Below are 54917 nucleotides of genomic sequence, written 5' to 3' on the forward strand. Positions count from 1 at the left end.
TGCGGAACAGCTCCACCTGAAGCAGCTTCTCCTCGTCCAGATCGAAGATGTCGCCCTCGTCGTGCACGACACCGGCGTCCAGGATCGCGACCGCGGCCTCGTAGCCGAGCACCTCGATGTCGAACGCGCCCCGCCCGCCGAGATGGAACAGCCGCTCCCGCAACTGCGCCGGGCAGGACCGCGAATTCGGGCAACGGATGTCGATGTCGCCCTCCTTCTGGTACGCCAGTTCGGTGTCGCAGTTGGGGCAGCGCAACGGCATCACGAACTCGCGCTCCTCACCGGTGCGCGCGTCGGCGACCGGGCCGAGCACCTCGGGGATGACGTCGCCCGCCTTGCGGATGACGACCTTGTCCCCGATCAGCACGCCCTTGCGTTTGACCTCTTCCTGGTTGTGCAGCGTCGCCATCGCCACCGTGGACCCGGCCACCTTCACCGGCTCCATCACCGCGAACGGGGTGACCCGCCCGGTGCGGCCGACGTTGACCTGGATGTCCAGCAGGGTGGTGATCGCCTCTTCCGGCGGATACTTGTACGCGATCGCCCAGCGCGGAGCACGCGAGGTCGTGCCGAGACGGCGCTGCAGCGCGACCTCGTCGACCTTGATGACGACGCCGTCGATCTCGTGCTCGGCGTCGTGGCGGTGCTCGCCCCAGTATTCGATGTGGTCCAGCAGTTCCTTGCCCGAACCGAGCACCTTGCTGTGCGGCGAGACCGGCAGGCCCCAGGCGGCCAGGGCGTCGTACGCCTCGGACTGGCGCTTCGGTTCGAAGCCCTCGCGTTTGCCGAGACCGTGGCAGATCAGCCGCAGGTTGCGGGACTTCGTGATCTTGGGATCCTTCTGCCGCAACGACCCGGCAGCGGTGTTGCGCGGGTTCGCGTACGGATCCTTGCCCGCCTCGACCATCTTCGCGTTCAGCGCCAGGAAGTCCTCGACGCGGAAGAACACCTCGCCGCGGACCTCGACCAACGCGGGCACCGGGAACTCGTCCGTCCCGGTCAACCGCTCCGGCACCTGCTCCAGCGTGCGGACGTTGAGCGTGACGTCCTCGCCGGTGCGGCCGTCGCCCCTGGTCAGCGCGCGGGTCAGGCGGCCGTTCTCGTACAGCAGGTTGATCGCGAGCCCGTCGATCTTCAGTTCGGCGAGGTACTTCGTCGCGCCGATCTCCTTCTGGACCCGCTCGACCCAGGTCTCGAACTCGCCGGTGTCGAAGACGTTGTCCAGGCTGAGCATGCGCTCGAGGTGGTCATGCGCGACGAACTCGGTGGAGAAGGTGCCGCCGACGTTCTGCGTCGGCGACTCCGGCGTCACCAGCCCCGGGTGCTCGTCCTCGATGGCCTGGAGTTCGTTGAGCAGCTCGTCGAACTGGCCGTCGGACACGATCGGTGAATCCAGCACGTAGTACCGGAACTGGTGACCGCGGATCTCCTCCGCCAGTTCGGCATGCCTGTCACGGACGTCGGCCGGTACGTCGGTGACATCCTGCGCGGGCTCGGGATTCTCGGGAAGTTCGCTGCTCACGGGGGTGACTCTAGTCGGGGGCACCGACATTTCCGGACAGCCTGCCGACCAGCTCGCGCAGTTCCAGCAGGGTCAGCTGCCCGTCTTGGGCCTCGGTCACCAGCTCGACCCTGCCCAGCCGTTCGGCCGCGACCCGCTCACCCAGCGTGGCGTCCAGCGGCAGGAAGGTCATGGTCGTCCGGGTCTCCGGCGCGAGCTCGTCGATCAGCGGATGGAACACGGTCACGTCCACCCGTCCGGCTGATTCGTCGACCTTCGCGGTCACCCGTACGTCGGCGAGCGCGATCCGCGTCTCGCCGAGGTTGACGGTGACCTCACTCGGATCGGGGACCGGCGGCACGGAATCGTGGTACTCCCAGATGGCGTCCTCCGGCGGCGCCGCGGCCTTCCACGCGTCGGTGTACGGGCGCAGTTCCGGATCCTCCTGGCCGGTCAGCACCAGCGAGTAGATCGCCCGGTGCCCACGATCGAGGGAGAAGTGCAGCCGGGGGTGCAGCGCCTCGACGATGGTGCAGAGGTCGTGTTCCACCCGATGCGGTTCACGATCGCCGAGGGCGGCGCTGACCTCCGGCAGGAGCGCGAACCAGGCCTCCCAGAACTTCGCCGCCGCGGCGGCCGCGTCCTCGGGGACCGGCTGCTCCGGCCAGGCGGTGCGGGGGTCGGGAACGTCCTCGGTCTTACGGGAACGGCGGAACAAACGCATGACGGGCACGCTACCGCGCCGCTCACCAGCCTTCAGGCGGTTCGGTGAAAGCCTTGCCGGCCTCCCGGCTGAGCGTGAGCGCGCGGCGCATCCAGTCGGGGGTGGCGCCCGCGAGACCGCACGCCGGGGTCGGCACGACCCGTTCGGCGAGGATCTCGCGGCGGAAACCCAGCCGGTCGACGAGTTTGAACACGGGCGTGACCACGTCGCGCAGCTCCACCGGGACACCGGGGTCGGTCGTGGGGACGAGTCCGAGCATCAGCGTCGTCCCGGAGTCCAGCGTCTCGCCGATTTCGTCGAGCTGCGCGGGCGAAGCGCCTTTCAGCAGGGTGAAATCGAAGGCGATCGCTTGCGCCCCCGCCGCGCGCAGCAAGGAGATCGGCGGCTTTTCGGCGCAGCAGTGCACCGCGACCGGCTGACCGGTGATCCGCTCCGCCCCGGAGATCACCGTCGACAGCAGTTCGCGTGCCTCCGGCGCGGGCACGGCGGGAACGGTGCCGTAGCCGGACGCCGTCGGGAGATCACCGGCGAGGACCTCCGGCAGCGACGGTTCGTCGAACTGGATCACCACCGGCGCGCCGATCCGCGACTTCAGTTCCGCGACGTGCCCGGCCAGCCCGTCGAGCAGCGACGCGGCGAAATCGCGCAGCGCACCCTTGTCGGTGAGGATCCGGTGCCCGCGCGGCAGCTCGACGTTCGCGGCGAGCGTCCACGGCCCGGCGACCTGGATCTTGAAGGCGGGCGGCGCGGCGCCCGCCTTTTCCCTCGCCTCCTGGACGGCGTCGAGGTCCCAGTTCATCAGGTCGACGGCCCGGCGATGGTCGTGCCCGGGACGGGCGGCGACCCGGTAGCCGCTCGGCACCACCTCGACGGCGAGGTCGACCAGCAGCGCCGCCGTCCGGCCGATCATGTCGGCGCCGACGCCGCGGGCGGGAAGTTCGGGCATACAGGGGAATTCGGGCAGTTCGCCGAACACGATCGAAGCGGCCTCGACCGGATCGGTACCGGGCAGGGAACCGATCGCGGTGGCCGCGCCGAGGGGCCAAGGTCGTTCGTTCACACCCGGATTCTCCCCTTGGTCCGACCTGGCGGGGCGGCGGGGCGGGGGAGGACACGGACATTCGACGCAATTGCCGTCGGCGCGCCCGATCCGGCGTCCGGCGCATTACGCTGACCTGCCATGACGAGCTCCCCACAGCCCGCCGGCTGGTATCCCGACCGGCAGAACCCCCGGATGTACCGGTGGTGGGACGGGCAGGCCTGGACCGCGAACACGCGGCCGTCGCACGACGCCGAAATGATCGAGCTGGACGTCGAAGGCGCGCACGATCCCGAAAAGATCCGGGCGCAGGCGGCGAGGGGCACGCAAGGCCGCGGCGGTGGTGTCGCCGGCGGCGGGACGCTGTTCTCCGAACCCGTGCTGGTGGTCAACCAGCGCGCGAAACTCATCGAGATGGCCAACGAGTTCGGGGTATTCGACCAGAACGGCAACCGCCTCGGCGGCGTCGTCCAGGTCGGGCAGAGCGCGTTGAAGAAGGCCATCCGGCTGCTCACGAACTACGACCAGTTCCTGACCCACCGCTTCGAAATCCGCGACGCGAACCACAGCACCGTGCTGAAGGTGACGCGGCCGGCGAAGGTGTTCAAATCCCGGTTCCTGGTGACGAAGGCCGACGACTCCCCGATCGGCGAGATCGTGCAGGAGAACGTCTTCGGCAAGATCCGGCTGGGTTTCGTGGTCGACGGGCAGAAGGTCGGCGGGATCTTCGCGGAGAACTGGCGGGCGTGGAACTTCGCGATCAAGGACCACGCGGACGTCGAGATCGCGCGGATCACGAAGACCTGGGGCGGTTTCGTGAAGGCCGCGTTCACCACCGCCGACAACTACGTCGTCGAGATCCACCGGCCGCTGCGGGACCCGCTGGCGTCGATGGTGGTGGCCTCGGCGCTGACCATCGACACCGCGCTGAAACAGGACGACAAGTGATCGGGGTCTCACACTCCTGAAGTGGACACTCGGCTTCCGGCGGCTCAAGGTGGAGGGACTGGGGCGGCACGCTGGAGTGCGTCCGGGACGGAGGTCACCATGGAGCCGTTGCCCGAAGACGGCGAGCGGGATTGGGCCGAGCCAGGCGTCTACACGGTTTCGCCGGGGATCCACCGGATTCCGCTCCCCCTGCCGCACGACGCGTTGCGCGCGGTCAACATCTACGTCGTCACCGACGGGACCCGCCTGGTCCTCGTGGACTCGGGCTGGGCGCTCGAGTCGGCGCGCGAACGGCTTTCGCGCGGGTTGAAGGCGCTCGGAGCCGACCTCGGTGACATCGACGAATTCCTGATCACCCACGTGCATCGCGATCACTACACGCTCGCCGTGGAGCTGCGCCGCGAATTCGGCGGCAGGCTCGGGCTCGGCAAGCGGGAGGAGCCGTCGCTGGTCCGCTCCGGCGACCCGGACCGCTTCCCGATGGAGGCGCAGGTCAGCCTGCTCGAACGGTGCGGCGCGGGGCCGGTCGTCGAGGAACTCGCCAAGGCCTTCGGCGGTGTCCGGCACACCGAGGCGCATCTGTGGGAACAGCCCGACGAATGGCTCGTCCCCGGCAAACGCCCGATCGTGCCCGGCCGCGAGTTCGACATCGTGCACACGCCCGGCCACACGGACGGGCATGTCGTCTTCGTCGACGAAGAGGCAGGGCTGGTGTTCACCGGCGACCACGTGCTGCCGCACATCACGCCGTCGATCGGCTTCCAGCCGGTGCCGACCGAACTGCCCCTGCACGACTATCTCGACTCCCTGCGCCTGGTCCGCGAGATGCCGGACCGGCGGATGCTCCCCGCGCACGGTCCGGTCACCGGCAGCGTCCACGCCCGCGTCGACGAGCTGCTGGAGCACCACCGGGACCGGCTCGAAGTCATGGGCGCCGAGATCACCGCGGACGTCACGACCGCGTACGAGGTCGCGCTGCGGCTCGGCTGGACGCGGAGGCAGCGCAAACTTCCCGACATGGACCCGTTCAACCAGATGCTCGCCGTCCTCGAGACCGGCTCGCATCTGGATCTGCTGGTGGCCCAAGGGAAACTCACCGCGGCCGAGACCGACGGGGTGCGACACTACGCCTCATGATCATCCGTGAAGCGCGCCGGGAAGACGTCGCGGCGATCGTCGGGATGCTCGCCGACGACCAGATCGGCAGCACCCGTGATTCCGCCGACGACCTCACGCCGTACCTCGAGGCCTTCGAGCAGATCGACGCCGATCCGGCGCACCTGCTGATCGTCGCCGACGACGCCGGGGAGGCCGTCGGCACGCTCCAGTTGTCGATCATCCCCGGCCTGGCGCGGAAAGGCGCGCTGCGCGGGCAGATCGAGGCCGTCCGGGTGCGGGCGAGTCATCGCGGCTCCGGTCTCGGCGGCGAGCTGATGCGGTGGGCCATCGACGAATCACGGCGGCGGGGCTGCGCCCTCGTCCAGCTGACGTCGGACGTGAAACGCGAGGACGCGCACCGGTTCTACGAACGCCTCGGTTTCGAGGCCACGCACACCGGCTTCAAGCTGAAGTTCTGACCTCCCTGCCGCGTTTAGTCCTCTCAATGCGGCAGGGCGGGGTGGTCGCGGCGATGTGGCAGCCTCGGTCGTGTCGCGAAAGCCACTTTCGGGACATCAGACGTCGCGAAAGTGGCTTTCGCGACATGCCTTCGAGCGGACCCTGGCGAAGGTGGCGTGGTCGGCGCCGGGGCCGAAGGGTCAGCGGGTCCCCGAGATCTTCGCGCTCCCGAGCACGAGGTCGCCCTCGGCAGCGTCGGTGCGGTAGAGCACGACGACCTGCCCCGGCGCGACGCCGCGCAGCGGCTCACGGAGCTGGATGGTCACCGAGTCGCCCGAGTCACCGGAAACCTCCGCGACGGCCTCGACGATCCCGCCGTGCGCGCGCACCTGCACGACACACTCGGTCGGGCCGTCCAGCGGCCGCTCGCTCGGCCAGATCGGGCGGTCCGCCTCGATCACGTTCACGCCGAGATCCCGCGCGGAACCGACCTTCACGGTGCCCGAAACCGGCTCCAGCGAGAGCACGTAGCGCGGCCGCCCGTCCGGCGCCGGCGCCTCGATGCCGAGCCCCTTGCGCTGGCCGACGGTGAAACCGTGCACGCCGGTGTGCTCACCGAGCACGGCGCCGGTCTCGGCGTCGACGAGCTGCCCCGGACGCTGGCCGAGCCGCTTCTCCAGGAAGCTCTTCGTGTCGCCGTCCGGGATGAAGCAGATGTCGTGGCTGTCCGGCTTCTTCGCCACCGACAGGCCACGGCTCGCGGCCTCGGCGCGCACGTCGGTCTTCCACGAATCGCCGAGCGGGAACAGCGAATGCCGCAGCTGCTCCGGAGTGAGCGAGGCCAGCACGTACGACTGGTCCTTGCCCGTGTCTACGCTGCGCCGCAGCTCCGGCACACCGTCCACAAGGGACAGACGGGCGTAGTGCCCGGTGGCGACGGCGTCGAAGCCGAGCGCCATCGCCTTGTCCAGCAGCGCCTCGAACTTGATCTTCTCGTTGCAGGTGACGCACGGGTTCGGCGTCCGGCCCGCGGCGTACTCGCCGACGAAGGTCTCGATGACCTCTTCGGTGAATCGCTCGGCGAAGTCCCAGATGTAGAAGGGGATGCCGAGGATGTCCGCGGCGCGCCGCGCGTCACCGGAGTCCTCGATCGTGCAGCAGCCACGGGATCCGGTGCGCAGCGTGCCGGGCTTCGCCGACAGCGCCAGGTGCACCCCGACGACCTCGTGCCCGGCGTCCACGGCGCGCGCGGCGGCCACCGCCGAGTCCACTCCCCCGCTCATCGCGGCCAGTACGCGCATCTTCCTCACACCTCTTGCTTCTGCGTCTGCTTGCGCATTCCGGCGAGTCCCGCCTGCCTCGCCCTGTCGACGACGCCCGCGATCTCCTTCGAAACCGCTTCAACGTCTTCCGGTGCCGAGGTATGCCCGAACGAGAACCGCAGCGACCCGCGCGCGGCCGCGGGTTCGGCACCCATGGCCAGCAGCACGTGGCTCGGCTGCGCGACACCCGCCGTGCACGCCGAACCGGTGGAACATTCGATGCCCTTGGCGTCCAAGAGCATCAACAGGCTGTCACCCGCGCAACCGGGGAAGGTGAAATGGGCGTGCGTGGGCAGGCGCTCGCCCTCGCCACCGTTGAGCACCGCGTCCGGCACCTCTCGCCGGACGGCCTCGATCAGGTCGTCCCGCAGTTCGGCGACGCGTTTGGCGTACTCCTCGCGGCCTTCGACCGTGGCCTTCACCGCCGTCGCGAACGCGATCACCGCGGGGACGTCGAGCGTGCCCGAACGCACGGCGCGCTCCTGGCCGCCACCGTGCAGGACCGGCACGCACGCGGTGTCGCGGCCGAGCAGCAGCGCGCCGACACCGTACGGGCCGCCCAGCTTGTGCGCGGTGAGGGTCAGCGCCGCGGCGCCACTCTCGGCGAAGTCGACCGGCACCGCGCCGACGGCCTGGACGGCGTCGGTGTGCAGCGGGATCTCGTGTTCGGCGCAGACGGCGGCGAGCTCGGCGATCGGGTTGACCGTGCCGACCTCGTTGTTCGCCCACATCACGGTGACCAGCGCGACCGTCTCGGGGCTGTCGCCGATGGCGGTGCGCAGCGACTCGGGGGTGACCCGGCCCGCCTGGTCGACCTCGACCCAGACGATCTCGGCGCCCGCGTGCTGCTCCAGCCACTCGACGGACTCGAGGACGGCGTGGTGCTCGACGGTGCTGCACAGCACCCTGGTCCGCTTCGGGTCCTCGCCGTTACGGGCCCAGAAGATGCCCTTGACCGCGAGGTTGTCGCTCTCCGTGCCACCGGCGGTGAAGATCACCTCCGACGGCCGGGCGCCCAGCGCCTCCGCGATCACCTCGCGGGCTTCTTCGACCCGGCGGCGCGCCCGGCGTCCCGAGGAATGCAGCGCGGAGGCGTTGCCCACTGTGGACAGCGCCTCGGACATCGCCGCTACGGCTTCGGGCAACATCGGGGTGGTCGCCGCGTGGTCGAGATAGGTCATCGCATCCTTCAGGGTAGCCCGTTCCGGGGCGTGACCAAGCCCACCCTTGGTCAGCGGGTGGTGCCGCTCATATCTGACGGCCACCGGCCGGTCAGCCGCACCCCCAGCAGAGCGATGCCGGTCAGCACCACCGAAAGCACCAGGATCGCCGCCGACGGCTCCTTCGCCGACGCCAGCGAAGCGAGCAGAACGCCGCCCAAACCGATGGTCAGAGCCGATCCGACCCAGTCGCCGAGCTGCAGCGCCGAGGTGTTGAACCCGCGTTCGGCCTCCGGCGAGTAGCGGAGCAGCAGTACCGAGATCGCGGGCATCGCGATCCCCATCCCGGAGCCGCCGACGGCCGACGCCACGAACGCCATCCAGCCGGGGAACGAGGGCAGCGGGACGAAGACGAAGATCGCCAGACCGGCCGCGACCAGCGCGAACCCGGTCCGCAGCGACGCTTCACGCGACCAGTCGAGCATGCGGCCCTGCAGCATCGACCCCGCCGACCAGCCCAGCGCGGTCACCGTCAGCGGCAGCCCGGCCAGCGCGGGGCTGTAGCCGTGGACCTCGGTCATCGTGAGCGGCAGATAGGCCTCCATCCCGGCGTACGCGCCCGCGATCAGCGCGCGCGAGGCGATCACTGTCGGCAACCCCGGCCGCGACGTCAGCGTCCCGGCGGGCAGGAGTTTGCGGAGCGCGTACCCGAGGGCGACCAGTCCGGCGCCGCCGTAGGCCAGCGCCGCGAGGGACGGATGCTGCGCCGCCCAGGTGAGCGCGGCGACGCCGAGGGCGGCGACCACCGCGGGCACGACCCCGGCGCGCACGGCGGATTCGCCGGGGACGTGGGCCGGCAGTTTGCGCGTGACGACGACCAGCAGCGCGAGCCCGACCCCGGTCAGCGGGATCAGCCCGAGGAACACCCAGCGCCAGCCGACGCTCACCGTCACCACGCCCGCGATCGAAGGCCCGATCACCGCGGGCAGCACCCACGCGGCGGCGTTGGCGGCGTAGATCACCGGACGTTCGCGGTCGCTGAAGGTGAGCGCGATCAGCAGCGACACCGAGACCAGCAGCAGGCCGGAACCGAAGCCCTGCAACCCCCTGCCGAGCAGGAGCAGCGGCATGTCGTGCGCGAGCCCCGCGACCAGCAGCCCGGCGGCGAACAGCGCGGTACCGGCGAGCAGCGCGGGCGCCGGGCCCTTGCGGTCGCCGAGGCGTCCGGAAAGGACGGTCGCGACCACGCTGGCGACCAGGAACGTGGTGAACGGCCAGGCGTACAGCGCGAGGCCGTCGAGGTCGGCCACCATCGTCGGCATCGCGGTGGCGACGCCCATGCTCTCGAACGCGATGAGCGTGACCATGAGCAGCAACCCGATGGTGGTCACGCGGTGCTCAGGTGTCCAGAGCACACCCTTCGGCTTGGCCTCGTCCCCAGTGATCGTCATACGACGAGCGTGCAACCTCCAGCTCGGTGGAGGTCAAGCTCACGACACGGACTCCAGACGCAGCTCACGCGCCAGCACGGCGGCCTCGCCACGGGACGTGACTTCGAGCTTTCCCAAGATCTTCCGCACGTGGAACTTCACCGTGTGCTCGGTCAGCGCCAGCTCTTCGGCGATCTGCCGGTTGCGTTTCCCGCGCGCGATCCCGGCGAGGACTTCGAGTTCGCGCGGGTTGAGCCGGTCGAGCGGGCGCAGTTCCGGCGTCTCCTGGACGCCGAGCGGCAGGATCGCGGTGATCGTGGCACCCCAGCCGGGTACGGCGTCGACCTCCCAGCGGCCACCCAGCGGGGTGATCCGCTCGGTGAGTCCGGTGGCGGGCACGGCGCGGGCGACGTCCGGGCCGTCGTCGCGCACCGTGACCCGGAGCTGCTGCCCGTCGATCCGCCAGGACGCTCGGACCCGGCCGCTGTCCCGTTCCAGCGCGGCGAGCACGAGACCGCGCGAGACCGTACGGGCGGTGTGCGCGATGTCCTGCGGGAGCGGCCGTTCGTCGTCCGGGCCGGCGAGGTCCACGGTCACGTCGTTGTGGCGCACCAAAGGAGCCAGCTGCGTGACGAGGGTGCCGAACGCCTCCGACGCTGGCTCGGCCGAGAGTTCCTGATCGCGGTCCGCGATCGAGCGCAGTTCGACCAGCGCGGCCGCGGCGAGGTCGGTCGCGGTCTGCCGGGCGGCGGCGTCGCCGAGCCGCCGGGATCGCAGTACCGAAAGCAGCGACGTCAGGGTGGTCGCGTGGGTCTGCCCCAGATCGGTGATCGCCCGCGCCCGCGCGGTCGCCGCCGCGATGTTGCTCTCCAGGACGGCGGGTTCGGGATCGGTGGCGCGCTGGGCGGCGGTCACGCTGACGATGTCCCACAGCTTGGCGACGAATTCGAGCGCGCTGTCCGCGGGCTCGTCCTCGGCGGGGACGAGCGCGATCATCGCGCCCTTGCCGATCACCGGGGCCGAGGTCAGGACGACGAGTTTCCGGCGTTTCCCGCCGAGCGTCTCTTCGGCCACCACCGCCCGGCCCGGTTCGCCGAGCGCGCCGAGCCGCTGGAGTTCGGCGCTCGTGACCGCGCCGGTGATCTCCGGATCGCCGTGGACCTTGATCGGCAGGCGGGAGCAGTCGCCGGTCTCCATGGCGGCGGCGCGGTGCGGCAGCACGGCCGCGGCCGTCGCGGAAAAGCGCGGCAGGAGTTCGGGGCGCGGAGCGGCGAGCATGTACTCGACCTGGCTCAGCACGTGCAGCGGGTCCATGAGTCCACAGTAGGCGCGGTCCGGCGCGGGGACGCTGCTCTCCCGGCTAGTGAACACTGCTCGTCCGGCTGGTTCGGGCGGGGTCCGGGCGCCGGTTGACTGATCGCAGCGAAGAAATCCGAGGAGGAGTGAACATGCGAGCGATCACCATCACCCAGTACGGCGAACCGGATGTCCTGCGGTCCGCCGAGGTCCCGCTGCCGGAGCCCGGCCCGGGGCAGGTGCGGGTCGCGGTCAAGGCCGCGGGCGTCAACCCGATCGACTGGAAGATCCGGTCCGGCGCCATGGCGGAGGTCCGTCCGGTCGAATTCCCGCACATCCTCGGCCTGGAACTGGCGGGCGTCGTGGACGCGGTGGGCGAAGGCGCCGATTTCGCCGTCGGCGACGAGGTCTTCGGCTGGTCCGACACCGGCACGTACGCGGAATACGCGCTGGCGAGCAAGGTCATCCGCAAACCCGCCGGGCTTTCGTGGTCCGAAGCCGCCGCGCTGCCCATCGCCGGTGAGACGGCCTTGCGGGTGCTGGGCGAACTCGAGGTCAAGCCGGGCGAGACGGTGGTGCTCCACGGCGCGAGTGGCCAGGTCGGCCGGATCGCGACGCAGGCCGCCGTCGCGCTGGGCGCCACGGTCATCGGGCTCGCCGGGGCTTCGTCGCTGGACGAGGTGAAGGCGCTCGGCGCGGTGCCGGTCCAGTACGGCGACGGCTGGGTTTCGCGGGTCCGGTCGGTCGCGCCGGACGGCGTCGACGCGGTGTTCGACGCGGCGGGCTTCGGTGTTTTGGGTGAGTCCGTCGAACTGCTCGGATCACCTGACCGGCTGATCACGATCGCGGATCCGGCGGCGTACGCGCAGGGGCTGAAGTTCTCGGCCGGCGGTTCGCAAACCCAGGCCGTGCTGGAGGATTTGGTGGCGCGGGACCTGAAGCTGAAGATGGGCTCCAGCTACGCGCTCGCCGACGCCGCCGAGGCGCACCGGGAGAGCGCGACGGGGCACGCGGGCGGGAAGATCACGCTGGTCTTCGACTGACAGCCGCGCGCGTGTCAACCCCGGATGCAATGAACGGTCCTTTCCTTGCAAAATTTGCAAGGAAAGGACCGTTCCTAGCGCGCTCTAGTTGCTGAGTGGGACTTTCGCGACCGAGGGGTGAGGGGCAAGGCAAAGGTGTCGGGTGGTGCGAAGGGGACTTTCGCCGCATCGGATGCGGGCAAAGTCCCCTTCGCACCAGACGCCGCAGGGGGTCGTGAAAGGGGCGTTCGTACAGCCGGGCTACTGAGAGACCGCCTCGGAAGCCGAAGGCACCGAAGGAGCGACCGCCGGGCGCCGCCGCCTCTGCACCGGGATCTGCACCCGCCCGAGCGCCGCCTGCACCGCGGATTCCGCCAGCGCGGCCAGTTCCCGCCGGTCCGAAGCGCGGCCCGGCGCGATCTCCGGGCACACGTGCACCTCCAGCACCAGACCGCGCAGCGCCGCGACCCGCCGCAGCGAGGCGATGAGCGACTCCGGCCCGATGAACGCCGGCTGGGTCGTCTCCCGGCCGTCGGCGAGCCGGAAGCGCAGCGCGAGCGGCCGCACCGGGACACCGCCATCGATCGCGGCCTGGAAGGTCGCGGAACGGAAGCGGCCCGAGCCGAGACCGCACCACGTGGTGCCCTCCGGCGTCACGCTGACGAGTGATCCGCCGCGCATCGCGTCGGCGAGTTCGTCCATCGTCGCGGGCAGGCTCCGCAGGTTCTCCCGGTCGAGGAAGATGCTGCCGCCGCGGCGCACCAGCAGGCCGAGCACCGGCCAGGCGCCGACCTCCTTCTTGGCGAGCGCCCGCATCGGCTGGACGGCGTTGACCGCGATGATGTCCAGCCACGAGATGTGGTTGTTCACCACGAGCACGCCACGGCCCGGCACGGCGCGGAAACGCTCGTCACCCAGCACGCGCAGTTTTACTCCGAACGAGCGAAGGATCCCCACGAAAAGCAGGCGCACCAACCGTTCCCGTGGCATGCCGCGCAGCACGAGCACCAGCGGCGCCGACAGGAAAGCGCCGAAGATGACGCCGATCGCCGCGGCGAACCGCAGGACGCGCCGCGGGAACGCCACCGTCGGCGCCCCTTCGCTCAGGCAGCCGTCGCCGCACGGCGACTTCGGCATCCAGGCGTGAGTCATCCCTGCACTCCCAGGAAGAACTTGAGGTACCGCTCGTCGACGTTGTGCAGATCCAGCAGGACGAAGAAGTCCGCGACACCGAAATCGGCGTCGAGCGCGGGCGGGCCGTAGATTTTCGCACCCAGGCGGGTGTAGCCCTTGATGAGCGGCGGGAGGATCGCGCGAGAGGGCCGCTCGACACCTTCGGTCCGCCATGGGTTCAGCGGCGTCACCCGAAGGGATTCCTCCGCATAGTGCTTGGCGCGCAGGACATCCCAGACGCCGGCCGCGTAAACCCCGCCGTCGGTCAGCGGCACGGAAGCGCAGCCCGCGAGATACCGGTGGCCTGCCAGCAGCATGTAGCGCCCGATCCCCGCCCAGACGAGGCTCACCACGGCGCCGCTGCGGTGGTCGGGATGCACGCACGAACGCCCCGTCTCGACCAGCGACGGACGCAGCGCATCGAGCGCGGTGAGATCGAATTCGCTGTCGGAGTACAGCTTTCCCGCCCGCGCGGCCCGATCGGGCGGCAGCATCCGGTACGTGCCCACGATCTCGCCGGTGTTGTCGTCCCGCACCACGAGGTGATCGCAGAACTCGTCGAAGTAGTCGACGTCGAGGCCGGGTTCGAGGGAATTGAGCGTCGCCCCCATTTCCTCGGCGAACACCTGATACCGAAGACGTTGCGCGGCAACGACTTCTTCGTTCCCGTTCGCCACGAGAAGGGAGTAACGCGGCGCATCGGCCGGGAGTTCGACACCTGCCTGGTCAGTACTGACGAGGAGCTGTGACGTCGTCATGACCCAGGTCTACCCCTCGGGGGGTACCAACGACAATGCGCCCGATGGCCGAATAGTGCACGTTCAGTTAATTGCGGGTTCTCAGGGTTCTCTCAGGCTGGAAGATCACTTTCGGATCACAGAAAAGGGACCGCCCGGGAAATAAATCCCGGACGGCCCCTTCACGAAACGAGGACTCAGCCCTTGCGCTTCTGGACCTCTTCGGTCAGCTGCGGCGCGACGTTGAACAGGTCGCCCACCACACCGAAGTCGGCGATCTCGAAGATCGGCGCCTCGGCGTCCTTGTTGACCGCGATGATGGTCTTCGAGGTCTGCATACCCGCGCGGTGCTGGATCGCGCCGGAGATGCCGAGCGCGATGTACAGCTGCGGCGAAACCGTCTTACCGGTCTGGCCGACCTGGAACTGCGCCGGGTAGTAGCCCGAGTCGACGGCGGCGCGGGAAGCACCGACGGCGGCACCGAGCGAGTCGGCGAGCGCCTCGACGACGTCGAACTTGTCGGCCGAGCCGACACCGCGGCCACCGGAGACGACGACCGAGGCCTCGGTCAGCTCCGGCCGGTCGCCGCCGACGATCGGCTCGACACCGGTGATCCTGGCGGACTTCGCCGGGTCGCCCGCGGGGACCTCGACGGTCTCCTCGGCGGCCGCGCCTTCGGCCGGGGCGGCCTCGACCGCGCCGGGGCGGACCGAGATGACCGGGACACCCTTGGTGGACTTGGACTTCACGGAGAACGCGCCACCGAAGATGGACTGGTCCACGGAGCCGTCGCCGTTCACGCCGACGGCGTCGTACAGCAGACCGGAGCCGAGGCGGACCGCGACCCTGGCGGACACCTCCTTGCCCTCGGCGCTGGCCGCGACGAGCACGGCGGCCGGGGAGGTCCGCTCCGCGAGCGCGGCGAGGACGTCCACCTTGGGGGTGACCAGGAAGCCGGTGGCGTTGTCGCCCTCGGCGACGTACACCTTGGCGGCGCCGTGCGCGGCGAGGGCTTCCTTCGCCTTGGCGGCAGTGCCGGTCGGGCCGACGACGACCGCCGACGGCTCACCCAGTTCACGAGCGGCGGTGAGCAGCTCGAGCGTGACCTTCTTGACTTCACCGTCGACGTGGTCGACGAGGACGAGTACTTCAGCCATTTCCCTATTCCTCCTCGAAACCTGTCTCAGATGAGCTTCTGCGCGACCAGGTAGGCGGCCACCTTGCTGCCGCCGTCACCCTCGTCCTCGACGCGCTCACCGGCGGTGCGCGGCGGCTTCGGGGAGGCTTCGAGCACGGACGACCAGGCGTTGCCGAGGCCGACCTCGCCCGCGTCGACACCGAGGTCGGCGACGGTCAGCGTCTCGACCGGCTTCTTCTTCGCGGCCATGATGCCCTTGAAGGAGGGGTAGCGCGGCTCGTTGATCTTCTCGCCGACGCTCACCACTGCGGGCAGGTTCGCTTCGAGGTGCGTGACGCCGTCCTCGGTGTAGCGGTCGGCCTTGATCGAGGAGCCGTCGACGGTCAGCTCGTTCACGTGGGTCAGCTGCGGCAGGCCGAGCAGCTCGGCGATGATCGCCGGCACGGCGCCACCGCGGCCGTCGGAGGCCTCGTTACCGGTGATGACCAGGTCGAAGCCTTCGACCTTGGAGATCGCGGCGGCCAGCACCTTGGCGGTGGCGATCGCGTCGGAGCCGTGAAGGGCCTCGTCGGAGACGTGGATGGCCTTGTCGGCACCCATGGACAGCGCCTTGCGGATCGCGTCGGTCGCGCGGTCGGGACCCACCGAGACGACGGTGACCTCGCCCTCGCCGGCTTCCTTGATCTTCAGGGCTTCTTCGACGGCCTTCTCGTTGATCTCGTCGAGCACGGCGTCGGCGGATTCGCGGTCAAGAGTGTTGTCGGCACCGGAGAGCTTCCGCTCCGAGTAGGTGTCCGGTACCTGCTTGACCAGGACAACGATGTTCGTCATGGGTCTACTTCGACCTCCCGTTGGTGGCCGGCGTCGGCCACGGGGCAACAGCTCTACTGGCCGGTAGATTAGGGCCATTTCAGTGCCGCGGCCCGCCGAGGTGACCTCATTCACCTGGATGCACGTTTTAGTGGGACCATCGTCCAGGTAATTCACCCGGAAGTGAGTGTTACCGGTCGACTAACCCGAACGGCCGTATTCCGGGGTACTCGCGGCGGGGGTGAGGCGATAGCCTGCCCGACCATGCGTTCCATGCCCGGCCCCGTCGCCGTGATCACGGACTCGACCGCCTGCCTTCCCGCCCCGGTCGCCGAACGCTGGGGAATCGGCGTCGTTCAGGTCCAACTGCAGGTCGGAGAGCAGTTCGACGAAGAGAACCGGTACCACCGCGAGGACATTATCGGCCACCTGCGGGCCGGGACCCCGGTGAAGACGGCGCCGCCCGAGGTCGCCGCGTTCTTCTGGGCGTTCCAGGACGCCGCGAGCAAGGGCGCCTCGGCGATCGTCAGCATCCACATCTCGGGACGGATGTCGGAGACGGTGAACGCCGCCCGCGAGGCCGCCCAGCAGGTGAACGTCCCCGTCCACGTCCTCGACAGCGGGACCACCGGGATGAGCCTCGGTTTCGCGGCGACCTCGGCGGCCAAGGTCGCCGCCGCCGGCGGGCAGGCCACCCGGGTGATCGACGCGGCCGAACGCCGGTTCCGCGGCAGCCGGGAGATCCTCTACGTCGACACGCTGGAGTTCCTGCGCCGCGGCGGGCGGATCGGGGCCGCGCAGGCCTTCCTCGGCTCGGCGTTCTCGATCAAACCCCTGCTGACGGTGAAGAACGGCGAGGTCGCCCCGCTGACCCGGGTGCCGGGCCAGCGGCGGGCGCTCAACAAACTCGTCGACCTCGCGGTGGAGTGCGCGGGCGATCAGGACGTGGAGGTCGCGATCACCCGGTTCGGCCCGGACGAACGCGATCTCGAGATCGGCGGGCGGCTGCGGGCGCGGCTGCCGCATATGGTCGACAGCACCCTGGTGGACGCCAGCATGATCCTCGGCGCCCACCTCGGCCCCGGCGCCATCGGCATCACGGTGTCGCCGGTGTAGCTCGCTTCGACGGGATCAGCGCCACCACCACCGGAAGCACCGCGCCCAGCGCCGTCGTCACGATGATCAGCACCTGGTCCACCGGCTCGAAATGCGAGACGTGGCCGAGGTGGTAGAGGAAATGCGGCAGTCCGAAGCAGAAGGTGGCGAGCGCCGCGAGCCTGGCCACGGCGGTCGTCCCGATCACGGCGGCGCCGATCAGGATGGCGGCGAGCGCCAGGTTGAGGCCGCCGAAGTCCTGGATCAGGTGTTCGTTGAAGGGGCCGTCCATCGCCACCCAGCCGGTGCGGAACCCCGGGAAGTCCCGGTAGAAGCCGTCCGGGCTGAACAGCGGCCACAGCCCGACGGGCAGTTCGATGAGGCCGAAGACGACGAGCAGTACGCGGGTGAATGTCCGTTGCATACCTCCTGGACTGGACAGCGCCGCGAAACGTGACACGCGGTCCGAAGTGACCGGCCGGTAGGGTCGCGGCGTGACCACCCCAGCCACCAGGGCCGAAGCGCTGCACCTCACCGGTGAACGCACCGTGCCGGGCATCGCCGAGGAGAATTACTGGTTCCGGCGCCATGAGGCCGCGTATCAAAAGCTCCTGCCCCTGTGCGAAGGCAAGACCGTCCTGGAGGCCGGGTGCGGCGAGGGCTACGGTGCCGGGCTCATCGCCACGGTCGCCGAGCGGGTGCTCGCGCTCGACTACGACGTCCCCACCACCGAGCACGTCGCCCGCCGCTACCCCGGTATCGGCGTGGCCAGGGCGAACCTGGTGTTCCTGCCGCTGCGGGACGCGTCGGTCGACGTCGTCGCCAACTTCCAGGTGATCGAGCACCTCTGGGACCAGGCCGCCTTCCTCGCCGAATGCCGCCGCGTGCTCTCCCCCGGCGGACGGCTGATCGTCACCACGCCCAACCGGCTGACCTTCACCCCGGGCAGCGACACCCCGCTCAATCCGTTCCACACCAGGGAACTCGCACCGTCCGAATTGGACGAACTGCTGCGTGACGCCGGTTTCGAGGTCGAGACGCTGCACGGTCTCCACCACGGCGAGGGCGTCGCGAAGCTCGACGCCAAGTACGGCGGCTCGATCATCGACGCGCAACTCGACGTCGTCATGGGGCAGCTGCCCGGGCAGGCGACCTGGCCGGCGGAACTGCTCGCCGACGTCGAAGCCATCCAGGCCGCGGATTTCGCCATCCACGGCGAGGACCTCGACGCCAGCCTCGACCTCGTGGCCGTGGCGGTGCGGCGGTGCGGCAATGAGTGACTACGAGGGCACGTTCTGCCTCGTCGTGCACAGCCATCTGCCGTGGCTGCCGCACCACGGCTCCTGGCCGGTCGGCGAAGAATGGCTCTACCAGGCGTGGGCGCATTCCTACCTGCCGATGGTCGACCTCCTGCGCCGCTTCGCCGACGAGGGCCGCGAAGACGTCCTCACGCTCGGGATGACGCCGATCCTCGCCGCGCAGCTCGACGACCCCTACTGCATCGACGCCTTCCACGACTGGCTCGGTCATTGGCAGCTGCGCGCCTGGCAGGCGTCCACGCTCTGGCGCGGCGACCCGCTGCTGCGCGACCTCGCGGCGAGTGAGTACCGGACGGCGCTGAAGGCCTCGGAAGAACTCGAAACGCGCTGGCGTCACGGTTTCTCGCCGATCCTCCGGTCCTTTGTGGACAACGGGACGATCGAACTGCTCGGTGGCCCGCTGGCGCATCCGTTCCAGCCGCTGCTCGACCCGGCGGTCCGCGACTTCATGCTGCGCGGCGGACTGGCCGACACCGCGCTGCGGATCGGGCGGCGTCCCGAAGGCATTTGGGCACCGGAATGCGGTTACGCGCCCGGCATGGAAGCCGGGTACGCCGCCGCGGGTGTCCAGCGGTTCATGGTCGACGGGCCTTCCCTGCACGGCGACACGTCGGCGGCTCGGACCGTCGGCGATTCCGACGTCGTCTGCTTCGGCCGCGACCTCGAAGTCACGTACCGCGTCTGGTCGCCGAAGGCCGGCTACCCCGGCCACGCGGCTTATCGGGACTTCCACACCTGGGCGCACGAAGTCGGCCTCAAACCGTCGCGGGTGACCGGCAAGACCGTCGAGCCGCCGGACAAGGCGCCCTACGACCCGGCGATGGCGACGGCCACCCTCGGCGGCCACGTCCAGGACTTCGTCGACACCGTCGTAGCCCGCCTGCGTTCGCTCAAGGCCGAGCACGGCCGCGAATCGCTCGTCGTCGCCGCGTACGACACGGAACTGTTCGGGCACTGGTGGCACGAGGGCCCGGCCTGGCTCGAAGGTGTCCTGCGCGCGCTGCCCGAGGCGGGCGTCCGCGTCACCACGCTCAAGGGCGCGCTCGAAGCGGGCCACCTCGGCGGGAAGGTCGATCTCCCGGCGTCGTCGTGGGGCTCGGGCAAGGACTGGCGGGTCTGGGACGGCGAGCAGGTCGCCGACATGGTGCGGGACAACACCGCGCTGCAGCACCGGATGCTCGACCTGGTCACCGGAATGGACACGACGACGCGTGACGCCGTCCGCGATCAGGCCGTCGCCGAGGCGATGCTGGCGCTGTCGAGCGACTGGGCGTTCATGGTCACCAAGGACTCCGCCGCCGACTACGCGCGGCGGCGGGCGAAGGTGCACACCGAACGGTTCGACACGCTCGCCGGACTGCTCCGGGAGGGAGCGCTCGACCGCGCGCGGGAGACGGCGGCCGCGTTCCGGCGCGACGACGGGCCCTTCGGCCACGTCGACGCGCGTGACCTGCTGAGGAAATGACGAAAGGGGCAACCATGGGCATCCACGACATTCCGCTGAAGACGCTCGCGGGCGAGGACACGACGCTCGGCGCGCTCGAAGGCAAGACGCTGCTGGTGGTGAACGTGGCGTCGAAATGCGGGCTGACCCCGCAGTACACCGGGCTGGAGAAGCTACAGGAACGGTACGCGGACAAGGGTTTCTCCGTCGTCGGGTTCCCGTGCAACCAGTTCGCGGGCCAGGAGCCGGGCACCGCGGAGGAGATTCAGACCTTCTGCTCGACGACGTACGGCGTTTCGTTCCCGCTGTTCGAAAAGCTGGACGTGAACGGCGAAACCCGTCACCCGCTCTACACCGAACTGACCAAGGCCGCCGACGCGGAAGGCGCCGCCGGCGACGTGCAGTGGAATTTCGAGAAGTTCCTCGTCGCCCCGTCCGGTGAAGTGGTGGGACGATTCCGGCCGCGCACCGAACCCGAGGACGAAGTGATCACCAAGGCGATCGACGCCACGATCGGCTGATCCACGCTTTTCCCGAGACGGGCGGGTTTCCGGAGCGATCCGGCGAACCCGCCCGTTTCCTTTTCCGGCGATTCGGTGACCAAAGTCCCCGAATATCCCCGCCACCCGCGCGATGGCCGGTTGCTCGATCACAAACCCTTGCCACACAAGGGAAATACTGACATTCCCAGGTGAAGCGCCGTACCCGATTGCACTATGGCGCCACCCCGCGGAAAGGGGAAGACTCCTTCGTCGGGACTCCCGCACTTCGTCAACGCAGACAACCAGAAAAGTGTGGCCGACATGATCGAAAACAATATGATCCCGGACGATTTCCTCTCCCTCGCGAGCGTGCAGGCGGCCGAAGAGGAGTCGTTGCTGAACCGGCAGAACGTGGTGGGTGTCGCGCTCGGCACCAAATGGTCCGGGGGCAGGGACACCGGCGAGAAGGCGATCACCGTCCTGGTCGACACGAAGATGCCGCACGAGATGCTGCGTGACGACGACCTCGTCCCCGCGACGCTGGCGGGCGTGCCCACCGACGTCCAGGAGGTCGGGGTGCTCCAGGCCGGGCGCAGTATCGCCGCGCCAAGGGTGAACGGCGCCGCCACGATGGTCGACGAGCCCCAGGCTCCGACACTCGCCCGGCCCGACGAACTCGCCCGTGAGCAGGTCGGTCCGTTCACCCTGGCCAAGCGGTTCCGTCCGGCGTTCGGCGGGCTGAGCGTCGGCCACTTCAAGATCACCGCCGGCACCTACGGCACCGCGGTCTACGACGCGACGGCACTGCCCGGCAAACCGCCCAGGTACTACATCCTGAGCAACAACCACGTGCTGGCGAACTCCAACGCGGCCGCCATCGGCGACCCGATCCTGCAGCCCGGCCCGTTCGACGGCGGCGTCGTCCCCACCGACGTCATCGCCAGGCTGAGCCGGTTCGTGCCGATCAAGTTCATCCAGCCGGGGCAGCCGGTGCCGTTGAACTTCGTCGACGCCGCGATCGCCGAAGGCCAGTTCCACGACCTCGACCGGCGGATCTTCTGGGTCGGCGAGCTCAAGGGCATCAACGTGGCGCCCGCGGTCGGCACGCTCGTGCAGAAGACCGGCCGGACCACGAACTGGACGACCGGGCGGATCACGAACATCAACGCCACCGTCGACGTGAACTACGGCGGCGGCAGGGTGGCCCGGTTCGCGCAGCAGCTGCTGACCACCGACATGTCGGCCGGTGGCGACTCGGGCAGTCTCGTGGCGGACCTGAGCGAGAACGCCGTCGGCCTGCTGTTCGCCGGCTCGCCGGTGGTCACCGTGATCAACCGGATCTCGCTGGTCGAAGCGTCGCTCGGGATCCGGGTGCACCCGTAGTGGCCGAAGACGTGTCCGATGTCGACGCCGCGCTCGTGGCGGCGTCCCGGTGGCTCGACGACGTCCCCGGAGTGGTCGGCGTCGGGCAGGGCGAGGCCGAGGGGGCACCCACGATCGACGTGTGGGTGAACCCCGGCCACGACCCCGGGCAGTTGCCTTCACAGCTGCTCGGGGTGCCCGTCCGGGTCCGGGACTCGGGCGGCCCGGTGGAGGCTCAGCCGGACTGACCCGCCTCGATGACCGCCCGGCTGCGGGTGGCGACGGTCGCCGCGTCCGCCTTCACCACCCGCCGGTCGTAGGTGAGCAGGCCGTTGACCTCGTTCTCGACGTCGGTGGTCTGGGTGTAGATCGCACCGGAGAGGCCGGTCCCGGCGATGATCTTTTCGAGGTTCTCGCTGACCTCGGCATAGCGTTTCGTCAGCTGTGCCGAGGTCGGCGTCATCTCGTAGGCCTGTGGCTCCCCCGGCCAGCGATGCTCGTCGAGGACCAGGCCGAGGCCGCCGTACTCGCCGTCGACGATCACCCTGTGGTCCTTCACCGAGGGCTTTCCCGGCCCGACGTAGGTGTGGTCGTCGTAGACGTCGCCCGCGCCGGCGTCCGGCCGCGAGAAGCAGCAGTTCACCCCGCTGTTCGCGACGACGAGCCTGGTCGGATCGAGGTCCTTCACCAGATTCGCGATCCGCGCGGTGTCGAATTCGCCCCAGCCCTCGTTGAACGGCACCCAGCCGACGATCGAGGTCACGCCGCGCAGCTGCTCGACCATCTCGGTCAGTTCCGCTTCGAACCGCGCCTTCGCTTCCGGCACCGGATCGGGCGCCGTCCCGGGCGGGCCGTCGAAGGAGACGGTGAGCGAGGGCATGTCCTGCCACACGAGCAGGCCCAGCCGATCCGTCCAGTGGTACCAGCGCTCCGGCTCGACCTTGACGTGTTTGCGGACGAAGTTGAAGCCGAGTTCCTTGGTCTTCTCCAGGTCGAACCGCAACGCCTCGTCGGTGGGGGCGGTGTGGATCCCGTCCGGCCAGTAGCCCTGGTCGAGCGGGCCGTGGAGGAAGGTGATCCGGCCGTTGAGCGCGATCCGCGGCCTGCCCTGGGCGTCGGCGACCGTCCCGATCGTGCGGAGCCCGGTGTAGGAATCGACGACGTCCAGGAGATTGCCGCTCTCGTCGAGCAAGCGGACCTGAAGGTCGTAGAGATACGGATCGTCGGGCGTCCACAGGCGCGGCGAAGGGACCTCCGCGCGCAAGCGACGTCCCACGTCCTCCGCGACGCGTGCCACTTCCGGGCCATCGGGTTCGCGCACGATCAGCTCCACGCGGGCGCCGCCTGTGACCTTGGGCACAACCGTCACCCCTTCGAGATCCGGCGTCACCTGGAGATCCCGGACGTGCTCGGACGGCACCGGCTCCAGCCAGACGGTCTGCCAGATACCCGACGCGGCAGTGTAGAAGATCCCTTTCGGGTCGTTCCTCTGCTTGCCGACGGGATGGGTCGAAGCGTCGGTGCGGTCCGTCGCGCGGACGGTCAGTTCCTGCGATCCCGACGGCCGCAGCACACCGGTGATGTCCGCGCTGAAGGCCGTGTACCCGCCCTCGTGGACGGCCACCTCCTGGTTGTTCACCCAGACCGTCGCGGACTGGTCGACGGCGCCGAAGTGGAGCAGCACACGCTGACCGTCCCAGCCGGACGGGACCTCGAAAACCTTGCGGTACCAGAGGGTTTCGTCCCGCCGTCCGATACCGGAGAGCGCCGACTCCGGCGGGAACGGCACCAGGATCCGCTCGCCGTACCCGTTCCGGCCGGGTGCGCCGCTGCCCGCGTACTCCCAGACGCCGTTGAGGTTCAGCCAGCGTTCGCGGACCAGCCGCGGACGCGGGTACTCCGGTAGCGCGTTGCCCTGCCCGACCTGCGCGGACCACGGCGTCGAGAGCACCGGTTCGACGGGTTCGAAGGCCGGTCCGGCCGCGTTCACCGAGGACGTCATCAACCCGATGGTGGCAAAGATCGCCGCTCCTGTCGCCCTCGATCGGGTTCACCGGCAGGGGTGATCGCCCGGTCCCGGTGACGACCGACTCACGAGTAACCTCCACCCATGCGCGTGCTGATGTTGTCGTGGGAGTACCCACCCGTGGTCGTCGGCGGACTCGCACGGCACGTCCACGCCCTGGCCCGGCATCTCGCCCGGCAGGGGCACGACGTGGTCGTCCTGTGCCGTCACACGGCGGGCACCGACGCCGAGACCCACCCGAGGACCGATCGCGTGGTCGAGGGCGTCCGGATCATCCGGGTCGCCGAAGACCCGATGCACGTGACCTTCGAACGGGATCTCGTCGCGTGGACGCTGGCCATGGGGCACGCGATGGTCCGCGCCGCCACCGACCTGCTGCGCACCTGGCAGCCGGACGTGGTGCACGCCCACGACTGGCTGGTCACCCATCCCGCGATCGCGATCGCCGAGGCCGCGCGGGTGCCGCTGGTCGGCACGATCCACGCCACCGAAGCAGGGCGGCACTCCGGCTGGCTCTCACATCCGCTGAACCAGCAGGTTCACTCGGTCGAATGGTGGCTCGCGAACCGCTCGGACGCGCTGATCACCTGTTCGCAGGCCATGCGCCGCGAGGTGGCGCATCTGTTCGAGGTCGACGGCGACGCGGTCACCGTGATCCACAACGGTATCGAGGAACGCACCTGGCAGGTGCCCGCGGAAGAGGTCGCACACGCGCGCGAGGTCTACAGCCCCTCCGGCGCGCCCCTGCTGCTCTACTTCGGACGGCTGGAATGGGAGAAGGGCGTGCAGGACCTGCTCGCCGCGCTCCCCCGGATCCGCCGCGCCAAACCCGGGACCCGGCTGGTCGTCGCCGGCAAGGGACGGCATCTGGAGGAACTGGTCGACCAGGCCCGCAAGCTGCGCGTCCGCCGCGCGGTGGACTTCGTCGGGCACCTGTCCGACCGCGAACTGCGCGCCGTCCTGGCCGCGGCCGACGCCGTCGTCCTGCCCAGCCGCTACGAGCCGTTCGGGATCGTCGCACTGGAGGCCGCCGCCGCGAAGGCGCCGCTGGTGGCTTCGACCGCGGGCGGGCTCGGCGAGGTCGTCGTCGACGGCGAGACCGGCCTGGCGTTCAGCCCCGGCGACGTCGACGCCCTCGGGGACGCCGTCGAGGCGGTCCTGGACGACGAGGTCGCCGCGGCACAGCGGGCGCTGACCGCGCAGTCACGCCTGGCCGCGGACTTCGACTGGGGCCGGATCGCCGAAGCGACCGTCGCGGTCTACCGGCGGGCTCGCGTCGGGGAGCCGGTGGAACTGGGGCGGCCGAAGATCGCGACGGGCAACGCCTTCGAGCCCTGATCCGCCTGGCGTTTCGTGTTGCGAAAGCCACTTTCGCGACGTCTGGTGTCCCGAAAGTGGCTTTCGCGACATGTGCGGCCGCGGGAAGTCGGGGCGGAGGGGAATCCGGGACGTCGGGGGACCCGGATCCCCCTCCACGAGCGTCGCGGGTCGCGAGGGGCGCGACCCCCGGGGCTGCTCTAGGTGACGAAGATCAGAAGTGGCAGGGCCGCACACAGTCCGGCTGCGCCGAGACCCCGGCCGAAGCGGACACCGCCGGGGCGGCGAGGGCGACGGCGAGGACGGCGAAGGTCGCGGCCAAGAGGGTCCTCAACTGCTTCTTCATGGTGGCTCCTCGGGGAAACGGGCGGAATGCCCACCCGGCGCCGAGCATCCGCGCGCCCCGCCGCCGAAACAACGGGGGCTTCACTAGGTACCCCTACCTATTCGCGGTCCGTGACCGATTCGTCCGGTCCCGTGAGTGTGCTCAGAGGCGCAACTCGCGTGTCTGGAGGCGTAACTCGCGTGAAGAAAGCCGCGAAGACCCCGCCCACGGTGGTGTGGTGAGGACGGGGTCTCCGCGGCGAGGCGCACGCCCGACAGCGCTACCGGAGGGGCGCGCGCGTGAAGCGGGTCCGGTGGCGGGGAGCCGCCGCCACCGGACCCGTTGGGCCACACCGTCCCAAACCGGTGTGGAACCCGGCCGCCCCGCGTCAGGTAGAGGCGGCCGGAGCCTGTGTCACCGCGCGGTCAGGTATCGCGCGTACGCGCCGGTGGTGAGGAAGCTCGGCAGCTTCTCGCCCAGCGCGGTCTCGGTGAAGATCTCGTAGGCGTCGCCGAGCCGGTTGCCCTCGCCCAGTTCGGCCCGCACCGCCGCCAGCTCTTCGTCCAAATAGGACACGGCCAGCTCGTGGGTGAGCGCGGTGCCGTCTTCGAGCTTCGTGCCGTTGCGGATCCACTGCCACACCTGGCAGCGGGCGATCTCGGCGGTGGCGGCGTCCTCCATCAGGTTGTGGATCGCCGCCGCGCCAGTACCGCGCAGCCACGCGTCGATGTAGCGCAGCGCGACGTTGATGTTGGCGCGGACACCCGCTTCGGTGACCTCGCCGCCCGCGCTGGCGACGTCGAGCAGGTCCTCGGCGGTGACGACGACGTCCTCACGGAGCTTGCCGAGCTGGTTGGGCCAGCCGCCGAGCACCTCGTCGAACACCTCGCGGCAGACCGGGACGAGGCCGGGGTGCGCGACCCACGAGCCGTCGAAACCGTCGTTCGCCTCGCGTTCCTTGTCCTGACGGACCTTCTCGAGCGCGGTCGCGTTGATCTCCGGGTCCTTGCTCGGGATGAACGCGGCCATGCCCCCGATGGCGTGCGCCCCGCGCTTGTGGCAGGTGCGCACCAGCAGTTCGGTGTAGGCCCGCATGAACGGGACGGTCATCGTCACCTGCGCGCGGTCCGGGAGCACGAAGTCCGCGCCGTGCGAGGAGAAGTTCTTGATGACGCTGAAGATGTAGTCCCACCGGCCGGCGTTCAGCCCGGAGACGTGCTCGCGCAGTTCGTAGAGGATCTCCTCCATCTCGAACGCGGCGGTGATCGTCTCGATCAGCACGGTGGCCCGGACGGAACCGCGCGGGATGCCGAGTTCCCGTTGCGCCAGCAGGAAGACGTCGTTCCACAGCCGCGCTTCGAGGTGGTTCTCGAGCTTCGGCAGGTAGAAGTACGGGCCGCTGCCGCGGGCCAGCAGCTGGCGCGCGTTGTGGAAGAAGTAGAGGCCGAAGTCGACCAGGCTCGCCGAGACCGGGCGGCCGTCGATGCGGATGTGCTTCTCCACCAGGTGCCAGCCGCGGGGGCGGGCGACGATGGTCGCGGGCTCGTCGCCGATCGTGTAGCGCTTGCCGCCCTCGGTGGTGAAGTCGATGTTGCGGCGGATCGCGTCGAACAGGTTGATCTGGCCGTCGATGACGTTGTGCCAGGTCGGCGAGGTCGCGTCTTCGAAGTCGGCGAGCCAGACCTTCGCGCCGGAGTTCAGCGCGTTGACCGTCATCTTGCGGTCGGTCGGGCCGGTGATCTCGACGCGGCGGTCTTCGAGACCGGGCGCGGCCGGGGCGACCGACCAGCTGCTGTCGTGGCGGACGGCGCGCGTCCCGGGCAGGAAGTCCAGCGGCTCCTCACCGGACTGGAGCTTCTCGCGGCGCAGGCGCCGGGCGTCGAGCAGCTCGCGGCGGCGGCCGGCGAACGCGTTGTCCAGTTTGGCCACGAAGTCCAGTGCGGCCGGGGTGAGGATCTCGTCGAACCGGTCACCGGCAGGTCCGCAGACGTCGATCCGGTAGTTCAGCTTCTCAACCATGGTGTGCCTCCGCTGGGGCTTCGCGAGAGATAGAAGGAGTGGGCGGTGGCGGTCTCCCCTGGGAGTCGAGAGACCGCCACCTGGCACCTATTTGCGAGGGATCAGAACTGCTCGGCCTCGGTGGAGCCGGCGAGCGCGGTGGTGGAGCTCTCCGGGTTCAGCGCGGTCGCGACGTTGTCGAACCAGCCGGTGCCGACCTCGCGCTGGTGCTTCGTGGCGGTGTAGCCGCGGTCCTCCGAAGCGAACTCGCGCTCCTGCAGGTCGACGTAGGCGGTCATGCCCTCGCGGGCGTAACCGTGCGCCAGGTCGAACATCGAGTAGTTCAGGGCGTGGAAGCCGGCCAGGGTGATGAACTGGAACTTGTAGCCCATGTGGCCGAGTTCGCGCTGGAACTTCGCGATCGTCGCGTCGTCCAGGTGCTTCTTCCAGTTGAACGACGGCGAGCAGTTGTAGGCCAGCATCTGGTCCGGGTACTTGGCCTTGATCGCCTCGGCGAACTGGCGGGCGACCTCGAGGTCCGGCTTGGAGGTCTCCATCCACAGCAGGTCGGCGTACTCGGCGTAGGCCAGACCGCGGTCGATGCAGGGGTCGATGCCGTTGGTGACGTTGTAGAAGCCCTCGGCGGTGCGCTCGCCGGTGACGTACTTGCGGTCACGCTCGTCGACGTCGCTGGTGATCAGCGTGGCGGCCTGGGCGTCGGTGCGGGCGACGATCAGCGACGGCACGTTCAGCACGTCCGCGGCGAGGCGGGCGGCGTTCAGCGTGCGCTCGTGCTGCTTGGTCGGGATCAGCACCTTGCCGCCGAGGTGCCCACACTTCTTCTCGGACGCGAGCTGGTCCTCCCAGTGCACACCCGCGGCACCGGCGGCGATCATGCCCTTCATCAGCTCGAAGGCGTTGAGCGGGCCACCGAAGCCGGCCTCGGCGTCGGCGACGATCGGGGCGTACCAGTCGATGTCGGTGTTGCCCTCGGCCCAGTTGATCTGGTCGGCGCGGCCCAGCGCGTTGTTGATGCGGCGGACGACGGCCGGCACCGAGTTGGCCGGGTAGAGACTCTGGTCCGGGTAGGTCTGGCCGGAGAGGTTGGCGTCGGCGGCGACCTGCCAGCCCGACAGGTAGATGGCCTTGAGGCCGGCGCGGACCTGCTGCACCGCCTGGTTACCGGTCAGGGCGCCCAGCGAGTGGACGTAGTCCTCGTTGTGCAGGAGGTCCCACAGCTTCTCGGCGCCGCGGCGAGCGAGCGTGTGCTCCTCGACCACGCTGCCGCGCAGCTTGACCACGTCAGCCGCGGAGTACGAACGCTTCACGCCCGCCCAGCGGGGGTCGGTCTCCCACTGCTTGGCCAGTTCGGCGGCCGCCTGCTCCAGCTGCTGCGCGTGCTGAGTCATCGGATTCTCCCGGTGTTGCGAAGTTTGCGAGTGATCGCCTTTCCTGATCCGACCCTGACATGACAGGGGAAATCCGATCCAGGCCTCCAATTTGCCAATTTCTGCGAAGCTTCCGTAGCATCTTGCAAAGGTTGCGAATCGCAGATTCGCAACCAGAGGCAAAATCCACGGGCTTGACCGTTCACTGAATCGTTCAGGCCCGGAAACCTTGCGGACAGAGAGGCCTCAGTGGACAAAACCTTCGCCGGAGCGAAGCTGCGGCATCTGCGCGAAAGCCGGTCGATGAGCCAGGCCGATCTCGCTCGTGTGCTGGAGATCTCACCCAGTTATCTCAATCAGATCGAGCACAACTCGCGTCCGCTGACCGTCCCGGTGCTCCTTCGCATCACGCAGGCGTTCGGTGTGGACACCGAGTTCTTCGCGAACAACGACACCGCCCGCCTCGTCGCGGACGTGAAGGAAGCGCTGCTCGACGAGGTGCTCGGCGTGGACGTCACGAACAGCGAGCTCAACGACCTCGCCACGAACCTGCCGACGATCGCCCAGGCGCTGGTCAAACTGCACCGCAGCTACCGCAACGCGGTGGAGAACACGGCCGCGCTGACCACGGAAAACGGCCTCGGGATGCACGGCAGCGCGGCGGGCTCGTTGCCGCACGAAGAGGTCCGCGACTTCTTCTACGAACGGGAGAATTACGTCGCCGAGCTGGACGAACGCGCCGAACGGATGGCGCACGACATCCCCCTGCAGCGTGGCCAGGTGCTCGCGGCGCTGAAGGAGACCTTGATCCAGCGCTACGGCGTCGACGTCACGAGCGAGGGCATCGACGAGACCAACGGCGAACAGCACCGGTACGAACCGGGGCCGCGAGTGCTGCGGCTGGCGCCGAGCCTGCGCGTCGGGCAGCAGGCGTTCCGGATGGCCTCGCAGATCGCGTTGCTCGAATACGACGACCTGATCACCGAACTCGCCGACTCGTGGGCGTTCTCCGGGCCCGCCGCGCGTTCGCTGGCCCGCGTCGGGCTCGCGAACTACTTCGCGGGCGCGCTGATCCTCCCCTATGGACCGTTCCTGGCGAGCGCGGAACGCTTCCGCTACGACATCGAGCGGCTCTGCGACCACTTCGGCGTCGGCTTCGAGACGGTCTGCCACCGGCTCTCGACGTTGCAGCGCCCGAAGAACCGCGGCGTGCCGTTCTCGTTCGTGCGGGTCGATCGGGCGGGGAACATGTCGAAACGCCAGTCCGCCGCGGGTTTCCACTTCTCGCGCGTCGGCGGCGCGTGTCCACTGTGGAACATCTACGAGGCGTTCGCCCAGCCAGGCAAGATCCTCACCCAGATCGCGACCCTGCCCGACGGCAAGAGCTACTTCTGGGTCGCGCGGACGGTGTCCCGCAACATCGGCGGCTACGGCAGCCCTGGCAAGACGTTCACCGTCGGCCTCGGCTGCGAACTGCGGCACGCGAAACGGCTGATCTACTCGACCGGGCTCGACCTCGACGACCGCGCCGCGGCCACCCCGATCGGCATGGGCTGCAAAGTCTGCGAACGGCCGGCCTGCTCGCAGCGCGCGTTCCCGACGATCGGCAAACAGCTGACCGTCGACGAGAACACCAGCACCTTCGTCCCGTACCCGGCGGTGCCCAAGGCGCCTTGAGCCGCCCTGATCTCCCTGGCAGGGTGACCGACGACGGCCGCGGCCTGTGACGGCGGCCACCGCACTGGGGAGAAAAGCATGATCTTGGTGACCGGGGCAGGCGGCAACGTCGGCTCGGAACTGACCGCGATCCTGGCGCGTGGCGGGCATCCCGTCAGAGCGCTGGTCCGGACGCCGCGGCCGTTGCCGGACGGCGTCGAAGGAGTGACGGGAGATCTCAACGAGCCGGCGAGCCTGAAGCCCGCGTTGGACGGTGTCCGGGCGGTCTTCCTGCTCGGCGGCTACGAGGACATGCCCGGCGCGCTGGCGGTGATGCGGGACGCGGGCGTCGAGCAGGTCACGCTGCTGTCGTCCCGTTCGGTCGTCGGCGGGCACGCGGACAACGCCGTCGCGGGGATGCACATGGCGGCCGAGGCGGCGGTGCGCGCTTCGAAGCTGGCGTGGACCTTCCTGCGGCCGAGCGGGTTCATGTCGAATTCGCTGCAGTGGGTCCCGCAGCTTCGCGCCGGGGATGTCGTCCGCGAGCCGTTCGCGAACGTCCCGGTGGCGACGATCGACCCGTACGACATCGCCGCCGTCGCCGCGGAGTCGCTGACCACACCGGGACACGAGGGGCTCGCGTACGCTATCACCGGACCGGGTTCGCTCCGGCCCGCCGACCGGCTCCGTGTCCTGAGTGAACTGCTCGGACGGGAGCTACGCCTGGAACCGCTGCCGGACGCCGAAGCCCGCGTCGCGATGAGCGCGGAGATGCCGGAGAAGTACGTCGACGCCTTCTTCCGCTTCTTCGCCGAGGGCGAGTTCGACGACTCAGCGGTCACGCGTGCCGTCCAGGACCTGACCGGTCGGGAGCCGCGACCGTTCGCGACCTGGGCACGGACGCATCTGGCCGCTTTCCGCTGAGCGGACGGCCGTCACGCCGCCGGGTCGCCGATCCGCCCGAGGAACAACGGCGCCCCGGTGGCCGTGTCGGTGATGACGAAGAGGAACGGGCGATCGACGGTCACGATGCGCGGCAGTTCCGCGGACACGGCGCGGGCTTCGACGCCCGTGGCCGCCGCGGCCTCGGTGCCCTCCTCGTCGACCTGGACGAAGGTCTTGTGCTGCACCGAAGCGATCCGGAGCTGGGCTTCGTCGGTGATCCCGCTGAAGTCCGCGGTGGGCCCGAACGCCGCGGGCATGCCCGCTTCCTTGAGGACCGCCGACAAGTCCAGCCCCGACCTGACGGTGAACCTGGGCATGGCCAGCTCCACGGTGGCAGGCCGGATCTCGCCCAGCAGCGCGGCGATTCCCTTGCCGCGAAGGGCTTCGAGCGCGCCGGGCACGATCACGGTGAAGGCCAGCCGTCCACCGCGATACGGCAGCGTGACCGCCTGATAGCCCGGTCCTTCGGCGTAGCCCAGCATGACTTCTGGCTCGGTACGCATCATCGGGACGGACACGGTCGAACCGTCCGACCGGGTGAACGGCGCGTCCACCGTCCGGTCGCGAGGGAACTCCCGCGCCCAGGGCACTTTCAGGTACAGGGCGTTGGCGAGGACGAGCCTGGTGTCGCCGGTGATCGCCGTCTCCGGGAAGAGGTCGGGGATCCTCCCCTCGGTCTGGTCCGCCACCGTCCGGTTGATCCGGTCACGGGCGCCGCCGGGGTCGGCGACGAAGTCCTCGTCACTCGTCGCCGCGCCGAACCGGTCGCGCACCGCGTCCCGGTACCCGGGCTTGATCCCGAGCCCCCGCTGGATCCAGGCGGTGTTCGACACCTTCAGATCCTCGTGGCCGGCGACCGGCGGGACGAGCGGCCCGTCTCCGGGAAGCCGCAACACCTTCCGGATCTGCGCGGCGGTTTCGCCCTTCGCCCCCTCTCCGGCCATCTGCAGCGCGGTGGAGACGCTCGCCGGGGACAGCACCAGGTTCGGCTCGCTCGCCAGGGCGGGCGCGGTGAGCAGGTCGAGCCCGAAGCCGTCGGCCGCCTTGACTACCTCGGCCATGCCGGACGTCACCTGCTGGGTGACGGGCAGCGGCGCTGGAAGTTCTTCACGGGCGGGTTCCGCACCACAGGCCGTGAGCAGCGCGACGAGGCCGAGCGCGAAGGACCGAGTGAGCACCGTCATGACCGGGAGACGGTCTCCGTGTCCGGTTCGGTTGCACGGACCAGGCGGGAAAGCGGACGTGTCTCCGTCGTGGCCGGGGCCGGTCAGTACATTCAGCATTCGTGCAAGGGATCGAAACGGTGAGCGCCCGAACGGTCGAAGAGGCCGCCAAGCGATTGGCCGGGGTGGTGACCCGCACGCCGCTCGAACCGAACGAGCGGCTCTCGGCGCGGGTCGACGCCCGGGTCTGGCTCAAACGCGAAGACCTGCAGACCGTGCGCTCGTACAAGATCCGCGGCGCGTACAACTACATCGTCCAGCTCGACGCGGAGCACCGTGAGCGCGGCGTCGTCTGCGCGAGCGCGGGCAATCACGCGCAGGGCGTCGCGTACGCGTGCCGCCGGCTCGGCGCGAACGGCCGCGTCTACGTTCCCGGCACGACTCCCCGGCAGAAGCGCGAGCGGATCGCGACGCTGGGCGGATCGCATATCGAAGTCATCGTCATCGGGGAGACCTACGAAGACGCCTTCACCGCCGCGAAGCAGGACGCGGAGAGCACCGGCGCGACGCTGGTCCCCGCCTTCGACGCGCCGGAGACGGTGGCCGGTCAGGGCACGGTCGCGATGGAGGTCGTCGCGCAGCTCGGGTTCATCCCCGACGTCATGGTGGTGCCGGTCGGCGGAGGCGGACTGCTCGCCGGGATCGCCGCGTGGGCCGCGGAACGGGCGCCGGAGATGCGGATCGTCGGCGTCGAACCGGCGGGCGCGACCTGCATGGCGGCCGCGCTGGCGGCCGGTGAGCCGGTGCGGCTCGAGAGCGTCGACACCTTCGTGGACGGCGCGGCGGTCGCACAGGCCGGAGCGGTGACGTACCCGCTGGTCCGCGACGGCGGTGTCGAGCTGACCGACGTCGCCGAGGGCGCGATCTGCACGGAAATGCTCGCGATGTACCAGTCCGACGGCGTGATCGCCGAACCGGCGGGCGCGCTCGCGACCGCCGCGCTGGGCACGACGGTGAAGATCGACCCCGGACAGATCGTGGTGTGCGTCGTCTCCGGCGGCAACAACGACGTCAGCCGCTACGGCGAAGTGCTCGAACGGTCGCTGATCCACGAAGGACTGAAGCACTACTTCCTGGTGGGCTTCCCGCAGGAGCCCGGCGCGCTGCGGCGGTTCCTCGACGAGGTCCTCGGGCCGGACGACGACATCACGCGGTTCGAGTACGTGAAACGCAACAGCCGCGAGACCGGCCCGGCGCTGATCGGCGTCGAACTCGCGCGGCCCGGTGACCTGGAAGGCCTGCTGCACCGGCTGGAGGCGAGCCCCCTGCAGGTGGAACGGGTGGAACCGGGGAGCCCGCTGTTCCATTTCCTGGTGTGACCTCCGCGGTGGGCCCCTGCCGGAGTTGTCGGTGGCCTGTGGTCCACTGGTCGCCATGGTGAGCAAGGTCGACGGAGTCCGGAGTCTCGATGCGTTGCGCGAGCTGGTCCACAGCGGCGCGGAGCCCGAGTACCAGCTCTTCTACGGCCACACCCCGCTCAAGAGCGGCCGGATCAACGCGGCCTGCCTGAGCCAGTGGTGGCTCGCGCCGTTCGTCGCGGGCGGCGAGCGGTACCCGACGGCCGAGCACTACATGATGGCGAGCAAGGCGGAACTGTTCGGCGATCACGAGGCCGCGGCCAACATCCGTCAGGCGCCGGACCCCAAGACCGCCAAGATCCTCGGCCGCGAGGTCACGGGTTTCGACGCCGAGGTCTGGGAGCGGCACCGCTTCGACATCGTCATCGACGGCAACCTCGAGAAGTTCCGCCAGCACGCCGAAGAACGCGAGTTCCTGCTGGCCACGGGCGACAAGGTGATCGTCGAGGCGTCCAGGATGGACCTGGTCTGGGGCAGCGGCCTCGCCCGCGAGGACAAGAACGCCACCCGCCCCGACTACTGGCGCGGGCAGAACCTCTTGGGCTTCGCGCTCATGGAGGTCCGCGAACAGCTGCGCGGCTAGCTCCCGTTCGGTGGCGTGCCGTCCACCTGACCACGCGTGTCGTCCATCCAGTCACGCGTGTCGTCCACCTGATCACGCGAGTCGTCCATCCAGTCACGCCTGTCGACCGTTGGGTGCCACCGCGTGGACCGGATCCGCCGGACAGCTTCACCGCGGTGATCCGTGGCCGTGATCAGGCGGACGACACGCGTGATCAGATGGACGACACGCGTGATCAGATGGACGACACGCGTGATCAGATGGACGACACGCGTGATCAGACGGACATCACGCGAGTCACGAGTCCACGCCCAGGGTTTTCTGCAGTGCCTTGTTCGCCTTGCGCGCCATGTCGGCGACGGCTTCGCGGCGGGCGGCGTCGGCGGCGTAGTCGTCCTGCCGGTTCCGCACCACGCGCGCCGGCGAACCGACGGCGATCGAGTAGTCCGGGATCTCGCCCCGCACCACGGCGTGCGCGCCGAGGACGCAGCCGCGGCCGACCCGGGTGCCCTTGAGTACCGAGACCTTGGTGCCGATCCAGGTGTCCGGCCCGATCCGCACCGGCGACTTCACGATGCCCTGATCCTTGATCGGGACGGTGATGTCGGTGGTGACGTGGTCGAAGTCGCAGATGTACACCCAGTCCGCGACGAGCGTGGCCGCGCCGAGCTCGATGTCGAGGTAGCCGTTGAGGACGTTCTGCCGCCCGAACACCGCCTTGTCGCCGATGCGCAGCGAACCCTCGTGGCAGCGGATCGCGTTGCCGTCGCCGATGTGCACCCAGCGGCCGATCTCCAGGCGCCCGTAGCCGGGGCGGCAGTGGATCTCGACGTCCTTGCCGAGGAACACCATCCCCCGCAGGATGATGTGCGGGTTCGCGATCCGGAACTTCAGCAGCCGCCAGTAGCGGACCAGGTACCAAGGCGTGTACGCGCGGTTTCGGAGCACCCAGCGCAGCGAATCCTTGGTCAGGAACTTCGCCTGACGCGGATCACGACGGGCCTGGCCCCAAGCGCGGAGCCGCGACAGCGCGGGCGCACCCCACATGGACGTCATACCGGTGACCGTAACCTGTGTTCAGGCCGTCGACCGCAAAGGGGAGCACGCGCATGGGCACCAAGCTGATCATCGACACCGACCCGGGGGTCGACGACGCCTTCGCGCTGGCGCTGGCCACGCAAGCGGAGGACGTCGACCTCCTGGGCGTGACCACGGTGTTCGGCAACGTCCCGCTGAGCCACACCACCGCCAACGCCCGCCGCCTGCTGCAGCTCTTCGGCCGTGACGACGTGCCGGTCGCCGCCGGCGCCGCGCGGCCGCTGGTGTACGACAACGCCAAGCCCGCCGGGTACGTCCACGGCCAGGACGGCCTTTCCGGCCACGCCGGGACGCTGCCGGAGGCGAAGCGCCCGCTCGACGAACGCGGCGCCGTCCGCCTGCTGGTGGATCTGCTGGAAGCCGCCGACGAGCCGGTGACCATCGCCCCGATCGGCCCGCTGACGAATATCGCGCTGCTGCTGGCGGCCCATCCGGACATCCGCGAGAAGATCGGCCGGATCGTCGTCATGGGCGGCGGGGTGACCAAGGGGAACTCCACCACGGCGGCCGAGTTCAACATCTGGAGCGACCCCGAAGCCGCGCGCCGGGTGCTGGTCGACGAGGACATCCCGACGGTGCTGGTCCCGCTGGACATCACCCACCAGTGTTCGGTCGACACGGATTGGCTCGGCAAACTCGCCGCGTCCGGCCCGCTCGGAGCGGCACTCGAAGCGCTGACCCCGACGTACGTGAAGCACTACACCCCGATCCTCGGCCTGCCGGGGATGGTCATGCACGACGCGGTCGCGGTGGCCGAAGCGATCCAGCCGGGCATCCTCGACCTCGAGTCGTACCCCGTGGACGTCGAGTGCGGCTTCGGTCCCGCGCGCGGCGCGACACTGGTAGACCGGCGAAGGCTGCGAAGCACCGACCCGCAGGCCGTCCCGGGCCGCACCATCGACGTGGCGCTGACCACCGACGTCGACGCCTTCCGCGAGTTCGTCCTCGGCCGGATCACCGGGGGCCGGTGATGGAACAGGAAACCTCGCGCCGCCGCAGACTTCCGGTGATCATCGCCGCCGTCGTCGTCGCGAGCGCCGCCCTGGTCGCCGCCATCACCTTCGCGCCGAAGGACGAGCCGAAGACGGAGGCCGCCGCCGTCCAGTCCTCGGCCCCGCCCGAGCCGCCGCCGTCGTCGTCCGCCCCGGCGGAAATGCCGAAGGAACAGCCGAAGGTCCCGCAGCAGATGGGGCAGGAGTTCGACGCCTGGGTGTCGAAGACCAGCGGCTGGCTCGACATCCCGCTGCGCGCGATGACCGGCTACGCGAAGACCACCGTCGCGCTGAGCAAGGAAACGCCGGGGTGCCGTCTTTCCTGGGTGACGCTGGCCGCGCTCGGGAAGATCGCCTCCGATCACGGCCGCGCCGCCGGATCCGGCCTGAACGCCGACGGTGTGCTGACCAAACCGCTCGGCGCGGTCGAGGTCCGCGACTTCTACAACAAGGTCGTCTCGTCCGCGAACGCCAGCGGCCCACTGCAGCTGACGCCGTCGGTGTGGACTCAGTTCCAGGCCTCGGCGAGCGGCGGGAAGCCGAATCCGCAGAGCATCGACGACGCCACGCTCACCGCCGGGCGGGCCCTGTGCGCGGGCGGCCGCGACCTCGGCCAGGGCCAGACGTGGTGGAACGCGGTGAGCACGCTGCAGCCCGCGCCGCTGCTGATGCACCGCACGCTCGCGACGGTGAACGTCTACGGCACGGTCGGCCAGAGCCCGCAGCCGCCGAACGCGGCGGCCTTGAGCGCGGTCAACTTCGCCATCGACAAGATCGGGCTGCCCTACGTCTGGGGTGGCAACGGCACCGGCGGCGGCGACCCCGGTTTCGACTGCTCGGGCCTGACGACGGCCGCGTACGCGAGTGCCGGCGTCAAGCTCATGCGCACCGCCCACACGCAGTACCACAGCGTGGACAAGGTGACCGATCCCCAGCTGGGCGACTTGATCTTCTACGGCGAGCCGAACACGAAGATCCACCACGTCGGGCTGTACATCGGGAACCAGCAGATGATCGACGCCCCGCAGACCGGGCAGGCGGTGCAGGTGCACACCTACCGGAAACAGGGCGACGACTACGCCGGAGCTGGCCGGCCGACGGCCTGAGCCTTAACGCCAGGGCATGTGCTGCAGGCACCAGGTATTGCCGTCGGGGTCGGCGAAGTACGCGTAGAACACTCCGCCGAGGTCCTCGACCTCGCTGATCTCGACACCGCGTTCGGCGAGTTCCGCACGGGACGCCTCGATGTCGGCGACCACCAGGTGCAGACCGCGCAGTGTGCCCGGAGGCATGTCGAGGGTGGGGAGACCTTCGGCGAGGGTGATCGAGCAGGCCGAACCGGGTGGGGTGAGCTGGACGATGCGGACACCGGGCTTCGGGTTGACGTCGACGTCGAGGCGGAACCCGAGCCGGTCCTGGTAGAAGGTCTTGGCCCGGTCGATGTCGGTGACCGGCACCGGCACCAGTTCCAGCAACAGCGTGCCGGGCGGCACGGGTGGGTTGCCGGAATCCTGGGAGTTCTCGCCGGCGGGGGTGGGAGTGTCGGTCATAGTGGCGCCTTTCGTGGAGCCTACTGACATAGGGTGACCGAGTGTATTCACCGATCCCGGTCCTGAACGAGCTCAAGGACCTCTACGACTCGACGCGCGACTACCTCGCCGACGGTTTCGAGCTGCACGACTACGACGACAAAGGCCAATTCCCCCAGGAGCTGGACGACCCCGCGTTCCTCTCGCGGCTGATTCCCTTCGCCCAGGCGAACGGGAGCGGCTCGACGTATGCGATCTGGCGAGCCGACGACGAGACGGACCTCGCCCTGTCGCCCGTCGTGGTCTTCGGCGACGGGGGCGGCGAGCACGTCGTCGCCCGCGACCTCACGGATTTACTGCGGCTGCTGGGTTTCGACGCCGAGATCATGGTCGACCACGAGTCTGCGTACTTCTACCGCGAGGAAGACGACGACCACAGCGGCGCGCACGAGCTGTTCGTCGAGTGGCTCCGTGAGCGCGGCCTGACGCCGGCCGAGGATCCGGACGGCGTCGTGGCCGCTGCTCAGGAGGCTCACGGGGAGCGGTTCAGGGCGTGGATCACGCCGTTCTACGAAAAGATCGGCTGGGCCTGAAAAGCCGCCGCGTTGTCGCGCGCCCAGCCGGCGAACGTGAGCGCCGGACGGCCGAGGAGTTCTTCCACCGTGGTGGTCGTCGGGCCCGGGCGCTCGCTGTAGTCGGCCAGTGAGCCGAGCAGGCGCGCGGGGACTTCCTCGGGGAGTCCCTGCGCGAGCATTCCCTGCCGTACCTGCTCGGGTGGAAGCTCCTGAAAGGACAGTGGCCTGCCTACGGCCGCGCCGATGAGCCGCACCTTTTCGTGCTGGTCCACCGGTCCCGGACCGGTCAGCGTGTACACCGACTCCGCCGGAAGGCCGCCGAGAAGAGCTTGCGCGGCGACCTCGGCGATGTCGGTTTCGTGGATCGGCGACGTGGCGGCCCGGCCGTACGCGCCGCGCACGACGTCGCCTGCCTTGATCTGCGGCGCCCAAGCCAGCGCGTTGGCGGCGAAATCCGCCAGGCGCAGCACCGTCCACTCCAGACCCGAGCGCGTGACGAGGTCTTCGGCGTGCTGGAACTGTGCGGCGAAACGGGCTTCCCCGGCCGGGTGCTCCACGGTGGTGGCCGACAGGAGCACCACTCGCCGGACACCTCGCCCGGCCGCCAGCTTCAGGAGCTCTTCGAGGCCGGGCCCGGTGGCACGCGGGCTGATCTGGATCGCTTCGACACCTTCCAGCGCCGTCTCGATCCAGGCGGGATGGAACAGGTCCCCGGCAACGGCTTCCGCGCCACCGGGCAGCCCTGCCCCGTCGCCGCGAGTGACCGCGCCGACGGAGGAACCCCGGTCCAGCAACATATTCGTCACCTGGCGTCCCACGACGCCGTTCGCTCCGGTGATCAGGATCATGATCGTTCCCTTGCTCGTCGGGATGTTCACCCCCTGAACCGGACAGCGGCGCGAAACCTGACAGCGGCGGGCTGTGATCCGGGTCACCAGCCGGTGACGAGTGGCTCCCCGTGCCCAGAACCGGCCCACCGGCGCGTCGCGCGCTCGAGTTTGGCGGGGTTCGCCTGGGTGTGGACGCCCACGATGCCGTCGGCGGTCACGTCGAAGGAGACGACCCCGACGACCCGGCCCTCGTTCATCAGCACCAGCGCGGGAGCGCCGTTGGCGACGGTGGCGAACAGCGCGGGCTTGCCGCCGATCAACGACCACTTCTCCGCGCTCGGCTTGAAAAGCCCGCTCACGAACCTCGCCACCCGTAGCGCGCCGGTGACCGGCCGCGGCAGCGCGAAGAGCGTGCCACCACTTTCGCCGTCACTGATCACGTCGTCGGCCAGCATCCGGACCAGCGTGTCGGTCCGGCCGCTGAGCGCCGCGGCGAGGAACTCCTCGACGATCTTGCGGGCCGCGGCCGCGTCGACCTCCACCCGGCGGCGGTCGGCCGCCAGATGCCCCTTGGCACGCCGGTAGATCTGCTGGCAGTTCGACTCGGTGACGTCGAGCACCTCGGCGATCTCGGCGTGCGAGTACCCGAACGCCTCGCGCAGCACGTACACGACGCGTTCCTTGGCCGAGAGCCGCTCCATCAGCGTGAGCATCGCGAGGGAGACCGACTCGCGCTGCTCGACGGTGTCGGACGGCCCGAGCATCCGGTCCCCGGCGAAGACCGGTTCGGGAAGCCATTGGCCCACAGCGGTTTCCCGCCGGGCCCGCGCCGAGGTGAGCCGGTTGAGGCAGAGGTTGGTGAGCACCTTCGTCAGCCAGGCCTCGGGTGTCTCGACGGACCCGTGGTCGGCGGACTGCCAGCGCAGGAACGTGTCCTGCACCGCGTCCTCCGCGTCGCTCGCCGACCCCAGCAGGCGATACGCGATCGCCTCCAACCGGCCACGGGCCGCCTCGAACACCTCGACTTCGCGGGGGCCCACCAGCATCGCTCCAGATTAGCCATCGCGCCTCAGACGGCGGGGATCCAGCTGCCGTGCAGCCCCAGCGGGACACGGGCGGGCAGGTGGATCTTCGCCAGTGGATCGCCGGTGAAGTCCTGGGCCGCGAGGATCACCAGGTCCGCCGCGCCCCGATCGCGGTCGTGGACGTAGACCAGGTTGTAGCCGTCGTCCTCCGCCGCGGCCCTTGCCGACGGGACGAACACGGTCTCCCCCGCGCTCGCGTCACGGCCGAACTCGTGGGTCTCGGTGACCCCGGCCAGGAGATCGTGCTTGAGGAGGGCGCTGCTGAAACCCTCGTCCGGCCGGTCCGGTTCGGTGACGCTCGGGGTGGCGTACAGCTCCGCCGCCGCCGAATAGCCGTAGCGGTAAGGCTTTCCGCCGAACCGGCCGTTCAGGCGCGGGAAGTCCTGCGGGCGGTCGTGCAGCACCGTGCGGGTGATTCGGCCGGCGGTGAGGTCCGCGGTCCAGCGTTCGAGCACGGGCTTCGAGGCGCCGACGTCGCCGAAGTCCACCGGACGGGGATGTACGACCACGTCGACCACCACGTTTCCGTTGTCCTCGAAGGCGTTCAGGGTGTGGCCGATCATGACCGGCGCGGTCTCGAACCACCGCACCGTCCCGTCCGCCCTCGACAGCAGGCCCAGCCGTGACGGCAGGTCCCGGTTCCAGTGGAACGGCACCCCGGTCGCGAGGCGCTCGGGCGCGAAGACCATCGGGGACTCGTAGAGCACCACGTAACGCTCGGTGAGCGCGAAGTCGTGCATGTACGGCAGGGTCGGCGCCTTGATGTCGGTGACGCTCCGGTTGCGCCCGTCGGGACCGATCACGATGTGCTGCACGAAGTCCGCGCCGTAGCGGAAGGCCAGCGAGTGCAGCTCGCCGGTGGCGTGGTCGTACTTGCTGTGCGCGTTGGCGGAGAAGCCCTGTTCCGTGACACCGAGGGAAGCCGGTCCGACGGTGTCGAGCTCGTCGGTCAGCTCGTACGGGGCGAGCCCTCCTTCGATGAGCGCGTACAGGCGACCTCCGTGGCCCGCGACCTGGACGTTCGGCGCGAAGTCCAGGCGCTCGTCGGCGACCTGCCCGCGTCGCGGTTCCCCGAGCCGATCGGCAACGGAGGCCGAACGGACCCAGCGGTTGCGGTACCACTCGGCGCGGCCGTCGCGCAGACGCACGCCGTGGACCATGCCCTCCCCGAGGGTCCAGATCCGCGCCGACGCGTCTTCCAGACCCAGCGGGTTCGGGCCGATGCGCAGGTAGCGGCCGTCGAGGTCATCGGGAATCTTCCCGCTGACGGGCAGGTCGAAGGCGGTGATCTCTTCGGTGACCGGGGCGAAGTTGCCGAGGACGTAGCGATTCATCGTCGTTCCTTTGCGATGCGAGGGTCTTGAACATTTGTATAATACATTTGTATAAGACGCTTGTCACAGCACGCCGCTAGGATCGCGGTATGGGACAACGAGAGGACCTCCTCGACGGGGCCAAGCGCTGCCTGGTCGAACGCGGCTACGCGCACACCACCGCGCGGGACATCACCGCCGCGTCCGGCGCGAACCTCGGCTCCATCGGGTACCACTTCGGGTCCAAAGAGGCCCTCATGAACGAGGCCATGATCGAGCTGTCCACCGAAGCGGTGGAGCGACTGCGGGAACCGGAGGGTGTTTCGCCCCTCGCCACCTGGCAGAACCTTGTCGGCTCCTTCGCCGAGCAGCGCGACCTGTGGACCGCGGTCCTGGAAAGCGCGACGCAGGCCATCCGCTTCCCGGACCTCCGTGAACGGCTCGCCGATGCCCAGGACGAAGCCCGCAAGGTCCTCGGGGAACGGCTGTCCCCCACCGACGCCGACGCGGCGGGAGCCGTCCAGCTCGCCCTCATCGTCGGCGTGATGATGCAGCACCTCGTCGCGCCGGATCGGGCCCCCGGCGCGGAAAAGATCGTCCGCGGACTGGAGGCCCTCGCCGGCGGCAAGGACTGACTCAGGCCTTCCGTTCCTCGATCCCGAACAGCTTCAGCAGCCGCTCGGGGATTTCTTCCCCGAAGATGCTTTCGAGCAGGACTTCCTCCTCCATGGGCGTTTCACAGCGGACGAACATGGCCTGCTCGTATTCGGCGAGCGCGGTCTCGACGTCGTCGGGACGCGCGGCGAGGGCTTTGGCGAGTTCGGCGCCGTCGAGCATCGCGAGGTTGGCGCCTTCGCCGTTCGCCGGCGCGAGATGCGCGGCGTCGCCCAGCAAGGTCACGCCGGGGACGCGTTCCCAGCGCAGCCCGGACGGCAAGGCGAAGGCGGGGCGATGGATCGGCGCGACGTCGCTTTCGGTGATCAGCGCGGTGAGCTCGGGCGACCAGCCGTCGAACTCCGCCGCGATCCTCGCCTTGGCGGCTTCGGCGTCGGTGAAGTCGATGGCGTCGAACCACTCCAGCGGCTTGGTGAGCTCCACGTAGGCGTGCAGCGTGTCGCCGCTTTCCCGGTGGGCGTTGATACTCACGCCCTCCGTGGCCCCGGTCCCGAACATCGATCCGCCCCCGACCGTCTTCGCCACGGCGGCATGCCGGGTTTCGGAGTCGTACAGATAGGTCTCGACGTACGAGCTGCCGGAGTACTCGGGAACGGCGTCGGTCAGCAACGACCGGATCCGTGACCAGGCGCCGTCCGCGCCGACCAGGAGCCCCGCGACGACGGTGGTGCCGTCGTCAAAGGTCACCTCGTGACGGCCGTCGCCGAGTGTCCGGGCGCCGACGGCCTTGCGCCCCCACCGGACGGTGCCTTCGGGGAGCGAGTCGAGCAGCATTCGCCGCAGGTCCCCGCGTTGCGCCTCGGGACGCCCGCCCGTGCCGTCGTCGCCCCGTTCGAACAGGACGGTCCCGTCCGACTCGAGGACCCGCAGTGCCTGGCGGCCCTCCAGGACGATGCCGCGGAACTCCTCGGTCAGCCCGGCCGCCTCGAGGGCGAGCCGGCCGTTGTAGTCGTGGATGTCGAGCATCCCGCCCTGCAGGCGCGAAGCCGGGGACGGTTCCGCTTCGTAGACCTCGGACGGGATGCCGTGGACGTGCAGGACCCTGGCGAGGGTGAGCCCGCCGAGCCCGGCGCCGATGATCGTGACAGGGATGTTCATGGTGACTCCTCGAGCCGCTTCTGGAATGACATTCCAGAGCGTGCTCCCGGCCGCTGGCAGGCGGCGCACACGACGCTGGCAGGCGGCGCACACGACGCTGGCACCGGGCCGGCAGGCGCTGTCAGCCGAAGAATTCGACGGTGTCCGCCGGCCAGCCGGGGTCGCCGGTCCTCGCGAAGGCGACCCACGCGCCGTGCATCCTGGCCGCGAGACCTTCCGGAGCGGGATCGGGCCCGAGCAGGCCCGCCTCCCCGTGCAGCCACGGCTCACCGGCGATGTCGAAGACGAACGGCAACTCGACGGTATGGGCGGCGCCGAGCCGTCCGTCCAACGCCGTCGAGCGATGGCCGAACGAGTACCGGTGGGTGTGGCCGCCCGAGATCCGCGCGTGCGCCGTCGCCAGCCGCTCGGTACCGGCGCCGAACAGCGTGTGCCCGAGATCCGGTCGGCCGTAAAGGTTTCCTTCCTCGGTGTTGGTGCCGATGAGCAGGGCGACGTCGCCGTGGAGAGGACCGTCGGCCGACTGGACCGGCGACACGAGACTGAACGGGCTCAGCCCGGCCAGCGGATCTTCGGCGGTTTCGGTCCGCAGATCGAGACCGGCCAGCGCGGGCAGGATCTCCACGAACCGCTCGTCCGGGATCTCTCCGAACGCTCCCGCGGTGGGCTCGGTTCCCAGCGTCGAAGCGGCCTTCTCGGTGACCCGGGCGGCCTGCTCCGGCGTGAAGGCGCCGGTTCCGCTGCCGCTCTGGACGATCGCCCGGCGGAACAATCCCTTGGCCTCCGGCGTCGCGAGCAGCGCGCCGGTGAGCGTCGCCCCCGCGGATTGCCCGAAGACGGTGACGTTGTCCGGATCGCCCCCGAACACCGCGACCGTGTCCCGCACCCAGCCGAGCGCGGCGAGCACGTCGAGCAGCCCCCGGTTGGGCGGAGCGCCCTCCAGGTCGAGGAAACCGGGAACGCCGAGTCGGTAGTTCACCGTCACCAGGACGACGCCGTCGCGCGCGAACGCTCTTCCGTCGTACAGCGCGGCGCGGGCAGAACCGGTGACGAAACCGCCACCGTGCACGAACACCATGACCGGGCGACGTCCGCCGTCCGCCGCGGGCGTCTGGACGTCGACGGTGAGGTACTCGTCGCCGCGCACCCAGCCGGGTCCGAAATACGGGGTCATGTCGAGCCCGCCGAAATCGCGCACCGGTTGGGGCGCCGTCGGCCCGGGCCGTGTGCCGTCGCGGACGCCGGACCAGCCCGGGTGCGGCGATGGCGGAAGGAAGCGGCCGGGCCCGATCGGCGCCGCCGCGTACGGGATGGCGCGGTAGAGCTCACCGAAGGAGTCGCGTCGGCCACGCACGACGCCGGATGGGGTTTCTGCTTGTACGTACACGAAAAACTCCTCAGGAGAGGGCGGAGAACCCGGCCCACCGCGCGATCGCGAACTTCGATCCTCGGCGCTCGACCCGCAGAGCGCCCTGAGCACCGAAATGCGCCGGGAAGACGAGAGCGTGGTCGTCGGCGGCCTGGCCGAGCAGTTTGTGCCGGGTGGCCCGGGATCCGGCCGGGTCTTCGCAATAGGGCGAATTGGTGTCCGGCTCCACGATCTGCAGCGCGGTGTGCACGAGGTCGCCCACGAACAACGCCCGCTCCCCGCCCGATTCCAGGGTGAGCACGGACGAGCCGGGGGTGTGGCCGGGCGCGAGATCCAGCCGCAGATTCCGGTCGATGCGGTACGTGCCGTCCCACAGCCGGGTCAGCCCCGCCTCGTGCACCGGCGCGACACTGTCCTCGAAGACGTTCTGGTTTCCGCGCCCCAGCACGGAATCGTGTGCTTCGGCCGGATTCCAGAAATCGAAATCGGGCCGCGGCATCAGATACGTGGCGTTCGGGAAGGTCGGCACCCAGGTGCGGCCGTCGAGCCGCGTGTTCCAGCCGACGTGGTCGATGTGCAGATGCGTGTTGACCACGACGTCGACGTCCTCGGGCCGCACCCCGGCGGCCGCGAGGTTGTCGAGGTAGGCGGTGTCGAGGCGGTTCCACACCGCCGCGTACGGCCGGTCCTTGTGATTGCCGACCCCGGTGTCGACGAGGATCGTGCGTCCTTCGCTGCGGATCAGCCACGACTGCAGCGCCGCGCGGCACTCGTTCGTCTCGGGGTTCCAGAAATCGGGCGCCAGCCAGTCGCGGTGTTCGTCCCACGCGCCGCCGGGGCTGTCCGGCATGAACTCGGCCGGGGTCATGCCGAGCGAACCGTAGAACTCCTTGACCCGGGTGACCGTGACGTCTCCGATGGTGATCTCGTCCATGCCACCGAGCCTGGCGGCCCGTGCGCGCCCGGACCACGCCCCGCTTTTCCTCCCACTGGGAGGGTGTGGCTGCCAGTGGCCACGCAACGGATACTCGGGTTCATGGACGGACCTGGCCCACTCGGCGACTTCCTGCAGGCGCGACGGGCCCGGCTGCGCCCGGAAGACGTCGGCCTGCGCGATTTCGGGGCACGCCGCCGGGTGGCCGGGCTGCGGCGCGAGGAACTGGCCCAGCTCGCGGGAGTCAGCGTTTCCTACTACGCGCGGCTGGAGCAGGGCATGTCGCGCGGCGCCTCGGCCGAGGTGCTCGACGCCATCGCCCGCGCGCTCCGGCTCGACGGCCACGAACGCGAACACCTCGAACGGCTCGCCACCGCCGCCCGCCGCACCCCGCGGGCACGCCGTCCACGGCCCGAGAAGCTCCACGACGAGACACGGGATCTCCTGGGCACCGTCGACGCTCCCGCCCTGGTGCTCGGCCGCCGCTCGGACGTCCTGGCGTGGAACGCCCTCGGCCACGCCCTGCTGGGCGGGCATCTGGACTTCCACGCGCCGGACGACCCGGCGCGACGGCCGAACATGAGCCGGATGCTGTTCCTGGATCCGCACTGCCGGGACCTGTACGCCGACTGGAAACGGAAGATCCGCGCGGTGGTCGGCAACCTGCGGATCGCCGTCGGCAAGCATCCCGAAGACCCGCTGCTCGCGGAACTGATCGGCGAGCTGACGATGAAGAGCCCCGAGTTCGTCGCGCTCTGGAGCGACCATCGCGTGCGGCCCTGTGACGCCGAAAGCTACGAACTGCGGCATCCGGTCGTCGGCTCGGTCACGGTGGCCCAGCAGACCCTGTCGATCGCCCGTTCACCGGATCAGTTGCTGGTCGTGTGCACGACCCCCGCCGGCTCGTCCGACGCGCAGGCACTCGCGCTGCTGCGGCAGGCGGGCTCAGGCCTTGTCGTGCACGGTGATCGCGTAGCCGTCGGGGTCCGCGAAGGCGAACGTGCGGCCGAACGGCCCGTCGAACGGCTCCGTGAGGATGGCGACGCCGGCGTCGGCCAGCCGGTCGTGCAGGCCCTGCGCGTCGTCGGCGTGCAGCCACATCGCCACTCCTGAGCCCGGCCGCGGGGAGATGGCGTCGAGATCCGTGCCCGGCACGGGTTCCCGCACCGCGAACGGGATGGTCTTCGTGCCGAACACCACCGCGTGCGGCGGTGCGACGGGCAGTCTGCTCAGCCCGAGGTGGGTTTCGTAGAACGCGGCGGCACGGTCGAGGTCGCGTACCTGCAGTGAGAAGAAATCGGGTCCGGTCACGGTCATGTCGTCCTCCATGTCAGTGTGTTGACATCCTGAACGTATGTCATGATGCTGACATGAGTCAAGGCGAACAGGTCGGGCCTCTGGACCAAGCGGTGGGGTACATGCTGAAACGAGCGGCGACGGCGCTCCGGACGGCGATGGACACCGCGTTGCGCCCCCTCGACCTGACCGTGCCGCAGTACTCCTGCCTCGAAGTGCTGTCGCAGCGGCCGGGGCTGTCCAACGCGGAACTGGCCAGGGCCGTGTTCGTCACCCGGCAGTCGATGAACCTGGTCCTGCGCGGCCTGCAGGACCGCGGGCTCATCACCCGCCCGACGACGGCGCCCCAGGGCCGGGCCCTGCCCAGCACGCTCACCCCCGCCGGACGCGAACGGCTCCGCACCGCCAGCGGCGTCGTCCGCGCGGTCCAGGACCGGATGCTCACGCCGTTTTCGGCGGACCAGCGGGACCGGCTGCTGCACGACCTCGCCGCCTGCGCCGACGCGCTCGCCCCCGAGGAATGACTCAGGACCTCTTGCTCACCAACGTCTCCGGCTTGAACGCGTACACGTCGGCGCCCTGGACCAGCACGTGCCATTCACCGCAGACCTTGTCGGTCCGGCTCTCCTGTCCCTGCGGCCACCACTGGGCGGCGAGCGTGGCCGGCTGCGTCGCGGCCGGCCCCGGCACGCAGACGGCGGGCAGCTTGCCGCCGGTGAATTTCAGGAGGCGTTCCGAACCCGTGGTCCGGATGACCTCGGTGACCGACGTCGCCCCGTCCGGCACCCACTCCGGCAGGCGGGCGTCCTCGTTCCGCTTGCCCTCCGCGCCGGTCGCGTAGCCGACCGTCTTGACGTGCCCGTTCGCCTTTTCGGTCAGTCCTTCCTTGAGACCGCATCCGGACAGGGCGACCGTGGCCGTCGCGGCGGCGAGGACCGCCGCGGTGATCTTCGTGTTCATACGATCGAGTCAACCTCGCGGAACCGTCCGCGGGATCGAACTTTCGGCTCGCCCGCGCCGCCATCCGGCCGATCTCCACGTCGGATAACCGCCAGCGCTCGGCGGCGTGGCGCACAACAGTGGTCGTCGTGACAACGACAACAGACGCCCTGTCCGTGCTCAAGGGCATGTACGCGGCGGAAGCCGAGTACCTCGCCGCGGGCGGTGCCACCTTCGCACCGCTCGCCCCGTTCTTCTCCCCGGCCGTGGTGCTGCACCAGGCGGATTCCCTGCCCTACGGCGGAATCTGGCGCGGCCACGAGGGCATGGAGCGGTTCTTCGCCGCGATGAGCGACACCTGGGACGTCTTCGAAATGGTGGAGCAGAGCTTCCTGAGCGAGACCAGCCCTCTGGTCGTCCTGACCCACGTGCACGCCCGCGCCAGGGCCACCGGCCGCGAGCTGGATTTCGCGATCCTGCAGACGATCACCGTCGAGGACGGGCGCATCACCGAGGTGCGGCCGTTCTACTGGGACACCGCGGCGATCTCGGCGGCCTGCACGAACTACCATTCCGCTGATGACCGCCTACCAAGATCTTGAGCTGTTCGAGGAAGCCGCTTCCCTGCCCGAGCGGCAGCAGAAGATCCTGCTGACCATCCGCGAATGGGTGATGGAGTACGGATACTCGCCGAGCACGCGCGAGATCGGTGAAGCGGTCGGGCTCCGCTCGACGTCCTCGGTGTCGAAGCACCTCGCGGCCTTGGAGGAGAAGGGCTTCCTCCGCCGCAGCAGCTCGATCTCCCGCCCCATCGACGTCCGCGCCTTCCTGCACGGCGCCACGTCGAAAACGTCCACAGAGGACTCCGTGCCGGTCCCCGTCGTCGGTGACATCGCCGCCGGAACGCCGATCTCGGCCGTCGAGCACGTCGACGACGTGATGACCCTTCCGCGTGAACTCACCGGGCGCGGCAACGTCTTCGGACTGCGGGTGCGCGGTGACTCGATGATCGACGCGGCGATCTGCGACGGCGACATCGTCGTGGTCAAGCAGCAGCAGGAGGCGCACTCCGGCCAGATCGTCGCCGCGATGATCGACGAGGAGGCCACGGTCAAGGTGTACCGCCGCCGCGACGGCCACGTGTACCTCGAACCGCGCAACCCCGCCTACGACGTCATAGACGGGGACCGCGCGTCCGTGCTGGGTGTCGTGGTTTCCGTACTGCGCAGCGTCTGAGCGATTCCTGTCGGTGGTCCGGAGTAGCTTCCAGCCCATGTACGAAATCGACTTCGTCGAGTTCCCGTCGAGTTCGGCGGCGGACTCGAGCAAGTTCTTCGCAACGGCCTTCGGGTGGACGGCGGCGTCGTACGGCCCGACGTACACCGACGTCCAGGGTGGCGGCGTGGTCTCCTTCGGTTTCCAGCAGGACACCGCGGAGCAGACGACCGCGCCGCTGGTGACGATCCGCACCGACGACCTCGAACGGGCGAAGGATTCCGTCGAGGCCGCGGGCGGAGTCGTCACGGCAGGGCCGTTCTCGTTCCCCGGCGGGCGCCGGTTCCACTTCCGCGAGCCCGGCGGCGCCGAACTCGCGGTGTGGTCCCCGGATTCCTGACTCAAGCGGCGAAGCCCAGCACCAAGGAGGCGGCGACAGGCGCCATGTACATCAGCGGGAACGCGACGTGCGACGGCCAGTGCGCGCGGAGCACGGTGATCACGGCACCGGTGAAGTAGAGCACCAGGCCGATCCCGGCCGCGACGCCGAGCACGGGCACCCACAGGCCGGCGATCAGGCCGAGCGCGCCCGCCGCTTTGGCGACGCCGAGCGGCGTCCACCAGCCGCGGGGAACGCCATAGTCGGCCAGCGGCTGTACGACCCACTTGGCGCGGAAGAAGATCGAGGCGGCCGAGAAGGCGGCCATGAGGGCTCCGACGGCGGTGACGATGACGTAGGCAGTGGTCATTTTCGGTTTCTCCTCGGGTTCTCGGTGGTTCGCCGGGTTGACCCCGGCCGGCCGCCGGATGTGACAACCTGGCGGCGCAGGCGCCCATGACCCACGTCACATCCCGCGACGGCACGCCGACGCGTTTTGGAGCACTCGCTCTCTTATTGTTCTAGAGCAAGCGCTCTGTTACTGTCGCCCCATGCCCCGCCCCCGCGTGCACGACTTGGATCGGCTGCTCGACGCGGCCGAGCGCCTCGTCGTCGAGACGGGCGCCCACGGCGTCACCGTCCGGTCCCTCGCGGCCGCCGCGGGCGTGTCCAACGGCACGATCTATCACGCCTTCGGCTCACTAGGCGCCTTGCTGGCCCGAGTCTGGCTCCGCGCGGCGGGCGAGTTCCTCGACCTTCAGACCGAGCTGGCGGATCAGGCGGAAGACCCGGTCGAGGCGGTCACGGCCGCGGCGGGCACACCGGCCGCGTTCGCCGACCGCAGGCCGGAAGCGGCCCGCCTGCTCATCACCGTCAAGAAGGAGGACGTGCTCGGTCCGCAGGTTCCCGAAGCCCTCGCCGCCGACCTCCTGGCCCTCGACAAACGCGTGATCGCACTCTTGGTCCGGCTCGCCGGACGGCTCTGGGACCGGCGGGACGCGCAGGCCGTCGAGGTGCTGACGACCTGCGTGGTCGATCTGCCGACAGCCCTGTTCCGCCGCGCGTTCACCGCGGGCGAGCCGATCTCCGAAGCCTCCCGGACCCGGCTCGCCGCCGCGGTCCGCGCCATACTCCTGCTCCCACCCCCACGAAAGGACTGACATGCCCACGCTGCGCCAAGACGCCCCGGTGTTCCTGCTGGACCTCGGAGACGACGAGAACCGCTTCTCGCCCTCCTGGCTGGAAACCGTCCATTCCCAACTGGACACCGTCGTCGCCTATCCGGATCCGGCCGTGCTGGTCACCGTCGGCTCCGGGAAGTTCTACTCGAACGGCCTCGACCTCGAGTGGCTCACCAACAACCCCACCCAGGCCGCGCAGTACGTCGCCGACGTCCACGAGCTGCTGGCCCGCGTGCTCACCCTCGGCGTGCACACCGTCGCCGCGATCAACGGGCACGCGTTCGGCGCCGGGGCCATGCTGGCGATGGCGCACGACTTCCGGGTTATGCGCGCCGACCGCGGGTACTTCTGCTTCCCCGAAGCCGATATCAACATCCCATTCACGCCGGGGATGGCGGCGCTGATCCAGGGCAAGCTCACCCCCTCCGCCGCGATCGCGTCGATGACCACGGGACGCCGGTTCGGCGGGACGGACGCGCGGGACCTGGGGCTCGTGGACGCCGTCGCCGAGAAGCCCGCGCTGCTGGAGTACGCGACCGACCTCGTCCGCCCGCTGGCGGGCAAGGATCGCGGCACGCTCTCCGCGATCAAGACGACGATGTTCACCCCGGCCGTCACCGCGCTGCGCGCCAAGTAGACGTCGTGCGCACCGACGAGGCGGCGTTCGATCGCCTGGTCGAGCCGTTGCGCCGCGAGCTGCACGCCCACTGCTATCGCCTGCTCGGCTCGGCCCACGACGCCGACGACGCCCTGCAGGACGCGCTCCTGCGGGCCTGGCGGGGGATGGACCGGTTCGAGGGCCGCAGCTCGATGCGCACCTGGCTCTACACCATCGTCACCCGCACCTGCCTGGACATCGCGGCCGCTCGCGGCAAACGGGCGTTGCCGATGGACCTGGGCCCGTCGAGCGAGCGAGTCGTGTTCGAAGACGCCCCGGCGACCGAGGTGGCGTGGCTCGGCCCGTACCCCGATGCGCCGGACGCCCGGTACGAGCGGCGCGAGGCCATCGAGCTGGCCTTCGTCGCCGCGCTGCAGCACCTGCCGGGCAACCAGCGGGCCGCGCTGGTGCTCTTCGACGTCCTCGGCTTCACCGCCGCCGAAATCGCGTCCACAATGGACACTTCGGTCGCGGCGGTGAACAGCGCGCTGCAACGCGCGCGGGCGATCGTGGCGGAGAAGGTCCCGCCGCCCGAGAAGCTCCAAGACACCAAGACACGCGGGATCGCCGCGGGCTTCGCCTCCGCGCTGGAGCGTGGCGACACAGACGCACTCGTGGCGTTGCTGACCAAGGACGTCACCTGGTCCATGCCACCGCTCATGTGCTGGTACAGCGGCATCGAGGCCGTGACCGGCTTCGCCGTCGCGGTCCCGCTGGGCCGGTGCCCGAGCTGGCGCACCGAGGTCCTCACGGCCAACGGGCAGCCCGCCGTCGCCTGTTACCTGGGCGAATCGGCCGACGCCGTCCATCGCGCCTGGTCCATCAACGTGCTTTCCCCGCGCGAAGACCGGATCCGCGAGATCACCTCGTTCCTCGACGCGGACCTCTTCGCGCGGTTCGGCCTTCCCCCGGAGAAGGCCTGAGCATGCGCAAGAAGGTGTTGATCGCGCTGGCGGTGGCCGTCACCATCGTCGGCGTGGTCTTCGGTGGCGCGTTCGCCTTCCAGCGCAAGCTGATCTACCTCCCCGAGGCGGGTCCGCTCACGGGTGCCGCCGACGTCCTGCCCGGCGGCAGGGACGTCACGCTCACCACGTCGGACGGGCTGAGCCTGGCGAGCTGGTACTTCCCGGTCGCCGGCGCGAAGGCGGCCGTGCTGGTCGCGCCGGGCAACGCCGGGAACCGGTCGTACCGCGTGCCGATGGCCCGCGCGCTGACCGCGCGCGGGCTCTCGGTGCTGCTCTTGGAGTATCGCGGGTACGGAGGCAATCCCGGCGAGCCGTCCGAGGACGGTCTCGCGTTGGACGTCCGTGCCGCACAGGACTTCCTGGTCCGCGAGGCCGGAACTCCGCTGATCTACTTCGGCGAGAGCCTGGGCTCCGCGGTCGTCACCGAACTGGCCGTCGAACGCCCGCCGTCCGCCCTCGTGTTGCGTTCACCGTTCGTCGACCTCGCGTCGGTCGGGCAACGGCACTACCCGTTCCTGCCGGTCCGCTGGCTCCTGCGGGACGAGTTCCCGACGAGGGACGACGTCGCGCGCGTGCAGGCACCGGTGACCGTCGTGTACGGCGCCGCGGACTCGATCGTCCCGGCCGAGCAGAGCCGCGCCGTGGCGCTGGCGGCCGGTGCCGAGACGATCGAGGTTCCCGGCGCCGATCACAACGATCCGGCGTTGTCCGACGGACCGGAGCTGATCGGCGCCATCGCGGGCGCGGTTCCTTGACGGGCTCAGAACCGGCTCGCGCTCCGGCCCAGTGACAGGGAGTGGCCGGGGTTGAGCTTGCGGCCGAGACGATCGGCCTTGGGCCAGCGGACGTCCGTCGCCCAGCCCGCCTTCTCGAACAGCCAGATCAGCCGCGCCGAGATGTCGAGCTGGCCACGGCGGACGCCGTGGCGGGCGCCAGTGGGGTCGGCGTGGTGGGAGTTGTGCCAGGACTCGCCCATCGAGGCGATCGCGAGCGGCCAGAAGTTCGCGGATTTGTCGCGGGCGGCGAACGGGCGGTCACCGATCATGTGACAGAGCGAGTTCACCGACCAGGTGACGTGGTGCAGCAGCGCCACGCGGACCAGGCTGGCCCAGAAGAACGCGGTGACCGCGCCCCACCACGACATCGTGATCACGCCGCCGAGGACGGCGGGCGCGAGCAGCGTGACGACGGTGAGCAGCGGGAACAGGCGATCGATCCGGGCGATGTCACGGTCGGCGAGCAGATCGGGGGCGAACCGCTGCGCGTTGGTCTTCTCACGGTCGAACAGCCAGCCCATGTGGGCGTGCCAGAAGCCGCGGGCCAGCGCGGCCGGGCTGGTGCCGAACCGCCACGGGGAGTGGGGGTCGCCCTCGCGGTCGGCGAAGGCGTGATGGCGCCGGTGGTCGGCGACCCAGCCGATGACCGGACCCTGCATGGCCATGCTGCCGGCGACCGCGAGGGCGATCCTCAGGCCGCGGTTGGCCTTGAAGGCGCCGTGGGTGAAGTAGCGGTGGAAACCGATCGTCACGCCGAGGCCGGTGAGGAAGTAGAACCCGGCGGCCAGGCCGAGGTCCACCCAGCCGAGGCCCCAGCCCCACGCGAAGGGGACGGAGGCGGCGAGCGCCAGCAGGGGCACTACCGCGAACAGCTTGACGAGAAAGTTTTCGGTGTTGCTCTGCTCCCCGGACAACAGGGGCTGTGGCGCCTGCCGCTCTGCGCTGTCCGGGTTGTTTAGAACTGAAGTCATATCGTCGCTTCTTGTCGATGGCCAGGACTGGTACCGGCTGTGTCAGCCGAGGTCACGGCGCGACGCACCAGAAGGCGACGCCCGCGACGAATTCTGCGCGAGCGTGCTTGGACAACACGACACCCAAAACGTTGGTCTGCTCCGCTCAACGAACGGCGTCGGCCGAAGGTTCCGGTGCGGGATAAGAGGGTTCGCGAAAAAGATCCATGTATCGCTCACCTTGAGGCGTCGCGGGATCGTGCCGCTCGACCTGGGTGTCGAGCGGGTGGCTGAACAGCGCACTGTCGGTGCTGTGAGTTTTGACTGTGAAACCTTTCGAAGGGACCACTGGTACGTGGTCTTCGGCGAGGCCGGGGGCGAATTCCACCCGCCTCGTGCCGGATCGGCGTCGCGCTGTGAAGGCGCCGCCATCTCCTACGATACACGCCCTGGGGCCGGAACCCCAGGGCGTCCGCATCGATCAGCCGGGTGACGTCACGTTGAGCGCCGCCACGACCGTTCGCTCTTCGTGGGCGAAATGCGCTTCGAGCGTCCCCGCGAGCGCGTCGAACTCGTCGCGCAAGCGAACGGGGTCACTCTCGCCGTGGACGTACCCCTCGACGAGCTCCCGGATCCGCTTCTGCAGGTCCGCGACGACGACGTGGTCCTCCCCCAGCTCGGTCAACACCGGCGCGAGCGCCGG

At 69.7% G+C, this 54917-nt stretch carries 57 protein-coding genes and 1 pseudogene (2 of these 58 cut by a window edge); 28 read left to right on the forward strand and 30 right to left on the reverse strand.

The annotated features are described in order from the left end of the window. The 3 genes in view from ligA to DMH01_RS02450 are tightly spaced (at most 22 nt apart) and all read right to left on the reverse strand, a layout consistent with a single transcriptional unit that may run on beyond the window. A protein-coding gene (gene ligA / locus DMH01_RS02440) for an NAD-dependent DNA ligase LigA (protein WP_125673483.1) crosses the window boundary here: on the reverse strand, positions 1–1522 show its 5' portion. Its footprint begins 611 nt before the window's first position; the window shows 1522 of its 2133 coding nt (coding positions 1–1522); it begins with the start codon at positions 1520–1522; its stop codon lies beyond the left edge, outside the window. A gap of 10 nt (positions 1523–1532) precedes the next feature. Next, positions 1533–2225 (reverse strand): hypothetical protein, encoded by a 693-nt coding sequence (locus DMH01_RS02445; protein ID WP_125673484.1) that lies wholly within the window; start codon positions 2223–2225, stop codon positions 1533–1535. 22 nt (positions 2226–2247) lie between these two features. After that, positions 2248–3285, reverse strand: coding sequence for a methionine synthase (locus tag DMH01_RS02450; RefSeq protein ID WP_125673485.1), 1038 nt, complete (start codon positions 3283–3285; stop codon positions 2248–2250). A gap of 120 nt (positions 3286–3405) precedes the next feature. On the opposite strand from DMH01_RS02450, the gene DMH01_RS02455 reads away from it, so the two are divergent. The 3 genes from DMH01_RS02455 (at position 3406) to DMH01_RS02465 (ending at position 5789) form a co-directional block, all read left to right on the forward strand. Beyond that, on the forward strand, positions 3406–4212 hold the full coding sequence (locus tag DMH01_RS02455; protein ID WP_125673486.1) for a phospholipid scramblase-related protein: 807 nt from the start codon (positions 3406–3408) through the stop codon (positions 4210–4212). A 99-nt stretch (positions 4213–4311) separates the two neighbouring features. Continuing rightward, on the forward strand, positions 4312–5349 hold the full coding sequence (locus DMH01_RS02460) for an MBL fold metallo-hydrolase (protein WP_125673487.1): 1038 nt from the start codon (positions 4312–4314) through the stop codon (positions 5347–5349). Next, entirely contained in the window at positions 5346–5789 is a 444-nt protein-coding gene (locus DMH01_RS02465; RefSeq protein ID WP_125673488.1) for a GNAT family N-acetyltransferase, read from the forward strand. The genes DMH01_RS02460 and DMH01_RS02465 overlap by 4 nt, the downstream gene beginning before the upstream one ends. 180 nt (positions 5790–5969) lie before the next feature. Here DMH01_RS02465 and mnmA read toward each other — a convergent pair whose 3' ends face one another. The 4 genes from mnmA to DMH01_RS02485 are packed head-to-tail and all read right to left on the reverse strand — an operon-like array spanning position 5970 to position 10995. Further along, complete coding sequence (mnmA, locus tag DMH01_RS02470; protein WP_125673489.1) at positions 5970–7070, reverse strand: tRNA 2-thiouridine(34) synthase MnmA; 1101 nt, start codon at positions 7068–7070, stop codon at positions 5970–5972. 5 nt (positions 7071–7075) lie between these two features. Then, entirely contained in the window at positions 7076–8272 is a 1197-nt protein-coding gene (locus DMH01_RS02475; RefSeq protein WP_125673490.1) for a cysteine desulfurase family protein, read from the reverse strand. 50 nt (positions 8273–8322) lie between these two features. After that, a complete protein-coding gene (locus DMH01_RS02480; protein ID WP_255431985.1) occupies positions 8323–9717 on the reverse strand; it encodes an MFS transporter in 1395 nt (464 codons plus the stop codon). 24 nt (positions 9718–9741) lie between these two features. Beyond that, positions 9742–10995, reverse strand: a complete 1254-nt coding sequence (locus DMH01_RS02485; RefSeq protein WP_125673492.1) for a LuxR C-terminal-related transcriptional regulator — start codon at positions 10993–10995, stop codon at positions 9742–9744. Positions 10996–11129: 134 nt separating this feature from the next. Between DMH01_RS02485 and DMH01_RS02490 the strand changes: the two genes are divergently transcribed. Then, positions 11130–12020, forward strand: a complete 891-nt coding sequence (locus DMH01_RS02490) for an NADP-dependent oxidoreductase (RefSeq protein WP_125673493.1) — start codon at positions 11130–11132, stop codon at positions 12018–12020. 240 nt (positions 12021–12260) lie between these two features. Here the strand turns inward: DMH01_RS02490 and DMH01_RS02495 are convergent, their stop codons facing one another. The 4 genes from DMH01_RS02495 to DMH01_RS02510 all read right to left on the reverse strand — a co-directional run bounded on the left by DMH01_RS02495 (position 12261) and on the right by DMH01_RS02510 (position 15878). Continuing rightward, the gene (locus DMH01_RS02495; RefSeq protein WP_125673494.1) at positions 12261–13151 is read right to left on the reverse strand and encodes a 1-acyl-sn-glycerol-3-phosphate acyltransferase; all 891 of its coding nucleotides are present in this window, start codon (positions 13149–13151) and stop codon (positions 12261–12263) included. Beyond that, positions 13148–13930 (reverse strand): GNAT family N-acetyltransferase, encoded by a 783-nt coding sequence (locus DMH01_RS02500; RefSeq protein ID WP_125673495.1) that lies wholly within the window; start codon positions 13928–13930, stop codon positions 13148–13150. The genes DMH01_RS02495 and DMH01_RS02500 overlap by 4 nt, the downstream gene beginning before the upstream one ends. Positions 13931–14106: 176 nt before the next feature. Then, complete coding sequence (locus DMH01_RS02505; RefSeq protein WP_016336565.1) at positions 14107–15066, reverse strand: electron transfer flavoprotein subunit alpha/FixB family protein; 960 nt, start codon at positions 15064–15066, stop codon at positions 14107–14109. 26 nt (positions 15067–15092) lie between these two features. Then, on the reverse strand, positions 15093–15878 hold the full coding sequence (locus DMH01_RS02510) for an electron transfer flavoprotein subunit beta/FixA family protein (protein ID WP_125673496.1): 786 nt from the start codon (positions 15876–15878) through the stop codon (positions 15093–15095). Positions 15879–16121: 243 nt separating this feature from the next. Here DMH01_RS02510 and DMH01_RS02515 point away from each other — a divergent pair, with 243 nt between their 5' ends. Beyond that, the gene (locus DMH01_RS02515) at positions 16122–16973 is read left to right on the forward strand and encodes a DegV family protein (protein ID WP_125673497.1); all 852 of its coding nucleotides are present in this window, start codon (positions 16122–16124) and stop codon (positions 16971–16973) included. Here DMH01_RS02515 and DMH01_RS02520 read toward each other — a convergent pair. Further along, entirely contained in the window at positions 16954–17376 is a 423-nt protein-coding gene (locus DMH01_RS02520) for a hypothetical protein (RefSeq protein WP_125673498.1), read from the reverse strand. The genes DMH01_RS02515 and DMH01_RS02520 overlap by 20 nt on opposite strands. Positions 17377–17446: 70 nt before the next feature. Here DMH01_RS02520 and DMH01_RS02525 point away from each other — a divergent pair, with 70 nt between their 5' ends. The 5 genes from DMH01_RS02525 (at position 17447) to DMH01_RS02545 (ending at position 21807) form a co-directional block, all read left to right on the forward strand. After that, positions 17447–18232, forward strand: a complete 786-nt coding sequence (locus DMH01_RS02525) for a class I SAM-dependent methyltransferase (RefSeq protein ID WP_125673499.1) — start codon at positions 17447–17449, stop codon at positions 18230–18232. Further along, on the forward strand, positions 18225–19736 hold the full coding sequence (locus tag DMH01_RS02530; protein WP_125673500.1) for a glycoside hydrolase family 57 protein: 1512 nt from the start codon (positions 18225–18227) through the stop codon (positions 19734–19736). Before DMH01_RS02525 ends, DMH01_RS02530 begins: the two co-directional genes overlap by 8 nt. 14 nt (positions 19737–19750) lie before the next feature. Then, positions 19751–20236, forward strand: coding sequence for a glutathione peroxidase (locus tag DMH01_RS02535; RefSeq protein ID WP_125673501.1), 486 nt, complete (start codon positions 19751–19753; stop codon positions 20234–20236). A 282-nt stretch (positions 20237–20518) separates the two neighbouring features. Next, positions 20519–21580: a serine protease gene (locus DMH01_RS02540; protein WP_125673502.1), complete on the forward strand. Its 1062-nt coding sequence runs from the start codon at positions 20519–20521 to the stop codon at positions 21578–21580. Further along, positions 21580–21807 carry a hypothetical protein gene (locus DMH01_RS02545; protein ID WP_125673503.1) on the forward strand — a complete coding sequence of 76 codons (228 nt, stop codon included), beginning with the start codon at positions 21580–21582 and terminating at the stop codon, positions 21805–21807. The genes DMH01_RS02540 and DMH01_RS02545 overlap by 1 nt, the downstream gene beginning before the upstream one ends. On the opposite strand, the gene DMH01_RS02550 is transcribed toward DMH01_RS02545, so the two are convergent. Then, the gene (locus tag DMH01_RS02550; RefSeq protein WP_125673504.1) at positions 21795–23561 is read right to left on the reverse strand and encodes a glycoside hydrolase family 2 protein; all 1767 of its coding nucleotides are present in this window, start codon (positions 23559–23561) and stop codon (positions 21795–21797) included. The genes DMH01_RS02545 and DMH01_RS02550 overlap by 13 nt on opposite strands. 108 nt (positions 23562–23669) lie before the next feature. On the opposite strand from DMH01_RS02550, the gene DMH01_RS02555 reads away from it, so the two are divergent. Continuing rightward, positions 23670–24923: a glycosyltransferase family 4 protein gene (locus tag DMH01_RS02555; protein WP_125673505.1), complete on the forward strand. Its 1254-nt coding sequence runs from the start codon at positions 23670–23672 to the stop codon at positions 24921–24923. A 193-nt stretch (positions 24924–25116) separates the two neighbouring features. Here the strand turns inward: DMH01_RS02555 and DMH01_RS43490 are convergent, their stop codons facing one another. The 3 genes from DMH01_RS43490 to aceA all read right to left on the reverse strand — a co-directional run bounded on the left by DMH01_RS43490 (position 25117) and on the right by aceA (position 28634). Then, positions 25117–25248, reverse strand: coding sequence for a hypothetical protein (locus DMH01_RS43490; protein ID WP_255431986.1), 132 nt, complete (start codon positions 25246–25248; stop codon positions 25117–25119). Positions 25249–25641: 393 nt separating this feature from the next. Beyond that, complete coding sequence (aceB, locus tag DMH01_RS02560) at positions 25642–27246, reverse strand: malate synthase A (RefSeq protein WP_125673506.1); 1605 nt, start codon at positions 27244–27246, stop codon at positions 25642–25644. Between the two features lie 101 nt (positions 27247–27347). Then, a complete protein-coding gene (aceA, locus tag DMH01_RS02565) occupies positions 27348–28634 on the reverse strand; it encodes an isocitrate lyase (protein ID WP_072030536.1) in 1287 nt (428 codons plus the stop codon). A 228-nt stretch (positions 28635–28862) separates the two neighbouring features. On the opposite strand from aceA, the gene DMH01_RS02570 reads away from it, so the two are divergent. Beyond that, positions 28863–30290, forward strand: a complete 1428-nt coding sequence (locus DMH01_RS02570; RefSeq protein WP_125673507.1) for a short-chain fatty acyl-CoA regulator family protein — start codon at positions 28863–28865, stop codon at positions 30288–30290. A 78-nt stretch (positions 30291–30368) separates the two neighbouring features. Further along, positions 30369–31193 (forward strand): NAD(P)H-binding protein, encoded by an 825-nt coding sequence (locus DMH01_RS02575; RefSeq protein ID WP_125673508.1) that lies wholly within the window; start codon positions 30369–30371, stop codon positions 31191–31193. An 11-nt stretch (positions 31194–31204) separates the two neighbouring features. Here DMH01_RS02575 and DMH01_RS02580 read toward each other — a convergent pair whose 3' ends face one another. Next, positions 31205–32398 (reverse strand): serpin family protein, encoded by a 1194-nt coding sequence (locus DMH01_RS02580; protein WP_158633180.1) that lies wholly within the window; start codon positions 32396–32398, stop codon positions 31205–31207. Positions 32399–32499: 101 nt separating this feature from the next. Between DMH01_RS02580 and ilvA the strand changes: the two genes are divergently transcribed. Further along, positions 32500–33756: a threonine ammonia-lyase IlvA gene (gene ilvA / locus DMH01_RS02585; RefSeq protein ID WP_125673510.1), complete on the forward strand. Its 1257-nt coding sequence runs from the start codon at positions 32500–32502 to the stop codon at positions 33754–33756. A gap of 55 nt (positions 33757–33811) precedes the next feature. Then, a complete protein-coding gene (locus DMH01_RS02590) occupies positions 33812–34378 on the forward strand; it encodes an NADAR family protein (RefSeq protein WP_199745340.1) in 567 nt (188 codons plus the stop codon). Positions 34379–34654: 276 nt separating this feature from the next. Here the strand turns inward: DMH01_RS02590 and DMH01_RS02595 are convergent, their stop codons facing one another. Continuing rightward, positions 34655–35413 (reverse strand): acyltransferase, encoded by a 759-nt coding sequence (locus DMH01_RS02595; RefSeq protein ID WP_007031648.1) that lies wholly within the window; start codon positions 35411–35413, stop codon positions 34655–34657. A 53-nt stretch (positions 35414–35466) separates the two neighbouring features. Here DMH01_RS02595 and DMH01_RS02600 point away from each other — a divergent pair, with 53 nt between their 5' ends. Continuing rightward, positions 35467–36426 carry a nucleoside hydrolase gene (locus DMH01_RS02600; protein WP_125673511.1) on the forward strand — a complete coding sequence of 320 codons (960 nt, stop codon included), beginning with the start codon at positions 35467–35469 and terminating at the stop codon, positions 36424–36426. After that, positions 36426–37553, forward strand: a complete 1128-nt coding sequence (locus DMH01_RS02605; RefSeq protein WP_125673512.1) for a bifunctional lysozyme/C40 family peptidase — start codon at positions 36426–36428, stop codon at positions 37551–37553. Before DMH01_RS02600 ends, DMH01_RS02605 begins: the two co-directional genes overlap by 1 nt. A gap of 3 nt (positions 37554–37556) precedes the next feature. On the opposite strand, the gene DMH01_RS02610 is transcribed toward DMH01_RS02605, so the two are convergent. Further along, positions 37557–37997: a VOC family protein gene (locus DMH01_RS02610; RefSeq protein WP_125673513.1), complete on the reverse strand. Its 441-nt coding sequence runs from the start codon at positions 37995–37997 to the stop codon at positions 37557–37559. A gap of 41 nt (positions 37998–38038) precedes the next feature. Between DMH01_RS02610 and DMH01_RS02615 the strand changes: the two genes are divergently transcribed. Continuing rightward, positions 38039–38569 carry a hypothetical protein gene (locus DMH01_RS02615; protein ID WP_125673514.1) on the forward strand — a complete coding sequence of 177 codons (531 nt, stop codon included), beginning with the start codon at positions 38039–38041 and terminating at the stop codon, positions 38567–38569. Here the strand turns inward: DMH01_RS02615 and DMH01_RS02620 are convergent. The 3 genes from DMH01_RS02620 to DMH01_RS02630 are packed head-to-tail and all read right to left on the reverse strand — an operon-like array spanning position 38545 to position 41800. Beyond that, positions 38545–39429, reverse strand: coding sequence for an NAD(P)H-binding protein (locus DMH01_RS02620; RefSeq protein ID WP_233621379.1), 885 nt, complete (start codon positions 39427–39429; stop codon positions 38545–38547). The genes DMH01_RS02615 and DMH01_RS02620 overlap by 25 nt on opposite strands. Before the next feature lie 53 nt (positions 39430–39482). Beyond that, on the reverse strand, positions 39483–40427 hold the full coding sequence (sigJ, locus tag DMH01_RS02625) for an RNA polymerase sigma factor SigJ (protein ID WP_125673516.1): 945 nt from the start codon (positions 40425–40427) through the stop codon (positions 39483–39485). Between the two features lie 23 nt (positions 40428–40450). Continuing rightward, positions 40451–41800 (reverse strand): carotenoid oxygenase family protein, encoded by a 1350-nt coding sequence (locus DMH01_RS02630; protein ID WP_125673517.1) that lies wholly within the window; start codon positions 41798–41800, stop codon positions 40451–40453. A gap of 89 nt (positions 41801–41889) precedes the next feature. On the opposite strand from DMH01_RS02630, the gene DMH01_RS02635 reads away from it, so the two are divergent. Next, positions 41890–42414, forward strand: coding sequence for a TetR/AcrR family transcriptional regulator (locus tag DMH01_RS02635; RefSeq protein ID WP_125673518.1), 525 nt, complete (start codon positions 41890–41892; stop codon positions 42412–42414). Position 42415: 1 nt separating this feature from the next. Here DMH01_RS02635 and DMH01_RS02640 read toward each other — a convergent pair whose 3' ends face one another. From DMH01_RS02640 to DMH01_RS02650, 3 genes are all read right to left on the reverse strand, one after another. Next, complete coding sequence (locus DMH01_RS02640) at positions 42416–43552, reverse strand: NAD(P)/FAD-dependent oxidoreductase (RefSeq protein WP_125673519.1); 1137 nt, start codon at positions 43550–43552, stop codon at positions 42416–42418. 121 nt (positions 43553–43673) lie between these two features. Then, complete coding sequence (locus DMH01_RS02645; protein ID WP_125673520.1) at positions 43674–44939, reverse strand: carboxylesterase/lipase family protein; 1266 nt, start codon at positions 44937–44939, stop codon at positions 43674–43676. Between the two features lie 10 nt (positions 44940–44949). Next, on the reverse strand, positions 44950–45855 hold the full coding sequence (locus DMH01_RS02650) for an MBL fold metallo-hydrolase (protein WP_125673521.1): 906 nt from the start codon (positions 45853–45855) through the stop codon (positions 44950–44952). A 102-nt stretch (positions 45856–45957) separates the two neighbouring features. Between DMH01_RS02650 and DMH01_RS02655 the strand changes: the two are divergent. After that, a pseudogene (locus tag DMH01_RS02655) lies at positions 45958–46728 on the forward strand (helix-turn-helix domain-containing protein); the annotation flags it as partial. A 72-nt stretch (positions 46729–46800) separates the two neighbouring features. Here the strand turns inward: DMH01_RS02655 and DMH01_RS43150 are convergent. Then, positions 46801–47172: a VOC family protein gene (locus DMH01_RS43150; protein WP_158633181.1), complete on the reverse strand. Its 372-nt coding sequence runs from the start codon at positions 47170–47172 to the stop codon at positions 46801–46803. A gap of 53 nt (positions 47173–47225) precedes the next feature. Between DMH01_RS43150 and DMH01_RS02665 the strand changes: the two genes are divergently transcribed. Beyond that, positions 47226–47675 (forward strand): MarR family winged helix-turn-helix transcriptional regulator, encoded by a 450-nt coding sequence (locus DMH01_RS02665; protein ID WP_125673524.1) that lies wholly within the window; start codon positions 47226–47228, stop codon positions 47673–47675. 1 nt (position 47676) lies between these two features. Here DMH01_RS02665 and DMH01_RS02670 read toward each other — a convergent pair whose 3' ends face one another. Continuing rightward, positions 47677–48111 (reverse strand): hypothetical protein, encoded by a 435-nt coding sequence (locus tag DMH01_RS02670; protein ID WP_125673525.1) that lies wholly within the window; start codon positions 48109–48111, stop codon positions 47677–47679. Positions 48112–48239: 128 nt separating this feature from the next. Between DMH01_RS02670 and DMH01_RS02675 the strand changes: the two genes are divergently transcribed. The 3 genes from DMH01_RS02675 to DMH01_RS02685 are packed head-to-tail and all read left to right on the forward strand — an operon-like array spanning position 48240 to position 49705. Then, positions 48240–48692: a nuclear transport factor 2 family protein gene (locus DMH01_RS02675; protein ID WP_233621380.1), complete on the forward strand. Its 453-nt coding sequence runs from the start codon at positions 48240–48242 to the stop codon at positions 48690–48692. Beyond that, positions 48670–49326, forward strand: coding sequence for a transcriptional repressor LexA (gene lexA, locus DMH01_RS02680; RefSeq protein ID WP_125673526.1), 657 nt, complete (start codon positions 48670–48672; stop codon positions 49324–49326). The genes DMH01_RS02675 and lexA overlap by 23 nt, the downstream gene beginning before the upstream one ends. 37 nt (positions 49327–49363) lie before the next feature. Continuing rightward, complete coding sequence (locus tag DMH01_RS02685; RefSeq protein ID WP_125673527.1) at positions 49364–49705, forward strand: VOC family protein; 342 nt, start codon at positions 49364–49366, stop codon at positions 49703–49705. A gap of 1 nt (position 49706) precedes the next feature. Here DMH01_RS02685 and DMH01_RS02690 read toward each other — a convergent pair whose 3' ends face one another. After that, positions 49707–50054, reverse strand: a complete 348-nt coding sequence (locus DMH01_RS02690; protein ID WP_125673528.1) for a DoxX family protein — start codon at positions 50052–50054, stop codon at positions 49707–49709. Positions 50055–50235: 181 nt separating this feature from the next. Between DMH01_RS02690 and DMH01_RS02695 the strand changes: the two genes are divergently transcribed. Genes DMH01_RS02695 through DMH01_RS02710 form a run of 4 tightly spaced genes read left to right on the forward strand, consistent with a single transcriptional unit; the run spans position 50236 to position 53243 of the window. Next, the gene (locus DMH01_RS02695) at positions 50236–50844 is read left to right on the forward strand and encodes a TetR/AcrR family transcriptional regulator (protein WP_125673529.1); all 609 of its coding nucleotides are present in this window, start codon (positions 50236–50238) and stop codon (positions 50842–50844) included. Position 50845: 1 nt separating this feature from the next. Next, positions 50846–51502, forward strand: coding sequence for an enoyl-CoA hydratase/isomerase family protein (locus DMH01_RS02700; RefSeq protein ID WP_125673530.1), 657 nt, complete (start codon positions 50846–50848; stop codon positions 51500–51502). A 5-nt stretch (positions 51503–51507) separates the two neighbouring features. Then, positions 51508–52446, forward strand: coding sequence for a sigma-70 family RNA polymerase sigma factor (locus DMH01_RS02705; protein WP_125673531.1), 939 nt, complete (start codon positions 51508–51510; stop codon positions 52444–52446). Positions 52447–52448: 2 nt separating this feature from the next. Continuing rightward, entirely contained in the window at positions 52449–53243 is a 795-nt protein-coding gene (locus tag DMH01_RS02710; protein WP_125673532.1) for an alpha/beta hydrolase, read from the forward strand. Positions 53244–53248: 5 nt separating this feature from the next. On the opposite strand, the gene DMH01_RS02715 is transcribed toward DMH01_RS02710, so the two are convergent. Both DMH01_RS02715 and DMH01_RS02720 read right to left on the reverse strand, forming a co-directional pair. Then, positions 53249–54235, reverse strand: coding sequence for an acyl-CoA desaturase (locus DMH01_RS02715; protein WP_199745341.1), 987 nt, complete (start codon positions 54233–54235; stop codon positions 53249–53251). Positions 54236–54695: 460 nt separating this feature from the next. After that, positions 54696–54917 carry the final stretch of a nitroreductase/quinone reductase family protein gene (locus DMH01_RS02720; protein WP_125673533.1) on the reverse strand. It continues 630 nt past the right edge of the window, so only the last 222 of its 852 coding nucleotides appear in the window; its start codon lies off the right edge, out of view — the gene reads right to left on this strand; the stop codon is at positions 54696–54698.

The sequence above is a fragment of the Amycolatopsis sp. WAC 04182 genome (assembly GCF_003947465.1).
Taxonomy (GTDB): domain Bacteria; phylum Actinomycetota; class Actinomycetes; order Mycobacteriales; family Pseudonocardiaceae; genus Amycolatopsis.

Bases quoted from the DNA above. Each gene is read 5' to 3' on its own strand.
- DMH01_RS02445 (WP_125673484.1), bottom strand. From the start codon at position 2,225: ATGCGTTTGTTCCGCCGTTCCCGTAAGACCGAGGACGTTCCCGACCCC.
- DMH01_RS02455 (WP_125673486.1), top strand. From the start codon at position 3,406: ATGACGAGCTCCCCACAGCCCGCCGGCTGGTATCCCGACCGGCAGAAC.
- DMH01_RS02460 (WP_125673487.1), top strand. From the start codon at position 4,312: ATGGAGCCGTTGCCCGAAGACGGCGAGCGGGATTGGGCCGAGCCAGGC.
- DMH01_RS02465 (WP_125673488.1), top strand. From the start codon at position 5,346: ATGATCATCCGTGAAGCGCGCCGGGAAGACGTCGCGGCGATCGTCGGG.
- mnmA (WP_125673489.1), bottom strand. From the start codon at position 7,070: ATGCGCGTACTGGCCGCGATGAGCGGGGGAGTGGACTCGGCGGTGGCC.
- DMH01_RS02475 (WP_125673490.1), bottom strand. From the start codon at position 8,272: ATGACCTATCTCGACCACGCGGCGACCACCCCGATGTTGCCCGAAGCC.
- DMH01_RS02485 (WP_125673492.1), bottom strand. From the start codon at position 10,995: ATGGACCCGCTGCACGTGCTGAGCCAGGTCGAGTACATGCTCGCCGCT.
- DMH01_RS02490 (WP_125673493.1), top strand. From the start codon at position 11,130: ATGCGAGCGATCACCATCACCCAGTACGGCGAACCGGATGTCCTGCGG.
- DMH01_RS02495 (WP_125673494.1), bottom strand. From the start codon at position 13,151: ATGACTCACGCCTGGATGCCGAAGTCGCCGTGCGGCGACGGCTGCCTG.
- DMH01_RS02500 (WP_125673495.1), bottom strand. From the start codon at position 13,930: ATGACGACGTCACAGCTCCTCGTCAGTACTGACCAGGCAGGTGTCGAA.
- DMH01_RS02505 (WP_016336565.1), bottom strand. From the start codon at position 15,066: ATGGCTGAAGTACTCGTCCTCGTCGACCACGTCGACGGTGAAGTCAAG.
- DMH01_RS02510 (WP_125673496.1), bottom strand. From the start codon at position 15,878: ATGACGAACATCGTTGTCCTGGTCAAGCAGGTACCGGACACCTACTCG.
- DMH01_RS02515 (WP_125673497.1), top strand. From the start codon at position 16,122: ATGCGTTCCATGCCCGGCCCCGTCGCCGTGATCACGGACTCGACCGCC.
- DMH01_RS02520 (WP_125673498.1), bottom strand. From the start codon at position 17,376: ATGCAACGGACATTCACCCGCGTACTGCTCGTCGTCTTCGGCCTCATC.
- DMH01_RS02530 (WP_125673500.1), top strand. From the start codon at position 18,225: ATGAGTGACTACGAGGGCACGTTCTGCCTCGTCGTGCACAGCCATCTG.
- DMH01_RS02535 (WP_125673501.1), top strand. From the start codon at position 19,751: ATGGGCATCCACGACATTCCGCTGAAGACGCTCGCGGGCGAGGACACG.
- DMH01_RS02540 (WP_125673502.1), top strand. From the start codon at position 20,519: ATGATCGAAAACAATATGATCCCGGACGATTTCCTCTCCCTCGCGAGC.
- DMH01_RS02550 (WP_125673504.1), bottom strand. From the start codon at position 23,561: ATGACGTCCTCGGTGAACGCGGCCGGACCGGCCTTCGAACCCGTCGAA.
- DMH01_RS02555 (WP_125673505.1), top strand. From the start codon at position 23,670: ATGCGCGTGCTGATGTTGTCGTGGGAGTACCCACCCGTGGTCGTCGGC.
- DMH01_RS43490 (WP_255431986.1), bottom strand. From the start codon at position 25,248: ATGAAGAAGCAGTTGAGGACCCTCTTGGCCGCGACCTTCGCCGTCCTC.
- aceB (WP_125673506.1), bottom strand. From the start codon at position 27,246: ATGGTTGAGAAGCTGAACTACCGGATCGACGTCTGCGGACCTGCCGGT.
- aceA (WP_072030536.1), bottom strand. From the start codon at position 28,634: ATGACTCAGCACGCGCAGCAGCTGGAGCAGGCGGCCGCCGAACTGGCC.
- DMH01_RS02575 (WP_125673508.1), top strand. From the start codon at position 30,369: ATGATCTTGGTGACCGGGGCAGGCGGCAACGTCGGCTCGGAACTGACC.
- DMH01_RS02580 (WP_158633180.1), bottom strand. From the start codon at position 32,398: ATGACGGTGCTCACTCGGTCCTTCGCGCTCGGCCTCGTCGCGCTGCTC.
- DMH01_RS02590 (WP_199745340.1), top strand. From the start codon at position 33,812: ATGGTGAGCAAGGTCGACGGAGTCCGGAGTCTCGATGCGTTGCGCGAG.
- DMH01_RS02595 (WP_007031648.1), bottom strand. From the start codon at position 35,413: ATGACGTCCATGTGGGGTGCGCCCGCGCTGTCGCGGCTCCGCGCTTGG.
- DMH01_RS02600 (WP_125673511.1), top strand. From the start codon at position 35,467: ATGGGCACCAAGCTGATCATCGACACCGACCCGGGGGTCGACGACGCC.
- DMH01_RS02605 (WP_125673512.1), top strand. From the start codon at position 36,426: ATGGAACAGGAAACCTCGCGCCGCCGCAGACTTCCGGTGATCATCGCC.
- DMH01_RS02610 (WP_125673513.1), bottom strand. From the start codon at position 37,997: ATGACCGACACTCCCACCCCCGCCGGCGAGAACTCCCAGGATTCCGGC.
- sigJ (WP_125673516.1), bottom strand. From the start codon at position 40,427: ATGCTGGTGGGCCCCCGCGAAGTCGAGGTGTTCGAGGCGGCCCGTGGC.
- DMH01_RS02630 (WP_125673517.1), bottom strand. From the start codon at position 41,800: ATGAATCGCTACGTCCTCGGCAACTTCGCCCCGGTCACCGAAGAGATC.
- DMH01_RS02635 (WP_125673518.1), top strand. From the start codon at position 41,890: ATGGGACAACGAGAGGACCTCCTCGACGGGGCCAAGCGCTGCCTGGTC.
- DMH01_RS02640 (WP_125673519.1), bottom strand. From the start codon at position 43,552: ATGAACATCCCTGTCACGATCATCGGCGCCGGGCTCGGCGGGCTCACC.
- DMH01_RS02650 (WP_125673521.1), bottom strand. From the start codon at position 45,855: ATGGACGAGATCACCATCGGAGACGTCACGGTCACCCGGGTCAAGGAG.
- DMH01_RS43150 (WP_158633181.1), bottom strand. From the start codon at position 47,172: ATGACCGTGACCGGACCCGATTTCTTCTCACTGCAGGTACGCGACCTC.
- DMH01_RS02665 (WP_125673524.1), top strand. From the start codon at position 47,226: ATGAGTCAAGGCGAACAGGTCGGGCCTCTGGACCAAGCGGTGGGGTAC.
- DMH01_RS02670 (WP_125673525.1), bottom strand. From the start codon at position 48,111: ATGAACACGAAGATCACCGCGGCGGTCCTCGCCGCCGCGACGGCCACG.
- lexA (WP_125673526.1), top strand. From the start codon at position 48,670: ATGACCGCCTACCAAGATCTTGAGCTGTTCGAGGAAGCCGCTTCCCTG.
- DMH01_RS02685 (WP_125673527.1), top strand. From the start codon at position 49,364: ATGTACGAAATCGACTTCGTCGAGTTCCCGTCGAGTTCGGCGGCGGAC.
- DMH01_RS02690 (WP_125673528.1), bottom strand. From the start codon at position 50,054: ATGACCACTGCCTACGTCATCGTCACCGCCGTCGGAGCCCTCATGGCC.
- DMH01_RS02695 (WP_125673529.1), top strand. From the start codon at position 50,236: ATGCCCCGCCCCCGCGTGCACGACTTGGATCGGCTGCTCGACGCGGCC.
- DMH01_RS02700 (WP_125673530.1), top strand. From the start codon at position 50,846: ATGCCCACGCTGCGCCAAGACGCCCCGGTGTTCCTGCTGGACCTCGGA.
- DMH01_RS02710 (WP_125673532.1), top strand. From the start codon at position 52,449: ATGCGCAAGAAGGTGTTGATCGCGCTGGCGGTGGCCGTCACCATCGTC.
- DMH01_RS02715 (WP_199745341.1), bottom strand. From the start codon at position 54,235: ATGACTTCAGTTCTAAACAACCCGGACAGCGCAGAGCGGCAGGCGCCA.